Genomic DNA, 56,966 nt, shown 5'->3' on the forward strand with positions numbered 1-56,966 from the left:
CGCCCTGTTCCGGCACCGTTCCGGCACCGCCGCACAGTCCGCCCGTCCTTCGGCCCAAGACCTCGCCGAGCTGGCCGCACTGAGTGAGATGGTCCCGCGGCCGGGCACCCCCCGGCTCTCGCCCACCCGTCACGCGGAGCTCGAAGCGCATCTGATGAACGAGGCCAACGAGACGGCGGCCACGTCCGGCACCGCGAAGCCCGTCACGTCCCGCTCCGCCGCCGGCCGCCCGTCGGGCTTCGGCTGGGTGACGCCCGGCCGGTCGATGTCCCTGGGGGTGGCCGCCGCCGTCGTCGCGGCGACCGTGGCGGGGTTCGCCGTCACCGGCAGCAGCGGTCAGACGGCCGTCGCCGCGCCCGCCCCGCTCAAGGTGGAGAGCTCCCGGACCACCGTGCCGCTCGCCACCGTCGCGAAGCGGGCCGCCGCCCTCGCCGGTTCCGGTGGCGCCGCGCGCCGGGGGACCCACCGCCGGGAGTGGGCCATGGGGCTGTGGGACGACGGCAAGCACGAGCCGGAGCAGGTGCCGGTGACCGAATCCCGCGTCCGCTACAACGCCGACGGCAGCGGGGAGTCGCAGGACATCGAGGACGGCCGGGTCGTCCGCCGTACGCACCTGCCCGCAGGCTCCTGGGGGGAGTCGGCCTCCTACGTGAACACCCCACCGACCACCGTCGGCGGCCTCGCCGACTACCTGGCGAAGGAGAACCCCGACACCAGGGGCAGCGCGTACTGGACGGTGGACTCCCTGGAGGCGCTGCTGCGCGAGTGGACGCCTGGCCCCGCCCAGACGGCCGCGATCGACGGCCTGCTCGCCGAGCAGCCCGGCCTGCGTGCCATCGGCCCGGTCAGGGACCGCGCGGGGCGCCAGGGCCAGGCGTACGCGGTGGACTTCAAGGGGACGGTGCGGTGGACGGTCATCCTCGACGAGCACACCGGCCGCATCCTGGGCACGGAGCTCTCCAGCATCAGGACCGACCCGAAGATGCGGCTCGAACCCGGTGACGTCGAGCAGTACGACGCCTACCTGGACTGAGGCCGCACAGCAGGTCCGGGCCGTCCCGCCCCGGGGCGGGACGGCCCTCAGCCGCGACGGACCGCGGCCTCCACCTGGGCGAGCTGGGCGGCCAGCAGCTCCACGAACGCTTCGCGGCGGTCCACCCCGAGGGGGCGGACGTCACGGGCGAAGTGCGACAGGGCGGGGAAGCGCTCGGGGTCCGCGCCGAGCACCGCGACACGGAACAGCTCCATGCCCTGGTCGTACTCCTGGGGGGTGATCGTGCTGACCCCGGCCTCCGAGGCGACCAGCGCGGAGATGAGGACCGCGATCCGGTGATAGTGCGCCGGGACCTCCTCGTCGGGCAGGCCCGACGCCCGCAGGTCCTGCAGCACCGCTTCCATCACCAGCCGGGAACCGGCGCCGCTCGACGCGTAGCGCCCCCAGACGGAGGCGAGCTGGGGCTGCCGGCCGAAGGCCTCCCGCAGCCGCAGGCCCAGGGCGGTGATGCGCTGCTTCCAGTCGCCCTCGGGGCGGTAGCCGTCCATGGCGGCCAGCAGGATCCGGTCGGCGACCGCGCGCAGCAGCTCGGTCTTGCTGCGGAAATGCCGGTAGAGGCTGGAGGAGTCGGTCCCGAGGACCGCGGCCAGCTTGCGCACGCTGAACGACTCGGCGTCGCCCGTGCGCAGCAACTCCGCCGCCGCGTCCAGGATCTCCTCGGTCGACCAGCGCCTTCTCCCTGTCATCCCGGCCATCCCGTTCCTCTCGTGGGCTCCCAGCCTAACGTATGCACTTGGTGTTGCACGCACCGCGTGCATAATGGGGACATGGGTGGGCCGGGCAGACCGGCACCCGGGACCACGAGAGGACGCAATCGTGAGGAACGCACTGGATCCGGCCCAGCTGGACACCGCTCAGCTGGACGCCGCCATCGCACACGTCCACCGCGCCGGAATCCCGGGCCTGTTCGCCGAAGTCCGGGACGGCGACCAGATCTGGCGCGGCGCCGCCGGGGTCGCCGACACCACCACCGGACGCCCCGTCACCCCCGACATGCGCCACCGCGTCGGCAGCATCACCAAGACCTTCACCGCCGCCGCCGTCCTGCAACAGGTCGACAGCGGCCGGATCGGCCTCGACACACCGATCGCCCGGTACCTCCCCTCGCTGGTGCCCGGCGAACGCGGCGAGGCGATCACCGTCCGGATGCTGATCAACCACACCAGCGGCCTCGCCGAGTACCTCCCCTACGCCTATCCCTCCCTCAAGGGATTCCCCAACGCCGCGGACACCCGGCCGGAGAGCCTCGACGACAACCGGTTCACCCGGTTCCACGCCACCGAACTCATCGGCATGGGAGTCCGCGCACCCGCCACCGGCGCGCCGGGCAGCACACCGGGCATCTACTCCAACACCAACTACCTGCTCCTCGGCGAACTCCTGGAACACATCACCGGCACCACGGCCCGGCAGTGCATCACCCGGAACGTCATCGAACGCGCCGGACTCCGGAACACCGAACTCCCCACCGGAGCGCACATCGAAGGACCGCACTCACACCTCTACGAGGCGTGGTTCGGCATGATCGACCCGCCGCGCGACTACAGCGTCTTCGACATGTCGTGGGTGGGACCGGCGGCCGGGCTGATATCGACCGTCACGGACCTCAACCGCTTCTACGGCCTGCTGCTGGCCGGCGAGATCGTCAGTCAGGCGTCACTGACCCAGATGCGACGCACCGTCCCGGTCATCTCCCAGGAGGGGAAGACCATCGAATACGGCCTCGGCCTCTACCCGACGGAAGCGCCGGGCCAACCCACCTTCTGGGGCCACGGCGGCTCGGCCTGGGGCGCCGGGGCCCTGTCCGCGACCCGTGCCGACGGCAACCGGCAGCTGTCCGTCGCGGTGAACCTCCAGAGATGGAACACCCTCGACCCCTCAGGGAAGCCGCAGCCCCACCCCATCGACGCCGCACTCGCCGCCTTCTGCCGCCTGGCGATGTACGGCTGAACCGACCGGCGGGATCCCTCCGCCCCGCAGACCCGATCGGGCCCCGGCGAACGCCACCGGGCGCCCGATCGTCGCCGTTCCGGCGACACACGCACCCATACCACCCCAACCGCCGCCACCCCGCCCCCTCGCGCACCCATCCCCCTTTCGAGTTCAGATCACCGCGCTCACCGGCCACGCCACCCAAAAACCGGACAAGCTGGGATGTCCACCCATGCGCTCCGAAGGGCCACCACCTCCATGCCCACCCCGCCCCTCGCCGGAGGCACCACCGGCCCCGCCGCTCTGCGCCCCCTCATCGACACCGTGCTCACCGCACTCCACGACGGCGCCCGCCGACGCGACGGCCCCCTCCCCGCAGGCGGCCCCGACACCGTCACCCCCCAACTGCGCACCGCCCTGCACCCCTTGATCCCCGACCGGGGCACCGGCGCCCACCACGCGCTCGCCACCCTCATCACCGCCCTCACCGAAGGCGCGGCGGACCCCGCGGACCCCCTCTGCGCGGCACACCTCCACACTCCGCCCCTCGCCCTCGCCGCGGCAGCCGACCTCGCCGCCTCGGCCCTCAACCCCTCCATGGACTCCTGGGACCAGGCCCCCGCCGCCTCCGCCCTCGAAGCCGACCTCACCACCGCGCTCGCCGCCGAGGTCTACCCCCACCGCACCGCACCCGACGCCCTCGTCACCACCGGCGGCACCGAAGCCAACCAGCTCGCGCTGCTCCTCGCCCGCGAACGCCACGGCCCCGTCCGGACCGTCAGCGGCGCCAACGCCCACCACAGCATCGCCCGCGCCGCCTGGCTCCTCGGCCTCCCCGCCCCCCTCACCATCCCGGCCCCCACCGGCGTCATGGACCTCACCGCCCTCGACGAGACCCTCACCCGCCTCCGCGAGCGGCCCGGCGCCCCCGTCCTCGTCACCGCCACCGCGGGTACCACCGACACCGGCCAGATCGACCCCCTCGCCGAGATCGCGGCCCTCTGCACCGCCCACGGCGCCGAACTCCACATCGACGCCGCCTACGGCGGACCCCTCCTCTTCAGCCCCACCCACCGCAACAAGGTCCACGGGCTCGACCGTGCCCACAGCGTCACCCTCGACCTGCACAAACTCGGCTGGCAACCCGCCTCAGCGGGCATCCTCGCCGTCCCGGACCACCAAGACCTCGACGCCCTCCACCACCACGCCCCCTACCTCAACGCCGACGACGACACCGAAGCCGGCCTGCCCGACCTCCTGGGCCGCTCCCTGCGCACCACCCGTCGACCCGACGCACTCAAGATCGCCGTCACCCTCCGGGCCCTCGGCCGCGCCGGACTGGCCGATCTCATCGACCGCACCTGCGCCGCCGCCCACCACCTCGCCGACCTCATCACCAAGACGCCCACCCTCGACCTCTACGACCGCCCCACCATCTCCACCGTCCTCTTCCGCCCCACCGACGCCACCGACCACACCGTCGCCACCATCCGGCGCACCCTCCTCACCCGTGGCCACGCCGTACTCGGCCGCACCCACGCCCACGGCCGCCTCTGGTTCAAAGCCACCCTCCTCAACCCCCACACCACCACCCACGACCTGCGCAGACTGCTCGACCTCGTCACCCACCTCGCCACGGAGATCTCAGAGACCACTGAGATCTCAGAGACCACTGAGATCTCGGAGACCGCGGCAACCGCAGAGATCTCAGAGACCGCAGAGACCACGGAAGGCAGCACCCCCCGATGACAGCCCGGCCACCCAGGCCCGACCGGCCCGCGCCCGAGACCGACCAGCCCCACGACCTCGTCGGCATCGGCATCGGCCCCTTCAACCTCTCCCTCGCCGCCCTCGCCCACGGCGTACCCGGCGCCCCCCGCCCCCTCGCCGCCACCTTCTACGAACAGCGCCCCGCCTTCCACTGGCACCCCGGCCTCCTCATCGACGGCGCCAGCCTCCAGGTCCCCTTCCTCGCAGACCTCGTCACCCTCGCGGACCCCACCAGCCCCTGGACCTTCCTCAACTACCTACGCACCCGCGACCGGCTCTTCCCCTTCTACTTCGCCGAGCGCTTCCACATCCAACGCGCCGAGTACGACGCCTACTGCCGCTGGGTCACCGAACAGCTCCCCGGCCTCCACTTCGGCCACCAGGTCGACGCCATCCGCTGGAACACCGAACGCGCCGTCTTCGAGGTCGACTTCACCCAACTCGACGACCAAGGCGAAGCCGAAGCCCTCGGCCGCGCCCACACCCGCAACATCGCCCTCGGCGTCGGTACCGAACCCCACATCCCCGAACCCCTCAAGCCCCTCGCCGAAGCCGGATCAGTCCCCGTCATCCACTCCGCCGACTACCTGCACCACCGCGAACAACTCCTCAACGCCGAACACATCACCGTCATCGGCTCGGGCCAGTCCGGCGCCGAGATCTTCCTCGACCTCCTGCGCGCCCGCCCCGCCGGACACGAGAAACTCCACTGGCTCGCCCGTACCCCCGCCTTCGCGCCCATGGAGTACTCCAAACTCGGCCTCGAACACTTCACCCCCGACTACACCCGCTACTTCCACGCCCTCCCCGAGCCCGTACGCGACGAACTCGTCCCCGACCAATGGCAACTCCACAAGGGCATCGACCACGACACCATCACCGCCATCCACGAGGAGCTCTACCGCCGCACCCTCCACGGCGGCTGGCCCGACGCCACCCTCACCCCCGGCGTCTTCGTTCGCACCGCGGGCCGCGTCGCCACCACCCGCGTCGAACTCCACCTCGAACACACCCAGCAGGGCACCCGCTCGCGCCTCACCACCGACGCCGTCGTCCTCGCCACCGGCTACCGCGAACGCCCCCTCGACCAGATGCTCGACGGCCTCCGCACCCGTCTGCGCCGGGACAGCTCCGGCCGCCCCCGCATCGACGAGCAGTTCCGCCTCGAACTGGACCCCGCCATCACCGGCAACATCTACGTACAGAACGCCGAACGCCACACCCACGGCGTCGGCGCCCCCGACCTCGGCCTCGCCGCATGGCGCAGCGCCACCATCCTCAACGACCTCACCGGCACCACCGCCTACCACCTGCCGCAGCGCACCGCCTTCACCACCTTCGGCCTCACCCCCCACACCCCGAACGTCCCCACTCAGGCCCCCACCCTCACCCCCCTCGTCCAGAGCAACTGACACCCCCGCCCCACCCCGGCACACAGAAGAGCGGCCGCTCCCCCCACAAGGAAAGGAGACGGCCGCCCCACCGCGGAACCAGAGGAACTAGAACACCGGCGTACCGTCCCGCGTCAGCCGCCAGTCCACCGAAGCGAACTCCGAGCTGTCCACCGAACCCTTCGCCTGCACCCACGCGATGATCGTGTTGCGGATCTCCTCCGAGTTCGCCCACAGCTGCTTCGCCGCCGCGACGTGCGGGAAGTTACCCCCGCCACTCGCCCGGTAGTTGTTCACCGCCAGCACGAACTGCGCCGCCGGATCGATCGCCTTGCCCTCGAAGGAGAGACCGACGATCCGCGAACCGCTCGGCTTCGCGATGTCGATCTCGTACGTCAGACCCGACACCGCGTCATAGTTGTAGTCCGGCGTGTTGTCCGCGTTCGTCAGCTTCGCCGGATCCACCGGAGCGCCGGCCGCCGTCTGCACGTAATACCGCGCGGAGAACTCCAGGTAGTCCTTGATCTGCGCGCCCGTCATCAACCGCGCCTCAAGCGTGTTCTCGAACGTGTACAGACCTGCGGCGTCCCTGATCGTCACCTGCCCGGCCGGAATCCGCGCCGTACGCGAGAAGCACGACGCCTGCGACAGCACCGGCAGCGAGGCGTACTCGCCACCCGCCAGCGCCTCCTTCACCGTCTCCGCCTGGACCACGTTGATCAGGTCGATGATCGGCTCGTCCTTCCACGCCGCCTCAGCCGTCGTCATCGTCGCGGCCGACGTGCCGATCACCTGGTTGACGTACGCGATCACCTTCTTGTGCTCGTCCGCCAGCAGCTTCGTGATCTTCCGGTCCTCCGCCGCCGTGTTGGAGTTGAGCACCTGCGAACCGGCCTTCTCGACCACCCAGCGGCCCTTCTCCCACACCAGATCGAAGTCGAACAGCGTCAGCCGCTGACCCCACTTCAACGGCTCGGACAGCACGACCTTCTTTCCGGTCTTCTTGTTCTCCACGAAGTACTCGGGGATCTCCAGATGCGCGTGACCCACCAGAATCGCGTCGATCCCCGGCACCTGCTCCGCCACCAGACCCGCGGCGTTCTCCACGTACGGAATCTGATCCCCGTACGAAGACGTCCCACTGTTCCCCGAATGCGCCGACACGATCACCACATCCGCGCCCATGGACCGCAGCCGGGGCACGAACTTCGCCGCCTGCTCCTCCAGCCCCGGGAACACCAGCTTGCCGCCGACGTTCACCTTGTCCCAGATCGCGACCCCCGGATTCGTCAGCCCCAGGATCGCCACCTTCACATCCCGGCCGTGCGGGGTACGCAGCTTCTTGATCACATACGGTGCGAACGCCGGCTTCAGCGTCTTCGCGTCCAGCGCGTTCGCACCCAGCAGCGGGAAGTCGCACTGCTCCTCGAACTTGCGCAGCACCGGAATGCCGTAATTGAACTCGTGGTTCCCCAGCGCCGCCGCGTCATAACCGATCGCGTTCATCGCCTGCGCCATCGGATGCACCGGACCACGCTTCGCCGTGATCGGGTCGATCCTCGCGTAGTAGTACGACAACTGCGTGCCCTGGATCGTGTCGCCCGCGTCGATCATCAGGGTGTTGTGACGGCCCTTCTCCCGCCGCACCTGCTCCACCAGCGTCGAGATCTTCGCCAGCCCGACGTCGTTGTGGGCCGCGTCGTCGAACTCCTGGTCCGTGAAGTAGTCCCAGTTGAAGACGTTCCCGTGCAGATCCGTCGTGCCCATCACGGTGAACGAGTACCGCTTCTGCGGACGCCCATGACCATGTCCGTGTCCATGCCCGTGACCGTGTGCCTCGGCAGGAACAGCTCCGGCGCCCACGATCGCGGCACCGGCACCGGCCGCGGCCGATGTGCCCAGGAACGTCCTTCGGTTCAGCGGCATCTCGTCTCCCACATCTCAGTTCTGTCCGTGCCCGGCACTCTCGCCGCACAACGCGCGTAGATCCCGCACTCGCGTGCACAACGCGCGTAGATAATCACCCACGCACCACACCCGGCAACACCCCCCGCAGGTTTCGTTTCGATGACCACCGGCTGTCGTACCCGAGTGCGACAGTGGACCCATGACCGAGACTCCGTACCCCTACGGCACCCCCGACCACCCCCGCCTCGCCGTCCGGGGCGAGGCCCGGCTGGAGATCGACCCGGAGATCGCCCGCGTCGGCATCACCGTCAGTGCCCGGGGAAAAGACCGCCGTGCCGCCCTCGAAGACCTCACCCGGCGCAACACCACCGTCCTCGAACTCGCCCGCACCTACGGGGAGGCCGTCGAGAAACTCGAAACCGGCGCCTTCTCCATCACCCCTGAACTCACCCAGCGCGGCCGCGACGAGAAGATCCGCGCCTACCACGGACGCGTCCACATCACCGCCGTACTCGGCGACTTCACCGCCCTCGGTGAATTCACCACCCGCGTCGCGGACCTCGACATGACCCGTATCGACGGCCCCTGGTGGGCCCTGCGCCCCAACTCGCCCGCGCACGGTGAGGCCCGCCGCCAAGCCGTACGCGAAGCCGTCCAGCGCGCCCGCGAATACGCCGACGCCGTCGGCGCCCAGCTGGCCGCCCTCGTCGAACTCGCCGACCTCGGCGCCGAGAACGCCGCCCCCGCCCTGCCCCCGGCCCCCGGCGGCTACGGCGCCCCCCGCGGATTCGCCGGCGCACCGGCCGAAGCCGCCCCCGCACTCGACCTGGAACCGCAACGCCAGACGGTCCGCGCCCAGGTGAACGCCCGCTTCATCATGACCCCGCCGAACCTCTGAACGGAATGCTCATCCGAGCACCCCGCCGCACAATTCAACACTTGTCAAAAAGCCTTCACCCAAAGGATGTTGGGCAGTCATGCGGAGCCAATTTCCTACCCGTAGGTAAGGTTTAGGCTCAAACCATGCGCCGAGCGAAAATCGTTTGCACCCTGGGACCCGCCACCGACACATATGAGCAGATCAAGGCCCTGGTCGAGGCGGGCATGGATATCGCCCGCCTCAACCTCAGCCACGGCACCTACGCCGAACACGAAGAGCGCTACCACCGAGTACGCAAAGCATCCGACGAAGCCGGACGCAGCGTCGGAATCCTCGCAGACCTTCAAGGCCCGAAGATCCGCCTCGGACGCTTCCGCGAAGGACCCGTACTCCTTGAACGCGGCGACGACTTCACCATCACCGTCGAACCCATGGAAGGTGACCGCCACACCTGCGGCACCACCTACGAAGGCCTCAACACCGACGTCACCCCCGGCGAACGCATCCTCATCGACGACGGACGCGTCACCCTCGAAGTCACCGGAGTCGACGGACCCCGCGTCCACACCACCGTCATCGAGGGCGGCATGGTCTCCGACCACAAGGGACTCAACCTCCCCGGCGTCGCCGTCTCCGTCCCCGCCCTCTCCGAGAAGGACATCGACGACCTCCGCTGGGCCCTGCGCACCGGCGCGGACGTCATCGCCCTCTCCTTCGTACGCAGCGGACGCGACATCGAACCCGTCCACCGCGTCATGGACGAGGAGGGCCGCCGCCTCCCCGTCATCGCCAAGGTCGAGAAGCCGCAGGCCGTCGAGAACATCGACGACATCGTCGCCGCCTTCGACGGCATCATGGTCGCCCGCGGCGACCTCGGCGTCGAAATGCCCCTGGAGCAGGTGCCGATCGTCCAGAAGCGCGCCATCAAGCTCGCCAAGCGCAACGCCAAGCCGGTCATCGTCGCCACCCAGATGCTCGACTCGATGATCGACAACTCCCGCCCCACCCGCGCCGAGGCCTCCGACGTCGCCAACGCCGTCATCGACGGCACCGACGCGGTGATGCTCTCCGGCGAGACGAGCGTCGGCAAATACCCCATCGAGACGGTCCGCACGATGTCCCGCATCGTCGAAGCGGCGGAGGAGGACATCCTCGCCAAGGGCCTGCCGCCGCTCACCGACCGCAACAAGCCCCGCACCCAGGGCGGCGCGGTCGCCCGCGCGGCGGCGGAGATGGGCGACTTCCTCGGCGCGAAGTTCCTGGTGGCCTTCACCCAGAGCGGCGACACGGTCAAGCGCCTCTCCCGCTACCGCTCACCCATCCCGCTCCTGGCCTTCACCCCGGACCCGGCCACCCGCTCGCAGCTGAACCTCACCTGGGGCGTGGAGACGTTCCTGGGCCCGCACGTGGACTCGACGGACGCGATGGTCGCCCAGGTCGACGAGGAGCTGCTGAAGATCGGCCGCTGCCGGAAGGGCGACGTCGTGGTCATCACGGCCGGTTCCCCGCCCGGCGTCGCGGGTTCGACGAACCTGGTGCGGGTGCATCACATCGGTGAGGACGACAGCCCGAAGTAGGGGGGCCCAGCGCGGAGGGTCGCGCGAAAGCGATCCGGCCTTGGAAACGAAGGAAAAGTGCCCCAGGTGGGATTCGAACCCACACTTTCGGCTGTTTGAGAGCCGCCTCTCTAACCAGTTGGAGTACTGGGGCCTTAGAAAGGAAGGGCGAAGAGCGCCCTGCGTAGTGACACCATACCGTAGCTAGGTAGGCTCATGGAGAGCCATATGCCCTGACCAAGGAGCCCCGTGACCACCCCCGAGTCGCCCCAGCCCGTAGACGCGTCCGACGACGACAAGTCGCACGTCCCGCCGCTGACGACCCGCGTCGTCATCGCTGAGGACGAGGCGCTCATCCGCCTCGATCTGAAAGAGATGCTGGAGGAAGAGGGGTACTCCGTCGTCGGTGAGGCCGGGGACGGGCAGCAGGCTGTCGAGCTGGCCCGGGAGCACAAGCCGGACCTGGTCATCCTCGATGTGAAGATGCCCGTCCTCGACGGGATCTCCGCCGCCGAGAAGATCGCGGAGGAGTCCATCGCGCCGGTCCTGATGCTCACCGCGTTCTCGCAGCGCGACCTCGTGGAGCGGGCCCGGGACGCCGGGGCGATGGCGTATCTGGTGAAGCCGTTCAGCAAGAGCGACGTCGTGCCGGCCATCGAGATGGCGGTGTCGCGGTTCGCGGAGCTGAAGGCGCTGGAGGGCGAGGTCGCCGACCTGTCGCAGCGGCTGGAGACCCGGAAGCTGGTGGACCGGGCGAAGAGCATTCTGCAGACGGACTACGGGCTCTCCGAGCCCGCCGCGTTCCGCTGGATCCAGAAGACGTCGATGGACCGGCGGCTGTCGATGCAGCAGCTGGCCGAGGCGTTGATCGAGGACGCGGAGGAGAAGAAGGCCGAGGAGAAGAAGAAGGCGGCCGAGTAGCTCCGTACGGTACGGAGAAGGCCCGCGCCCCGGATGCAGTCCGGGGCGCGGGCCTTCTCCATGTGCGTACGGGCTCAGTCCTCGCCGAGGTAGGCCTTGCGGACCGACTCGTCGTGGAGCAGGTCGGAGCCGGTGCCGGAGAGGACGATCTTGCCGACCTCCATGACGTGGCCCTGGTCGGCCAGGGAGAGCGCGGCCTGGGCGTTCTGCTCGACGAGCAGGATCGTGGTGCCCTGGGACTTGAGCTCGACGATGGTCTCCATGATCTTCTGCATCATGATCGGGGAGAGGCCCATGGAGGGCTCGTCGAGCATCAGGAGCTTGGGCTGGCACATCAGGGCCCTGCCCATGGCGAGCATCTGCTGTTCGCCGCCCGAGAGGGTGCCGGCGGCCTGCTTTCTGCGTTCCCCGAGGATGGGGAAGAGGTCGTAGGCGCGCTGGATGTCCTTCTCGATGCCCGCCCTGTCGTTGCGGAGGTAGGCGCCGAGCTGGAGGTTCTCGGTGATCGTCAGCCGGGGGAAGATGTGGCGGCCCTCGGGGGAGTGGGCGAGGCCAAGGGCGACGATCTTGTGGGCGGGGATGCCGGTCAGCGGCTTGCCCTCGAACAGGACGCGGCCGTCGAGCGGCTTGAGCAGTCCGGAGAGGGTGCGCAGGGTGGTGGTCTTGCCCGCACCGTTGGTGCCGATCAGGGTGACGACCTGGCCGGCCTCGACGCTGAAGGAGATGCCCTTGACGGCTTCGATCTTGCCGTAGGCGACGCGGAGGTCCTCGACCTCTAGCAGTGCGGTCATCGGGTGTCCTCCTCCTCGGTGCTGCTGGTGGTGCTGGTGCTCTCGGTGGTGGTCACGGTCGTCTTGGCGGCCTCCGCGGCTTCGACCTCGGCGATCTCCTCGGCGCCGGGGGCGCCTTCGAAGGGGGTGCCGAGGTAGGCGGCGACGACGCGTTCGTCGCTCTGGACAACGTCCGAGGTGCCTTCGACGAGCTTCTCGCCCTGGACGAGCACGGTGACGCGGTCGCAGAGGTTGAAGATGAAGCGCATGTCGTGCTCGATGACGAGTACGGCGATGCCCTGGTCGCGGATGGCGAAGATGAGCTCTTCGGTGACCCGGGTCTCCTGCGGGTTCATGCCGGCGGTGGGCTCGTCCAGGAGGAGGAGACCGGGGTCGCTGGCCAGCGCGCGGGCGATCTCCAGCTTGCGCTGGTCTCCGTAGGGGAGGTTGCGCGCGAGGTGGTCGGCCTTGTCCTGGAGGCCGATGAACTCCAGGAGTTCCATGGCGCGTTCCCGGCTGGCGTTCTCGGCCTTGGTGAAGCCGGGGAGGCGCAGGAGGGCGGACCAGAGGCCTTCCTTGGTCCTGGTGTGGCGTCCTACGAGGACGTTCTCCAGGACGGTCATGTTGGCGAAGAGCCGGATGTTCTGGAAGGTGCGGGCGATGCCTGCCTGGGTGACGAGGTGGGGCTTGGGCGGCAGGACGGTGCCCTTGTAGCTGACCTTGCCCTCGGTGGGGACGTACAGGCCGGTGAGGCAGTTGAAGAAGGTGGTCTTTCCGGCGCCGTTGGGGCCGATGAGGCCGACGATCTCACCCGCGTTGACGGTGAGGTCGACGTTGTGGACGGCGGTGAGGCCGCCGAACCGCATGGTGACGCCGCTGGCGTCGAGCACGGGGGTGCCGGTCTTCGTGGTGGTGGTCATGGTGGTCACGCCCCCGCCTTGGCGATGCCGGCGTCGACGTCGTCGGACTTCCGCGGTTCCGGTACGTCGAGCTGGTCGGTCTCGTGGAATTCGAGCTGCTTCCTGCGGTCGGCGACCAGTCCTTCGGGGCGCAGGCGCATCAGGAGGATGAGTGCGATGCCGAAGAGGAAGAGCTGGTAGTCCTGCATGAACTGGAGCTTGGCCGGGATGAGGTAGAGCAGTGCGGCGCCGACGAGGGGTCCGCTGAGCGTTCCCATGCCGCCGAGGATGACGGCGGCGAGGAGGAACGCGGAGTTCGGGGGCACGGAGCCGGCGAACTGGTACTGCTCGGGCGTGACCGTGTAGTTGACGTGCGACTGTACGGTCCCGGCGAGTCCGGCGAGGGTGGCGCCGAGGGCGAAGGCGAGCAGCTTGAGCCGGAAGGCGTTGATGCCCATGGCGGTGGCCGCTGTCTCGTCCTCGCGGATGGCGACCCAGGCGCGGCCGATGCGGGATTCCCCGGAGCGGCGGAAGACGAGGACGACGACGGCGGTGAAGACGAGCATGAGCAGGTAGTAGTTGGCCGACCTGCCGAGGGTGAAGCCGCCGATGTCGTGCTTGAGCCCGAAGTCGATCCCGAAGAGGTTCAGGTCGGGGATGCTCGGGATGCCCTGGGAGCCGTTGGTGAGGTCGGGGCCGCTGTTGCCGTTGAGGTTGTTCACGGTGAGGCGGAAGATCTCACCGAAGCCGAGCGTGACGATGGCGAGGTAGTCGCCGCGTAGTCGCAGGGTGGGGGCGCCGATGAGGACGCCGAAGATCAGTGAGGCTCCCGCGCCGGTGAGGACGGCGGCCCAGAAGGGGAACTCGACGCCGATGGCCGACATGGTGGAGCCGGAGACCAGGGCGGCGGCGTAGGCGCCGACGCCGAGGAAGGCGACGTAGCCGAGGTCGAGGAGGCCGGCGAGGCCGACGACGACGTTCAGGCCGAGTGCCACGGTCGCGAAGATGAGGATGTTGGCGCCGATGAGCGCGTATTCCTCTTTCTGCTGGGTGAAGGGGAAGCAGACGGCTGCGACGAGGGCGGCGGTGAGGGTGATGTTGCGGTGCTTCGAGGTCAGCGCGGTGATCCGGGAGATGAGTCCGGCGCGGTTCAGCGCGGTGAAGGCGAAGGCGGCGGTGATGAGGAAGCCGATGAAGAGTTCGGTGTAGTCGGTGTCGACGCCGTAGGCGAAGACGTAGAGGCCGATACCGAAGGTGACGGCGATGATGAGGATCTCGGCCCAGGCGGGCAGGGGTGCGGCGCGGCGGGCGGACGGTGCGGCGAGGCCGTTGCGGAAGCGCTGCCAGCCGGCGTCCGGGTTTCCGGTGTCGGGGAGTGGCTGGTCGGCGGGGAGCCCGTGGGCGGCGACGACGGCGATGAGTGAGCCGATGCCGCTGACCCAGGCGCCGGGTTCGAGGTTGACGACGCCGCCGAGGTCGTAGGTGATGGCGCCGATGGTGTAGGCGGTGGTGCCGAAGGTCCCGAGTGCCAGGAGGCGTACGGGGCTGTTGGTGCCGCCCGGGGTGAGCCAGCCGAGGCCGCGGACGCCGTACCCGGAGAGGGCGAGGAGCAGGGTGAGCGCGGCGCCGATGAGGGTGAGGACCTGGAGGCCGCCGGGGTAGCCGGTGACGGTGAGGTCGCCGGGGAACTGGTCGGTCCAGGTCCAGGCGACGAAGGTGCCCACGAGGGCTACGGCCGCGCCTGCCGTGGTGGCGATGCGGGCCGCGGGGGCGGGCATCGGGATCAGGGCGGAGGCGGGGGGCGTGGTGGTGGTGTTGGTGGTCATCCGTATCACGCCCGATCCGCGACGCGTTCGCCGAGCAGGCCCTGGGGACGGAGCAGCAGGACGATGATGAGGAGGACGAAGGCCCATACGTCCTTCCAGGCGCCGCCGCCGAAGAGTTCCATGCCGGGAACGTCGCTCATGTAGCCGGTGGCGAGTGATTCGGCGATGCCGAGTACGACGCCGCCGAGCATGGCGCCGTAGATGTTGCCGATTCCGCCGAGCACGGCCGCGGTGAAGGCTTTGAGGCCCATGATGAAGCCCATTTTGAAGCCGATCTGGCCGTTCTTGAGCCCGTAGGCGACGGCGGCGACGGCGGCGAACGCGGCACCGATGGCGAAGGCCATGACGATGATGCGGTCGGTGTTGATGCCCATGAGCTTGGCGGTGTCGGGGTCCTGGCTGGTGGCCTGCATGCCGCGGCCCGCGCGGGTCTTGGAGACGAAGAGGCCGAGGGCGATCATGCAGACGGGTGCGCTGATCAGGACGAAGAGGTCGCCGCGCTGGATGTGGGCGCCGAAGATGTCGAGGGCGTCACCCTTGAACTGCGGGAAGGAACGGTCCTTCTTGGCGTCCGGGTACCACTTCCAGATGGCCTGCTGGAGGGCGAGGGAGAGCCCGATGGCCGTGATGAGCGGGGCCAGTCGTGGTGCGTTGCGCAGGGGCCGGTAGGCGAAGCGTTCGGCGGCGGCGCTGATGGCGACGGAGCAGATGACGCCGCCGATGATCATGAGGGGGATGATTGCGAGGAGGTTGGCGCCGGCCGGCATCCAGAGGTAGACGGTGAGGGCCCCGAAGCCTCCGATCATGAAGATCTCGCCGTGGGCGAAGTTGATGAGCTGGATGATTCCGTAGACCATCGTGTAACCGATCGCGATGAGACCGTACATCGCGCCGAGGATGAGTCCATTGGCCAGCTGTTGCGGCAGTTCGTGCACCGCAGGGCCTCCGTGGAGTGGTTCGGATATGGCACCGCGCGGGAGCGCTCTTGGCGCTCCCGCGCGGTCTGGTGTCAGTCAGTGGTGACCGGGGAGCTGGTTACGGCTTGTAGACCTCGCTGAGCTTGGAGACCCACTTCCCGCCGTCGACCTGGTAGGCGGTCATCATGGTGTTCGTGGTGTCGCCGAACTCGTCGAACGAGACGGGGCCGGTGACGCCGTCGAACTTGACCTTGTCCATGGCGGCGAGGACCTTCTCGCGGGCGTCGTCGGGGAGCTTGCCGTCGTTGTCGGCGACGGCGATCTTGACGGCCTCGATGATGGACCAGGTGGCGTCGTAGGTGCCGCCGCCGTAGGCCTCGTAGGCGTCCTTGTACCCGGCCGTCTTGTAGTTCGCGATGAAGTCCTTGGCGGAGTCGAGCTCCTCGACGGGCTTGCCGACGGAGGTGGCGATGTCGCCCTGGGCCTTCTTGTTGAGCTTGATGAAGTCGGCGCTGTACATGCCGTCGCCGCCCATGAGGGGGATCTTGACGCTGTCCTTGAGCTGCTGGCTCAGGGGTGCGCCGGCGGGGTACTCACCGCCGTAGTAGACCGCCTTGGCGCCGGACTTCTTGACCTTGGTGACGACGGCGTTGAAGTCGCGGTCGTCGGGGTTGACGTGGTCCGCGCCGGCGATCTTGCCGCCGAGCTTGGTGAACGTCGCCTTGAAGGAGGCCGCGAGACCGGCGCCGTAGGGCTTCTGGTCGTCGATCAGGTAGACCTGCTTGATCTTCGCGTTGTTGTACAGGTACTTCGCCGCGAAGGCGCCCTGGATCTGGTCCGTGGTGGCGGTACGGAAGAAGGTCTTGAAGGGGCGCTTCTTGTCGCCGGTCTTCCAGTTCTCGCCCTGGGTCAGTTCGGTGCCCGTGTTGGCGGGGGAGACCTGGGTGAGGCTGGCGTCGTTGAGCGGCTTCTGCATCGACTGGGAGACGCCGGAGTTCAGGGGGCCGACGACGCCGAGGACGGTGTCGTCGTCGATGAACTTCTGGGCGTTCTGCTGGCCGACGGACGGCTGGGCCTGGTCGTCGAGGGGCTTGACGACGAAGTTGATGCCGGGGACGGTCTTGGCCTTGTTCGCCGTCTTGGCGGCGAGGTCGGCGGAGTTCTTGATGCCGAGGCCGAGCGCGGAGAGGTCACCGGTGATGGGTGCGTCGACGCCGATGACGACGGTCTGGGTGCCGCCGCTGTCGCTGCTCTTCTTGTCGTCGTCGCGCGACCCGCAGGCGGTGAGTGTCAGTGCTCCTGTGGTGAGCACTGTGGTGAGGATGAGCAAAGAACGGTGTCGCACGAAAAGTCCTTTCCCTGGCGCGGCCTCCTCTGCTTGAGGTGCCGTGTCGTTCGCCGGGCCGTACTGGTTGGTACAGGGCCGTGCCGTAGTCGCGCCCGGCGGCGCGGTGACTGGCGGTGACTCTAAGGGCAGGGGCGGGGGTCGGGGATGGGTCAGCCGAATGATGTGACTGTCTTGTTATGCCTTTGAGGAAGGCTTGAGGTGGCTGTGCCGACATGTACGGCTTTTTACTGGACCGTGAAGTGACCGCATTCTGAGAACGCGCAGCTCTGCTAAGGGGCTTGAACCGATCTTGCTGCTGTCGCGTGTTGGGGGTGCGGGAGGGCGCGTCGGCGCGCGCGAAAGTGCCCGGCGCCTGCGGGGCCGGGTTCCTCGGGCTGCGTCGGGGCGGGTGAACATTGCGCGGATGTTACGCAGTGTTACGTCGGAGGGGTATGTGGTCGACGCGGGGTGGCGAGTGCGCGGGCGGGCGTGGCTGCTGAGTGGGCCACAGAACGGGGTCCGCGGTCAAGGGTGTTGACCGGTGCGGTCGGCCAATTGCGGTGCGTGGGGCGGTGGTTGTGGGGGGATATGACGCTGCCCGGCCGGTTTGCGGTCCGGCCGGGCAGTGGGGTGCGAAGGGTGTCGGGCGGTCAGGCGGCCTCACCCGTCGGCGCGCCCTGCGGTGCGTCCTTCGGTACGTCACGCAGGAGGCAGGTGAGGCGGGCGGTGCAGACACGCTTGTCGTGCTCGTCCGTGATGACGATCTCGTACGTGGCGGTGGTGCGGCCGCGGTGTACGGGGGTGGCGACACCGGTGACGAGGCCGCTGCGCGCCCCTCGGTGGTGGGTGCAGTTCAGGTCGACGCCGACGGCGAGTTTGGTGGCGCCGCCGTGCAGCATGGCGCCGACGGAGCCGAGGGTCTCGGCGAGGACGGCGGAGGCGCCGCCGTGCAGGAGCCCGTAGGGCTGGGTGTTGCCCTCGACGGGCATGGTGCCGACGACGCGGTCCGCGGCGGCCTCGACGATCCGCACGCCCATGCGTTCGCCGAGGTGTCCGGCGGAGAACAGGGCGGGGAGGTCGACGCCGAGGGCGGCGTACTCGTCGATGATCTCCTGGGGGAACTTGGGTGTGGTGTGCTCGCCCATGGGCCGGCTCCGTCTCTCTGCGGTGGTGCGCTGCTGCGTCTGGTGTCCGTTGTTCCTGTCTGTTCTTATCAGACGGCTGAGCGGGCGCTTAGTGCGCCTGTGCGGTGAGGCCCGGCCCGGGGCGTCAGCGGACGTTCTCGAAGCGGATCACGACGGATTTGCTGGCGGGGGTGTTGCTGGTGTCGGCGGTGGAGCCGAGGGGGACCAGGACGTTCGTCTCGGGGTAGTAGGCGGCGGCGCAGCCGCGGGCGGTGGGGTAGTGGACGACGCGGAAGCCGGGGGCGCGCCGTTCGGTTCCGTCCTTCCACTCGCTGACGAGGTCGGCGTACGCGCCGTCGGTGAGGCCGAGGGCGGCGGCGTCGTCGGGGTTGACGAGGACGACGCGGCGGCCGCCCTTGATGCCTCGGTAACGGTCGTCCAGGCCGTAGATGGTGGTGTTGTACTGGTCGTGGGAGCGCAGGGTCTGCAACAGCAGCCGTCCCTCGGGGAGTTCGGGGAACTCCACGGGGGCGGCGGTGAAGTTGGCCTTCCCGGTGGCGGTGGGGAAGCGGCGGGAGTCGCGGGGGCCGTGCGGGAGGGTGAATCCGCCGGGGTGGGCGACGCGTGCGTTGAAGTTCTCGAAGCCGGGGACGACGCGGGAGATGCGGTCGCGGATCGTTCCGTAGTCCTTCTCGAACTCCTCCCACGGCGTGGCGGAGGCGGGCCCGAGGACGGCGCGGGCGAGGCGGGCGACGATGGCGGGTTCGGAGAGCAGATGGGGACTGGCGGGGGTGAGGTTCCCCCGGGAGGCGTGCACCATGCTCATGGAGTCCTCGACGGTGACGAACTGCTTGCCGCCTGCCTGGACGTCCTTGTCGGTGCGGCCCAGCGTGGGCAGGATCAGGGCGCGGGCACCGGTGACGGCGTGGGAGCGGTTGACCTTGGTGGAGACGTGCACGGTGAGGCGGGCGCTGCGCATGGCGGCCTCTGTGACGTCGGTGTCGGGGGTGGCGGCGACGAAGTTGCCGCCCATGGCGAAGAAGACCTTGGCGTCGCCGTCGCGCAGGGCCTGGATGGAGCGGACCACGTCGTAGCCGTGGTGGCGCGGTGAGGTGATGCCGAATTCCTTGTCGAGGGCGTCGAGGAAGGCGGGGGCGGGCCGTTCGAAGATGCCCATGGTGCGGTCGCCCTGGACGTTGGAGTGGCCGCGCACGGGGCAGACACCGGCGCCGGTGCGGCCGATGTTGCCGCGCAGGAGAAGGAAGTTGACGACTTCGCGGATGGTCGGCACGGAGTGCTTGTGCTGGGTCAGGCCCATGGCCCAGCACACGATGGTGCGCTCGGAGGCGAGGACCATCGCGAGGGCCTCTTCGATGGCGGCGCGGTCGAGGCCGGTGGCGGTGAGCGTCTCGTCCCAGTCGGCATCCGCGGCGGCCTCCGCGAACGCCTCGTAGCCGTGGGTGTGTTCCGCGACGAAGGTCTCGTCGACCGCGCCCTCGGTCTGCAGGATCAGCTTGTTGAGCAGCCGGAAGAGGGCCTGGTCGCCGCCGATGCGGATCTGGAGGAAGAGGTCGTTGAGAGCGGCTCCCTTGACCATGCCGAGGGGGGTCTGGGGGTTCTTGAACCGTTCGAGACCGGCTTCCGGCAGCGGGTTCACCGAGATGATCTTCGCACCGGCGGATTTGGCCTTCTCCAGGGCGGAGAGCATCCGGGGGTGGTTGGTGCCGGGGTTCTGTCCGGCGACGATGATCAGGTCGGCGTGGTGCAGGTCCTCCAGGGAGACGGAGCCCTTGCCGACGCCGATGGTCTCCGTGAGCGCGGAGCCGGACGACTCGTGGCACATGTTGGAGCAGTCGGGCAGGTTGTTGGTGCCGAACTCGCGGGCGAACAGCTGGAGCAGGAACGCGGCCTCGTTGCTGGTGCGTCCGGAGGTGTAGAAGAGGGCCTCGTCGGGGGAGCCGAGGGCGTTGAGCTCTTCGGCGATGATGGCGAAGGCGCGCTCCCAGGTCACGGCCTGGTAGTGGTCGGCCCCTTCCGGCAGGTACACGGGCTGGGTGATGCGTCCCTGCTGGCCGAGCCAGTAGCCGCTGCGGGTGGCGAGGTCGGAGACGGGGTGGGCGGCGAAGAAGTCCGGGGTGACCCGGCGCAGCGTCGCCTCCTCCGCGACGGCCTTGGCGCCGTTCTCGCAGAACTCGGCGGTGTGCCGCTTGTCGCCCTCGGGCCAGGCACAGCCCGGGCAGTCGAAGCCGTCCTTCTGGTTGACCTTGAGGAGGGTCCGCGCGGTGCGGCGGACCCCCATCTGCTGCTGGGCGATGCGCAGGCTGTGGGCGACGGCGGGCAGCCCGGCGGCGGCGTGTTTGGCCGGTTCGACCTGCGGCGCGTCCTGGACCGGATCACCTGCGGGCGGCTTGGTGGCCATCGTCATTCCCCTTTGAGCCGGCTGCGGACCGGGAGGGGTCCGCTGTACGTGTTTCCTTGCGTGTTTCCTGCTCCACCGATCCTGGCACGTGGCGCGGCGGGCCGGCCCGGCGAGCGGCCCCGCGGGCGGCCCGGGGCGGTCGCCGGTCCGGATTGTCAGTGGTCCGTGGCAGGATCGGGGTGTGGCTGAGACGGCATCGAAGAAGACGGCAGACAACCGACCGCGCCTGCTCCTCATGGACGGGCACTCCCTGGCGTACCGGGCGTTCTTCGCTCTGCCCGCGGAGAATTTCACGACCGGGGCGGGGCAGCCGACGAACGCGGTGTACGGCTTCGCCTCGATGCTGGCGAACACGCTGCGTGACGAGGCGCCCACGCATTTCGCGGTGGCGTTCGACGTGTCCCGCAAGACCTGGCGTGCGCAGGAGTTCCCCGAGTACAAGGCGAACCGGTCGAAGACGCCGGACGAGTTCAAGGGGCAGGTCGAGCTGATCGGGGAGCTGCTCGACGCGATGCGCGCCGACCGTTTCGCGGTCGACGGCTTCGAGGCGGACGATGTGATCGCCACGCTGGCCACCCAGGCGGAGGCGGCGGGCTTCGAAGTGCTGATCGTCACCGGTGACCGGGACTCGTTCCAGCTGATCACGGACAACGTCACGGTGCTGTACCCGACGAAGGGCGTCTCCGAGCTGACCCGGTTCACCCCGGCGAAGGTCGAGGAGAAGTACGGGCTCACCCCCCAGCAGTACCCGGATTTCGCGGCGCTGCGCGGTGACCCGTCGGACAACCTTCCGGGTATCCCCGGGGTCGGTGAGAAGACGGCCGCGAAGTGGATCAACCAGTTCGGTTCGTTCGACGAGCTGGTGGAGCGGGCCGAGGAGGTCAAGGGCAAGGCCGGGCAGAATTTCCGCGACCACCTGGACGCGGTGCGGCTGAACCGGCGGCTGACCGAGATGGTCCGGGACGTCGCGCTGCCGAAGACCCCCGGCGATCTGGAGCGTGCCCCCTACGACCGCACCGCGGTCACCGGGGTGCTGGACGTGCTGGAGATCCGCAACCCGAGCCTGCGTGAGCGGCTGCTCGCGGTGGACCCGGGCAAGACGGAGGACGAGGCGCCGGCGCCCGCCGCGGGCGTCGAGCTGGACGGCGCGGTGCTGGGCGCGGGCGAGGTCGCCCCGTGGCTGGCCGAGCACGGCGGGCAGCCGCTCGGCGTCGCGACGGTCGACACCTGGGCGCTCGGCAGCGGCACGGTCACCGAGATCGCGCTCGCCGCGGCGGGCGGGGCCGCCGCCTGGTTCGACCCCACGCAGCTGGACGAGGCCGACGAGCAGGCGTTCGCGTCCTGGATCGCGGACCCGGCCCGCCCCAAGGTCATGCACAACGCCAAGAGCGCCATGCGGGTCTTCCCGGAGCACGGCTGGCGGATCGAGGGCGTCTCGATGGACACCGCGCTCGCCGCCTATCTGGTCAAGCCCGGCCGGCGTTCCTTCGCGCTGGACGCCCTCGCGGTGGAGTACCTGGGGCGCGAGCTCGCCCCGGCGGCCGCCTCCGACGGCCAGCTGGCCTTCGGCGCGGACGACCGGGCGGAGGCCGACGCGCTGATGGCGCAGGCCCGCGCGGTCCTGGATCTCGGGGACGCGTTCACCACCCGGCTGGGCGAGGTGGGCGCCGCCGAACTGCTCCACGACATGGAGCTGCCGACGTCCATCCTGCTGGCCCGCCTTGAGCGGCACGGCATCGCGGCCGACCGGGCCCATCTGGAGGGCATGGAGCAGCAGTTCGCGGGCGCCGTGCAGCAGGCGGTGAAGGAGGCGCACGCGGCGGTGGGCCGGGAGTTCAACCTCGGCTCGCCCAAGCAGCTCCAGGAAGTGCTGTTCGGTGAGCTGGGCCTGCCGAAGACGAAGAAGACGAAGACCGGTTTCACCACGGACGCCGACGCGCTGGCGTGGCTGGCGGCGCAGACGGAGCACGAGCTGCCCGTCATCATGCTGCGCCACCGCGAGCAGGCCAAGCTCCGGGTGACGGTCGAGGGCCTGGTCAAGACGATCGGGGCGGACGGCCGGATCCACACCACGTTCAACCAGACGGTCGCGGCGACCGGCCGGCTTTCCTCCACCGACCCGAATCTCCAGAACATCCCCGTCCGGACGGACGAGGGCCGGGCGATCCGTCGCGGCTTCGTCGTCGGCGAGGGCTTCGAGACGCTGATGACGGCGGACTACAGCCAGATCGAACTGCGGGTGATGGCCCACCTCTCCGAGGACGCGGGCCTGATCGAGGCGTTCACCTCCGGGGAGGACCTGCACACCACGGTCGCCTCGCAGGTCTTCGGCGTCGAGAAGTCGGCCGTCGACCCGGAGATGCGGCGCAAGATCAAGGCCATGAGCTACGGGCTGGCCTACGGTCTCTCCGCGTTCGGCCTCTCCCAGCAGCTGAACATCGAGGCGGGCGAGGCCCGGGGCCTGATGGACACCTACTTCGAGCGGTTCGGCGGGGTCCGCGACTACCTGCACCGGGTGGTGGAGGAGGCCCGCGCCACCGGATACACGGAGACGGTCTTCGGCCGCCGCCGCTACCTGCCGGACCTGAACAGCGACAACCGCCAGCGCCGGGAGACGGCCGAGCGGATGGCACTGAACGCACCGATCCAGGGCACGGCGGCGGACATCGTCAAGGTCGCGATGCTCAAGGTCGACAAGGCGCTCACCGAGGCGGAGCTGACCTCCCGGATGCTCCTCCAGGTACATGACGAAATCGTGCTGGAGATCGCCGCGGGCGAGCGGGAACAGGTCGAGGAGATCCTGCGCCACGAGATGTCGACCGCGGTGCGGCTGCGGGCGCCGCTCGACGTGTCGGTCGGTGTCGGCACGGACTGGGAATCCGCGGCGCACTGACGGCCGGGGGCCGCGAAGGGCCTGGGCCTCAGCCGTCGGACGGGCTCGTACCCCGGGCCCGTCCGGCGACGGGGAGCGGCGGTGCCCCGGGGCCGCCGCGCCCCGGGAGCCGCATCCACACCCCGTAGAGCACCAGCCCCAGTGCGAGTCCGGCGCCCGCGCCGAAGCACGCGGTCGGGATGATGTCGAGCGGGGTGTCGATGTGCCCGAAGTACGCGTACCAGCGCGCGCACCGGTGAACGGTGCCCAGCACCACGCACAGGCCGATGAATCCGGCCGCGCACCACCGCGCCCGTCGGCCCAGCACCGGTACGGACGCGGGCGCGGGCTGCCCGCCGGCGCGCCGCAGCGCGGTGACCGCGAACCAGGTGAGCACGGTCAGCGCCACAGCCGAAGTCCCGTACTGCACCAGCTGGAACACCGGGTATCCGCCCGCGTCCCGGCCGAGCACCGGCACCAGCCGCACCCCCCACCGGTCGTGGTGGGTGAACGCGTCCCAGACCACGTGCGTAGCGGCGCCGATGACCGCGGAGGCCACGAACCACACACCGTCCCGGACCCCCCACGGCCCCTGACCGGGCCCCCGCCGGGCTCCCCGTACCAGTGCGTACACCCGCCCCTGATGCCCCCTCGGCACCAGCGCCACCAGCGGTTCGCGCAGCAGCAGCCACAGCGCGACGGTCGCCGCGGTGATCAGGACATCGACCGTGAACACCCCCCACACCGCGTGGGTGACCTCCCCGAACTCCATGGCGCCCGGAATGGCGCTGTCCGCGTAGTACGTGATGTCGGGGGCGAACGAACCGGCGACGAGCGCGGCGGCGACGAGCGGCCCGCGCCCCGTTCCGTCGCGGCGGAGCCCCGGCAGGACGGCCGCGGCATGGCTGAGGGTGAACGGCATGGTGGAAGTATGGGTGAGCCGCCGTCACCGGAGTGCCGCCCCCTGTACACCTGGTGATCCGGAACGTGAGAAACCGGTGAGAAGCGGTAAGGCCGCTGTGTTCGGGCGGCACAACTTGCCGTAGGGTCGCCTGAGTCCAGGCGCAGGGGAGCGCGGACGCCGACGACGGGGAGGGCCCACACGTTATGGCAGTGCAATTCGGTCGCCGACTGCGCAGAGGGGCGACCACCACTGCTGTGGCCGCCGCCGCCGTCGCCGCGCTTTCCGCCTCGCAGGGCCCCGGTTCGCCCCTGGTCGCGTCCGAGGACGACCAGCCGGCCGCGGGCGCGACGCCGTCGGACGACAGCGCCGCCTCCGGCAACTCGCCCTACTTCACGGACCTGCCGCCGCTGAACACGCCGGACAAGCCCGGTACTTCCGTCGACCTGCCGGTCACGGGCAGTGCGGAATCGGGCATACCGGCGTCGATCCTGGCGGCGTACAAGAAGACCCAGCAGACCGTCGCGGCCACGGACGCCGCCTGCCGGCTGCCGTGGCAGCTCCTCGCCGCGATCGGCAAGGTCGAGTCCGGCCAGGCCCGCGGCGGCCGCGTCGACGCGCAGGGCACCACGCTCTCCCCGATCCTCGGCCCGGCCCTCAACGGCCAGGGCTTCGCCCTGATCAAGGACACCGACAACGGTGCCTACGACGGGGACTCGACGCACGACCGCGCGGTCGGCCCGATGCAGTTCATCCCGTCCACCTGGGAGACCTGGGGCCAGGACGGCAACGGCGACGGCCGCAAGGACCCCAACAACATCTACGACGCGGCCCTCGCCGCCGGACGCTACCTCTGCGCCGGCTCCCGCGACCTGTCGCTCGCGACCAACCTGGACCAGGCGGTCCTGAGTTACAACCACTCGGACGAGTACCTGCGCACCGTCCGCTCCTGGTTCGAGTACTACAAGCGCGGCACCCACGAGGTTCCGGACGGCAGCGGCGTACTGCCCTCCGGCCTCGGCAGCGGCACGGACCGGAACCCGTCCTCCGGGTACCCCGGCGCCACGACGTCGCCCACGCCGTCACCGTCGCCCTCGCCGCACGGCTCTGCGACCCCGAAGCCGCCTTCGAAGCCCAGTCCCTCCCCGTCAGACCCGGGCGGTCCGACCGGCGAGCCGTCGTCCCCGCCGCCGACGCCGGACCCCACGCCGTCCCAGACGCTCGCCGGGGTGAAGAACGCGGGCACCGGCCCGCTGACCGCCATGGCGGGCGACGCCTTCACCGAGCGGATCAAGGTGCGGGCGCTGAACGGCTCGGGCGGCCCGCTCGCCAAGGTGTCCGTGACCTTCGCCGTCACCGGTGACACGGACGCCGCGTTCACCGGCGGGAAGCGCACCGTCATCCTCACCACCGGCGCCGACGGCACGGTCACCGCACCGGTGCTGAAGGCGGGCGGGAAGACCGGCGACTTCGCCGTGCGCGCGACGGCCACCGGCACCTCGCTGCCCGCCGTGAGCTACACCGCGAAGGTCACCGCCCGGCAGGCCGACACGATCGCCAGGACCGGCACGGAGAAGCTGACCGTCGAGGCCGGCGGCACCTTCGACGACATCGCGTTCAAGGCGATGTACAAGAAGGCGGCCGCCCATGGCGTCGCCGTCACCGCCACCATGATCACCGACGACAAGAAGCCGGTCGAGAACGACAAGGGCCCGTACTTCGAGGAGAAGGACGGCAAGCAGGTCCGCACCCTGACGGACCTGACCACCGACGCCGACGGCAACCTCGTCCTCTCGAAGATCCACGCCGGTGACACCGCGGGCACGTACAAGCTGCGCCTCACCACCGAGGGCGGCGCGACCGTCGACATCGAGCTGACGGTCGAAGCGGCGACAGACGGCGGGACAGGGACCGGGGCGGAGACCGGTACGGGAACCGGTTCCGAATGCGGGACCGGGGCCGGGACCGAGACCGGGACCGGGACCGAAGCGGGCGCCTGACCCGGACGTACCAGGACCACGACAGCCCCTCCGCCGTAACCCGGCGGAGGGGCTGTCCGCTGTGGTGCCGCGACGGCGAACAGGGGCGCGGAGCACACCAGGTGTTCTCATCTCGCGCCCCGGTTGCTACGGTGCCCCAGCCCTGACGCCCCATCAGTTACCGCCCCGGGAGGCCGAGCATGCGTGCCCTAGTCGCCGCCGCCATCGGACTGGCCGCCGCCCTCGCCCTCGTGCTCACCATCAGCGCGGTGGGCGCACCACCCGGCGAGACCTCACCCAAACCCCTGCTGACCACCGTCCCGGGCCCCAAGAACTAGCCGCCCGCACCACGCAACGCACCACGGAATGCAGAGGGAGGACACCCCATGCGCCGCCGAGCCAGCCTCGTACTCCTGGCCTTCGCCGTCTTCTTCGCAGCCATGTCGCCGCTGCTGCGCTGGTACGCCTTCCCCCGGCTGGCGAAGATCCCGCCGAACCAGTACCAGGAGACGGTGCTGGAGGCGAAGCCCGCGACCCTGCTCGACTACAGCACCCTCACGGCCAAGAAGGTCGACAAGGTCACCATCGTGCAGACCCTCAAGGGCGATGTGGAGGCGTCGGAGAAGATCGAGCGCAGCGCGGGCCGCGACGTCGTCGTCTGGAACGCGCTCTCCTACATCCAGGGCCCCGACGGCAAGATGGTCTCCAAGATCCCCGAGCGCTACATCTTCGACGCGCACAGCCAGGCCCCGGTCCACGCCACCGGCGAGATGGTCGACGGCGACCCGGTCAGCCGCGAGGGCATCGAGTACAAGTGGCCCTTCCTCACCGAGAAGCGGGACTACGAGTACTTCGACGCCCAGACCCGCACCAGCTCGCCCATCCACTACAAGGGCACCCAGACCTTCCGGGGTCTGAAGGTCTACTACTTCGAGCAGACCATCCCGTGGACCAAGGTCCCCATGCCGAAGACGATGCCGATCAAGGGCATCACCCCGGCGCAGATCGCCAAGACCGGAATGACCCGCTGGTACACCACCAAGCGGATGTTCTGGGTCGATCCCGTCACCGGGGCGCCGGTCAACGGCGAGGAGATCCACAAGGAGGAGATGCGGAACGCGAAGGCGATGGGCATGCCCAAGGACACCGTCACCGTGTTCGCCGGGGACGTGAAGATGCGCGAGGACTACATCGCCTCGATCGTCGACCAGGTCAAGTCCCAGCGGGTGCTGGTCCTGCTGCTGACCTCGTACCTGCCCTGGGGCTTCCTCTTCCTCGGTGCCGCGCTCCTGGCCCTGTCGCTCTGGCTGGAGGCCCGCTCGCGGCGGCCGGGCACCCCGAGGCCGCACGCCGCGCCCGAGCCCGTCCCCGACCCGGAACCTACTCCCGCTTGAGCCGGGCCTTCGTGAACCGGGTCGCCTCCACCGTGGTCGGGTCCTCGGGCCACGGGTGCTTCGGGTAGCGGCCGCGCAGCTCCGCGCGCACCGCCCTGTAGCCCTCCCGCCAGAACGACGCCAGGTCCGCCGTCACCGCGGCGGGCCGGCCGGCCGGGGAGAGCAGGTGCACCAGCACCGGTACGCCGGCCACCCTCGGGGTCTCCTGGAGCCCGAACAGCTCCTGGAGCTTCACCGCGAGCACCGGCTGCGGTCCGCCGTACTCCACCCTGATCCGCGAACCGCTCGGCACCTCGATCCGTTCCGGGGCCAGCTCGTCCAGCCGGGCCCCCTCGCCGGTCGCCCAGGGCAGCAGCCGGCGCAGCGCCTGCCCGGCGTCGATCCCGGCCAGCGCCGAGCGGCGCCGGGCCCGCGACAGCTCGGGCTCCAGCCACTCCTCTGTACGGCTCAGCAGCGCCTCGTCCGACACGTCAGGCCACGGCTCGCCCAGCTCCCGGTGGAGGAAGGCCAGCCGCTCCCGGAGCTGTCCGGTGTCCCTGGTCCAGCGCAGCAGGCCGAGCCCCTCCCGCCGCAACCCCTCCACCAGGGCCTCGCGGACCAGGGCGGGGTCGGGCTGTTTCAGGGGGCGCGCGGAGAGTTCGACGGCGCCGAGGCGTTCCACCCGGCGGGCCACCACGTCGTGGCCGTCCCAGCGGACCTCCTCGCCCGCGAACCGCAGATGTCCGGCCGCCAGGCGTGCCGTGTCCTCGTCGATGACGGCGGCGAGCCGGACCCGGGCGGACGCGGCGTGCGCCGGACGGTCCGCGACCGCGACCGCCAGCCACCCCGCACTGCGCAGCGGTGAGCCGTCCCGCAGCTCCGCGCCCGTGCCGGACGCCATCAGGAACGTCCCCTCGCCCCGGGCCCGCGCCACCCGCTCGGGGAAGGCCAGTGCGGCCACCAGGCCGACGGCTCCGTCGTCCGGCCCGGAGCCGCCCCCCTCCCCGCCCTTCAGCGAGGACGACAGCCGCCGCACCTCCTGGCGCCAGCGGGCCGCGTAGGCGTCCTTGCCCAGGCGCGCGGTGCGCAACGCGGCCGCCAGGTCGTCCCCGTACTCCCGAGGCGGCTCCTCGCTCAGCAGCGCCACCACCTCCGCCGCCCGGCGTCCGCCGACCGAGGACGCCCCGTCCAGCAGCGCCCTGGCCAGCCGCGGGTGCAGCCCCAGCCGGGACATCCGTACGCCGCGTTCGGTCACCCGCCCGTCCGGGCCGACCGCGCCGACCGCCGTCAGCACCTCGTGGGCCGCGCCCATCGCACCGGCCGGAGGCGCGTCGAGCAGCGCGAGCCCGGTCGCTTCCGGATCGCCCCAGCAGGCGGCCTGGAGCGCGAACGCCGCGAGGTCGGCCACCTTGATCTCGGGGGAGGGGAACCGGGCGAGCCGCCCGTCCTCCGCCTGCTCCCAGCAGCGGTAGACCGCCCCGGGCGCCTCGCGGCCGGCCCGGCCCGCCCGCTGACGGCCCGCCGCCTGCGAGGCCCGTACCGTCGTCAGCGCGCTCAGGCCCCGGGCGTGATCGGTGCGCGGCTCCCTGGCCAGCCCCGAATCGACGACGGTCCGCACCCCCGGCACGGTCAGCGAGGACTCCGCCACCGAGGTCGCCAGCACCACCCGGCGCCCCCCGGACGAACCGGCCAGCACCGCGTCCTGCACCGCCGCGGGTGCCCGCCCGTGCACCTGGAGCACCTCCGCCGCGACGCCGGACAGCTGCCCGGCCACCCGGCCGATCTCGCCGACCCCGGGCAGGAAACACAGCACGTCGCCGTCCCGCTCGGCCAGCGCCCGCCGCACCACGGAGGCGACATGAGTGAGCAGCGCGGGATCGACCCGCATCCCGTGCGGCGGCCGCACCGGCCGGACCGGCGGCGCCCACACCACCTCCACCGGATGGGAGACGCCCCGCGCCTCGACCACCGGGGCGTCCCCGAGCAGCCGGGCCCAGCCCTGCGCGTCCGTCGTCGCGGACGCGGCGACCAGCCGCAGATCGGGCCGGATCGCGGCGCGTACGTCCAGGAGGAACGCGGCCACCGTGTCCGCGTCCAGATGGCGCTCGTGGCACTCGTCGATGATCACGGCGTCGACGCCGGACAGCTCCTGGTCGCGCTGGAGCCGCTGGAGCAGTACTCCGGTGGTGACCACCTCCACCACGGTGCCGGGACCCACCACCCGCTCCCCGCGCACGGTGAACCCGACCCGTTCGCCGGCCCGCTCACCGAGCAGCCAGGCCATCCGCCGGGCCGCCGCGCGGGCCGCGATCCGCCGGGGCTCCGCGACCACGACCCGGCGCGGCGGTCCGTCGCCGGTCAGCCCGGCCAGGACCAGCGGGACGAGGGTGGTCTTGCCGGTGCCGGGCGGCGCGCACAGCACGGCGACACCCCGGTCGTCGAGGGCCCGCCGCAGCGCGGGCACGGCGGTGCGGACGGGCAGCTGGTCCAGGGCGTCGGTGCGGATCACGGCCCCAGTCTCGTACGGCCCGCCGCCGTGCCCCGCACCGGTGTCCTGCCCCGCACCGGCCGGTGTCTCAGTCGCGCTCGCAGACGAAGATGGCGGTTCCGGGGATCAGGTTGCCGCGCAGCGGCGACCAGCCGCCCCACTCCTGGCTGTTCCACTCCGGCCACTCCGGTTCCACCAGGTCGACCAGGCGGAAACCGCTCGCGACCACGTCCCGCACCCGGTCACCGAGCGTGCGGTGGTGCTCCACGTACACCGCGTCGCCGTTCTCGTCCTGTTCGACGTAGGGGGTGCGGTCGAAGTACGAGGCGGCGACGGACAGCCCCTCCGGCCCCGGCTCGTCCGGGAAGGCCCAGCGGACCGGGTGCGTCACGGAGAAGACCCAGCGGCCGCCGGGGCGCAGCACCCGGCGCACCTCGCGGAACACCTGGACCGGGTCGGCGACGAACGGCACCGCGCCGTAGGCGGAGCAGGCCAGGTCGAAGCTGCCGTCGCGGAAGGGCAGCACCCCGGCGTCGGCCTGGACCAGCGGGACGCCGCCGATCCGCAGCCCGTGCTGGAGCTGGCGGTGCGAGAGGTCGAGCGCGACCGGGCGGGCGCCCTGGGCGGCCAGCCAGCGGGAGCACTGCGCCGCGCCCGCCCCGATCTCCAGGATGTCCAGGCCCGCCAGGTCGTCCAGGGGACCCAGCAGCCCGGCCTCCGTCTCGTCGAGCCCCTCCGGACCCCAGACGAACCGGTCGTCGCCGAGGAAGGTCCCGTGCTCGTTCTGGTACTCGTCGGCGTTGCGGTCCCACCAGCCCCGGCTGGCCCGGCTGCTCTCGGCCACATCCGCGCTGCGGCGTGTCACCTCGGGCTCGGAGAGTTCGGAGTTCTCCGAGGTCCGGGAACGTTCGGAGGGTTCGGCAGGGGGAATCTCTTGGCTCATCGTGCCCGTCGCTGTAGTTTGCCTTCACCCCGTCGTACGAGGTACGTACCAAGGGGGCGTCTATGGGTGGGCGACCCGTGTGTCCGGGACACCATCGGGGCCGATGTGGCCTCGGTGAACACGAGTTGTGCCGGGTATGGGGCGTTCCGCCCCTGGTGTGCGCCTTCGCGCATTGACCCTGCCCTGCTGCCCCCGTATGCTACAAGTTGCGCTGCGAGCCTGCGCGCCTCAGACCTAGCAGGCCGCGCTCGCATCTGTTGTATGTCCCCTCGGTTCACGAGGCGCCTCCCGCTCGCGGGATTCGGCGCTTCCCGGGCTGTCCGGCTTCTGCAGAGGCGATACGGGCTCACGGCGTAGCAGTAACTTCGACTCACTGTCCGTACCGGAGCCCTTTCCCACATGACGAGCAGCACCGAGACCACCGCCACCACTCCGCAGGTTGCGGTCAACGACATCGGCGACGCGGACGCGTTCCTCGCGGCCATCGACGAGACGATCAAGTACTTCAACGACGGCGACATCGTTGATGGTGTCATCGTCAAGGTTGACCGCGACGAGGTTCTCCTCGACATCGGTTACAAGACCGAAGGTGTCATCCCGAGCCGCGAGCTCTCGATCAAGCACGACGTCGACCCGAACGAGGTCGTCAAGGTCGGCGACGAGATCGAGGCCCTGGTTCTCCAGAAGGAGGACAAGGAAGGCCGCCTGATCCTCTCGAAGAAGCGCGCTCAGTACGAGCGTGCCTGGGGCACCATCGAGAAGATCAAGGAAGAAGACGGCATCGTCACCGGTACCGTCATCGAGGTCGTCAAGGGTGGTCTCATCCTCGACATCGGCCTCCGGGGCTTCCTGCCGGCGTCGCTGGTCGAGATGCGCCGCGTCCGCGACCTCCAGCCGTACGTGGGCAAGGAGCTCGAAGCCAAGATCATCGAGCTGGACAAGAACCGCAACAACGTGGTCCTGTCCCGCCGTGCCTGGCTTGAGCAGACCCAGTCCGAGGTTCGCCAGACGTTCCTCACGACCCTGCAGAAGGGTCAGGTCCGCTCCGGCGTCGTCTCCTCGATCGTCAACTTCGGTGCCTTCGTGGACCTGGGTGGCGTCGACGGTCTCGTGCACGTCTCCGAGCTGTCCTGGAAGCACATCGACCACCCCTCCGAGGTTGTCGAGGTCGGCCAGGAAGTCACCGTCGAGGTTCTCGACGTGGACATGGACCGCGAGCGTGTCTCCCTGTCGCTCAAGGCGACGCAGGAAGACCCGTGGCAGCAGTTCGCCCGGACGCACCAGATCGGGCAGGTCGTGCCCGGCAAGGTCACCAAGCTCGTTCCGTTCGGTGCGTTCGTGCGCGTCGACGAGGGCATCGAGGGCCTGGTCCACATCTCCGAGCTGGCCGAGCGCCACGTGGAGATCCCGGAGCAGGTCGTCCAGGTCAACGACGAGATCTTCGTCAAGGTCATCGACATCGACCTTGAGCGTCGTCGGATCAGCCTCTCGCTGAAGCAGGCCAACGAGTCCTTCGGTGGCGACCCGGCCTCGGTCGAGTTCGACCCGACGCTGTACGGCATGGCCGCGTCGTACGACGACCAGGGCAACTACATCTACCCCGAGGGCTTCGACCCCGAGACCAACGACTGGCTCGAAGGCTTCGAGGCTCAGCGCGAGGTCTGGGAGACCCAGTACGCCGAGGCGCAGACGCGCTTCGAGCAGCACCAGGCCCAGGTCATCAAGTCCCGCGAGGCCGACGAGGCCGCTGCTGCCGAGGGCGCTGCCGCCCCGGCCGGCGCGGCTCCGGCTGCCTCCGGCGGCAGCGGTGGCGGCGGTGGCGGTTCGTACTCCTCGGAGTCCGCGGACAACTCCGGCGCCCTGGCGTCGGACGAGGCCCTGGCTGCCCTGCGCGAGAAGCTGGCGGGCGGCCAGAGCTGACGCTCTGACCCTCCGGCCGGTCATCGGTCGCAGTAGATGACGGTGAGGCCCGTCCCCTTCGGGGGGCGGGCCTCATTCGTCGTTACGGGAGGTTCCTACGGGACTCAGCGGGTGCCTGCGGGTGCCTACGGGGTGACGGTGATGTTGGTCAGGCCGTTGCCGCCCGTCACGGTGTTGCTCGCGTAGACCTTCGTCGGGCAGCTCGCGCTGTAGTTGGTCACGTTGAACGCGATCCGCTTGTCGCCCGTCGAACCGGACAGGTCCGAGGTGTTGTTCCGGAAGACGGTCCCGCAGCCCCAGCCGCTCTGCTGGGTGTGCGTCTCGTAGCCGTTGTTGGTCGTACGGGAGCCCCGGTTGCCCTCGACCAGCACGTCGTTGCCCTTCACGTCGACCCAGGAGTCGTCGTAGTTGGCGCCGGTCAGCCCGCTTCCGTCGAAGGTGTTGCCGGTGATCCGGGTGCCCGTGGTGCCTTCCTTGATGTCGATGTTCTCGCCGCCGACGTCCGGGCCGATCGTGTTGTCCAGGATCTGGACCCGGTCGCTGTTGTCGGAGAGGTCGCCCGCCGTGCCCACGTAGACGCCCTCGCCCATGCCGCGGCCGTCGTGCCCGGTGTCGTAGATCCGTGAGTTCTTGATGACGCCGTCGCTGCTGGACTTGCGGAAGTGGACGCCCTCCATGTCGAGGTCGTGCACGGTGACCGAGTCGATCACGACCCCGTCGGCGCTGTCGGCCATGATGCCCTTCTGGCCGCCGGAGACGGTGATGCCCTTCACGGTCCAGTAGGAGGCGCCGTTGAGGTGCAGCCCGTAACCGCCGCCGGCCGTCAGGACCGCCCCGGCGGAGCCGGTCAGGGTGATCCGTGCGGCGGCGGTGCCGGGGACGGTCGCCTTGAAGTTGCCGGTGTACGTACCGTCCGCGAGCTGGATCGTGTCGCCGGGAGCGGCCGCCGTGAGAGCCGACTTGAGCTGGGCCGCCGTACTCACCTGGATGACCGTCGCGGCTCCGGAGGCGGTGGCCGAGGCGAGGACGAGGCCGCCGGCGGCCAGGGCGGTGGAGAGCAGGGCGGGGAGCAGTGTGCGGGTGCGCATGGGGGTGCCTTCCCGTCAGGGGTTCAGGGTTCTCGTACGTGAATGTGGGGCGAGTTTCTGAACGTGCTGCCCAGTGACGGTAGGGATGAGGTGACGCCGTGTCAAGGTCTGGACCAATGCTGCGGTGGCCGCGCGGGGTGTGAGCGACGTGAACGGGGTGAACAGAGAGAAACGTGCGGGATACACGAGTAACTGACGGCACGTAACACGCCCTTGCCAGGATCCCGGCAACCCCAGGATCCGGACAGGAGCCGCTCCATGACCCAGACGTCTCGCCAATCCTCCGTCACGCCCGGCGACAGCCGCCGCGCCTTTCTGCGCAACGTCGGCATCACCGGCGGCGCGGGTGCCATGTTCGCCACCATGGGAGCGCTCGGCCTCGCCCCCACCGCCCAGGCGGCAAGCCGCGAACCGGCCTACCGCGCGCCCAGCGCCGGCGACTTCCACCTGAAGGGGAAGGCCGCGGCCAAGGTGGTCGTCGTGGGTGGCGGTATCGCCGGTCTCGCCACCGCCTACGAGCTGGGCAAGGCGGGCTACGACGTGACGGTCCTGGAGGCACGCGACCGCACGGGTGGCCGGAACTTCACCGTGCGCGGCGGGGACTCCACCACCGATATCCACGGTGTCCGGCAGACGGCCCGGTTCAGCGACGGCCAGTACATGAACTGTGGGCCCGGCCGGATCCCGCAGTGGATGGTCACCCTCGACTACTGTCGCGAACTCGGCGTACCCATCGAGATGTTCACCAACGTGAACGCCAATGCCTATATCTACAACGAGAAGGCGGGCATGAAGGCCCCGGTGCGCTACCGCACCGCCAAGGCCGACGTGTACGGCTACGTCGCCGAACTCCTCTCCAAGGCCACCGACAAGGGAGCGCTCGACCGGCAGATCACCGCCGACGACCAGGAACGGCTCATGGAGTTCCTGAAGGACTTCGGCGACATCGGAGACACGCTCGACTACACCGGAAGCCCCCGGCGCGGCTACCGCGTCGACCCCGCCGCCGCCGGGACCCCGGGCGAGGAGCTGGGCTCCGTACCCTCCGCGTCCGAGGTCTTCGCCAGCGGCGTCGGGCGTTACTTCGCCTTCGAGTTCGAGTACGACCAGGCGATGCTGATGTTCCAGCCGGTCGGCGGCATGGACCGGATACCCGCCGCGCTCACCCGGGCGATAGGGGAGCGCCGGATCCGTACCGGCGCGGCCGTCACGAAGATCACCGACACCTCGCACGGCGTCACCGTCACCTACGCCCGGGCGGGGCGCACCCGCAGCATCGAGGCGGACTACTGCGTCGCCGCGCTGCCGCCCAACATCCTCGCCAAGACCGCACACAACCTGGGCCCGGACGTCCAGAGCGCGCTGGAGGCCTGCAAGCCGTCCTCGGCCGGGAAGATCGGTCTGGAGTACCGCAGCCGCTGGTGGGAGAGCGACCACCGGATCTACGGCGGCATCACCGAGACGGACATGGACCTCGCCCACATCTGGTACCCGTCCTACGGCCACCAGGGCAGGCGGGGCACCATCATCGGCTACTACAACACCGGCGCCGACGCCGACGCGTACGCCGCCCTCACCCCGGCGCGGCGGGAGGCGCGGGCCGTGGCCCAGGGCGTGAAGATCCACGGCGACAAGTACCGCACCGAACTCGCCACGTCGTTCTCCCACCACTGGCGGCAGACCCCGTACCTGGAGGCGTCCTGGCACTCACTGGCGGGCGGCCCCGACGCCCCGGCCTTCGCACCGCTCAACCGGGCGGCCGGGCGGGTCTACTTCGCCGGTGACTACCTGAGCTACGCGGACGCCTGGCAGCACGGGGCGTTCACCTCCGCACGGAAGGCGGTCACCGCACTGCACGCGCGGGTACTTGGGTAAACACCATGTGAAGGGGCACGGGAGGGAATGCCCGTGCCCCTCGGGGCGTTCTTCTTCAGGAACACAAGGAGGAGCGGTAACCGTGGCTGATCCGCAGAGTTTGTACGAATGGGACCCGAAGGGCCTGGCCGTCGTCGACATGGCGCTGGCCCAGGAGTCGGCCGGCCTGGTCATGCTCTACCACTTCGAGGGGTACATCGACGCGGGTGAGACCGGTGAGCAGATCGTCGACGGTCTGCTCGAATCGCTGCCGCACCAGGTGGTGGCCCGCTTCGACCACGACCGCCTGGTCGACTACCGCGCCCGGCGTCCCCTGCTGACCTTCCGGCGCGACCGCTGGACGTCGTACGAGACCCCGACGCTGGACGTGCGGGTGGTCCAGGACGCCACCGGGGCGCCGTTCCTGCTGCTGTCCGGGCCGGAGCCCGACGTGGAGTGGGAGAGGTTCGCCGCCGCCGTCGAGCAGATCGTCGAACGGCTCGGTGTCCGCCTCGCGGTCAACTTCCACGGCATCCCGATGGGCGTCCCGCACACCCGCCCCGTCGGCATCACCCCGCACGGCAACCGCACCGACCTCATGCCCGGCCACCGCAGCCCGTTCGACGAGGCGCAGGTGCCCGGTTCCGCGGAGGCCCTGGTCGAGTACCGGCTGATGGAGGCCGGACACGACGTGCTGGGTGTCGCCACCCACGTGCCGCACTACGTCGCCCGCTCCGCCTACCCCGACGCCGCGCTCACCGCGCTGGAGTCGATCACGGCGGCGACCGGGCTGGTCCTGCCGGCCGTCGCCCACGCACTGCGCACAGAGGCGCACCGCACCCAGACGGAGATCGACCGCCAGATCGGGCAGGGCGACGAGGAGCTCGTCTCGCTGGTCGAGGGCCTTGAGCACCAGTACGACGCGGTGGCGGGCGCCGAGACCCGGGGCAATCTGGTCGCGGAGCCGGTGGACCTGCCGTCCGCCGACGAGATCGGCCTAGAATTCGAACGCTTCCTGGCCGAGCGGGAGGGCGACAGCTGACCGCCGGTCCCTTCCGGGGAGCTGGGCGCTAGGCTGCCGCCATGCTGAAAGTGGGCCTGACCGGTGGAATCGGCGCCGGCAAGAGCGCGGTGTCCGCGCTGCTCGTCGGCCACGGAGCCGTCCTCGTCGACGCCGACCGGATCGCCCGCGAGGTCGTCGAACCCGGCACCCCCGGGCTCGCCGCTCTCGTAGCGGAGTTCGGCACCGGGGTCCTCGCCCCGGACGGCACCCTGGACCGGCCGAAGCTCGGCTCGATCGTCTTCTCCGACGCCGGACGGCTGGCCGCCCTCAACGCGATCGTCCACCCGCTGGTCGGCGCCCGCTCCGCCGAGCTGGAGCGGGCCGCGGGCACCGGCTCCGTGGTCGTCCACGACGTGCCCCTCCTCACGGAGAACGGCCTCGCCCCCCTGTACGACCTGGTCGTCGTCGTCGATGCCGCCCCCGAGACCCAGCTCGACCGGCTCGTGCGACTGCGCGGGATGACGGAGGCCGACGCGCGGGCCCGGATGGCCGCGCAGGCCACCCGCGAGGAGCGGCTCGCCGTCGCGGACCTGGTCATCGACAACGACGGACCTGTCGAGGCCCTCGCCCCGCAGGTCCGCGAGGTCTGGTCGGAGCTGGTGCGGCGGGCGGCGGCGGGCTGACCCGGACCGGAATACCGGCCCACGCAGCGACGTTCACACCGAGGTGGCCGAGGGAAGGATGCGACTGTGCCCGAGAGGAACCCGGAAACCGACGTCATAGACTTCCGCGCGGCCGAACAGCTGCTCGCGGCGCGCGATCCCCGGGGTGCCGTGAAGCTGCTCGACTCGGTGATCGCCTCGCACCCGGAGAACACCGCGGCCCGGCTGCTGCGCGCCCGCGCCTTCTTCGCTGCCGCCCAACTCCGCCCCGCAGAGCTGGAGTTCGAGCTCGTCCTGGAACGCGAACCGGACAACGCATTCGCGCACTTCGCGCTGGCCCGCACCTTCGAGCGGGCCGGCCATCCGGAGCGGGCCACCCGCCACTTCAGGCTCGCGGCGGCTCTCGACCCCAACCCGGAGTACCTGAGGGCCGCCCGCTTCGACGGCTGACGCGCGAATCCCGCCGGGCCGAAGAGGGCCCGGTCCGGTCCCCATAGACTCAGCCCGAGAGAGTGGGGGTGCCGGCGATGAGCGCTGCGGCATGGGGGAACGGTTCCGTCCGAAGGTCCCGCGTCCGGGGATGTCTGCTGGGCGGGGCGATAGGGGACGCGCTGGGCAACCCGGTGGAGTTCCTGTCGCTCGCGGGTATCCGGCGGGCTCACGGAGAACAGGGCGTACGCGGCCTGACCGCCGACGGGGACGGCGTCACCGGGCGCGTCACGGACGACACGCAGATGACGCTGTTCACCGCGGAAGGCCTGATCAGGGCCCACTCCAGGGCCATGGCCAAGGGCATCGGCGGCGCCGAGACCGCCGTCATCAGGCACGCCTACCTGCGCTGGCTCGACACCCAGAACCACCCCGCGCCGCCCGCCCGCGGCGGCGACGACCTGGTCCGCACCGGCTGGCTCAGGGAGCAGCCCTGGCTGTACGCGCGGCGGGCCCCCGGCAACGCCTGCCTGACCGGGCTCGCGGCCGGCCACACCCCGGACCCGAGGGCCCCGCTCGGCAGCGCCGGCCCGGTCAACACCGCCTCCAAGGGCTGCGGCACGGTGATGCGCTCCGCCCCCTTCGGGCTGACCGGCGGCCCCGTGGACGAGAGCTTCGGGCTGGCCGCCCGCTGTGCGCGGATCACCCATGGCCACGTCACCGGCGCCTACGCGGCCGGTGCGCTCGCGGCGGTCGTCGCCCACCTCATGGAGGGCGACTCGCTGCCCGGCGCCGTGCTGCGGGCCATCGAGCTGCTGGCCCGCCACCCCGGCCACCAGGAGACGTCCGCCGCGCTCCGGGCGGCCTTCGAGCTGGCCGGCCGGGGCGAGCCGAGCGCGGAGAAGGTGGAGTCGCTCGGCGCGGGCTGGGTGGCGGAGGAGGCGCTCGCGATCGCCCTGTACTGCGCGCTGGTCCTGCCGCGCCCGGACCAGGTGGGCGAGGCCCTGCTGCTCTCGGTCAACCATTCGGGCGACAGCGACTCCACCGGCGCCGTCTGCGGCAACCTGCTCGGCGCCCACCACGGCGACGTACACCTTCCGCCGTCCTGGCTGGTGCGCACCGAGGGGCGGGCGGTGATCACCGAGGTGGCCGACGATCTTTCCCTGGAGTTCGAGCACCCGGTGGACTGGCCGGACGACCGCTATCCGGGGTGCTGATCAGGGCCGCGCGTCAGTCGGTCAGGAGCTTGGCGCGCAGGGCCGCCACGGTCGCCGCGTCGAGCTTCAGCCCCTCGCGTACGTAGGTGTCGAAGTCGCCGTACAGGTGGTCCGCCTCGGCGAACGCGGCGCGCAGCCAGCTCAGTTCGACGGCTTCCGGGTTGCCGGTGTACTGGTTGCTGGCGAGGAAGTCCGCCTCGACCGTGGCACGCGGGACGCCGAGCAGGGTGAGCAGGACGGCGGTGCCCCAGCCGGTCCGGTCCTTTCCGGCGCTGCAGTGGAACACCGTGGCACCCGAATCGTTCGTGGCGACGGCGGTGACCAGGTCGTGGAACGCGTAGTCCCCGCCGACGAAGTTGACCATGAACGGGTAGCCGATGGACTGGCCCAGGTCGGACGAACCGGAGAAGAGCCCGGCGGCGACGGCCTGGGCCAGGGTCATCAGGGCCGAGTCGTGGAAGCGGACACCGTGGCTGAGCGAGACGACGTCCGCGACCTGGTAGGCGACTCCGGCCGGCAGCCGGTCCGGGTCGTCGTGGCGCTCCATGGCGTTGCGCAGGTCCACATCGAGCGTGAGGTGCTGGGAGACCAGCCGCTGCTGCTCGGCGTCGGTGAGGCTGTTCAGCTTGCCGGAGCGGTAGACCAGGCCGGAGCGGACCCAGCGCCCGTCGGTGGTGCGGTAGCCGCCGATGTCACGGAAGTTGCGGGCGGACTCCAGGCCGAGGGAGCGGTCCGCGACGACCAGTGGGCTCCCACTGTCCGGGACCAGCCGGAAGTACCAGCGCCCGGACTCCGGGAGCGTTCCGGCGGGCACGGTCAGCGAGCCGGTGCCGGGGGCCGTCCCGACGGGGACGCCGGTGGTGGCGTCGGGGGAGGTGACGGCGGTGACGGTGACCGACGTGGCGGGGGAGGCCCAGGAGAGGGTGTGGCCGCCGTCGGCCGTGCGTGCGGCGGTGGCGGAGGTGAACGGTACGGCGGACTGCGCCGTAGCCGTGGCCGTCGCCGTCGCGGCGGGTGGGGCCGCGAGGGCGGACGGGGTCAGTGCCGTACCGGCGAGGAGGACGGCCGCGACGGCGGTTCCGGCTATGCGGTGCGTGCGCATGGGTGCTCCTTGTCTGTGCCCGGCGGACGTCCTGGCCCGCCGGGGCAGCGGAGGTTTCAGGAGGTGGGGGTGGCGGTGCACGGGTCGGTGCCACAGACATTGATGACACGGCCGGTGGTCAGGAAGGTGGCCTTCTGCTGACGTGCGGCGGGCGAGTTGCGGGGATCCTCGTGCGGGTCGTGGCCGTACTCGGGCCCAACGGGCGGGGTGTTGGTGAGCGGCGGCGTCGGTGTGCCGCTGTCCCACACGGTCATCGCCGAGCCCCGGTAGGGCAGTTGACGCGCACCGATGCGGCGGATGCCCCAGTACGGGACGGTGTCCGGGCTCCGTCCCGCGGCGAGTGTCGGTGACAGGACGCGGGCGCCGATGGTGCGGGCCTCCACCTCGGCCGCCGCGTTCGCGACCTGGTGGTCGCCGTAGGCGATGTGCAGCAGTACCTGGTGGTGGTCGGTGAGGTGGTTCGCGTACGCGTTCGTCTCGCCCCGGTCCCACACCATCTGGAATAGCTGGAGGACGAGCTGCTGGCGCAGCTTGTCCGGGTAGGACCCGTCCAGTACCTGCTGGAACGGTGCGAAGTCGGCGCTCCGGTTGAGGAGCAGCCCGTAGTTCATGGCGGTGACGCCCAGCACCCCGCGCCGGATGTCGGGCGAGGCCGCGACGAGTGCGCCGCCGAGGATGCCGCCCTGGCTGTTCCCGTCGTACGCCAGGCCGTGCCGGGTGTCGAGCAGCGGGCGGCCGCCGGCGGTGCGGAAGGCCGGGTCGGTGCCCAGCCCCTTGCCGTGGATCAGGGCGCGGCCGAGGAACAGGGCGTTCAGCATGCCCTGTTCGCTGCGTTCGGGGACGGCTGGGAAGAGGCTCGGGTCGGCGAGTCCGCCGAGCACGGCGGGGATGTCCTCCTGCGCCATCCCGATCCAGTCCGTCGCGCAGAACGTGAAGTCGTGCTCGGCCGCCATGTCCTTGACGTTGCCCGCGCCCACTTCCGAGCGGCTGCCCAGCAGCCCGTGCCCGTAGAGGGACGGGCGGGAGGGGGTACGGAAGGCCGCGCGCGGGATCTCGCACCGGAACTCCGCGGTCTGCGTGTTGCCGGGGAGGGCGCGCGGGGTGCCGTCCCGGCCCCGGTTCAGCACGGAAGCGGGCGGGCCGCCCGGCAGGTTCAGATAGCTGGGTACGGTGATCCGCCCGGTGACCTCGCGGGCGATCCGGGCGTCCTGGGCGGGGGTGAGGTCGGTGACCCCGGTGACGGTGAAGCCGGGCGAGCGGTCGCCGAGCCGGCGGAACGCGTCGTCGCGGATGGTGAAGAGATCGCCGCTGAGGCTCCGGGTTGACGCGACGGTGAAGTCCCAGGCCAGGTTGAGCCCTTCGGCCGCGACCCCGGCCCGGCGCAGGGCCGTGAGTGAGGGGCGGAGCCGGTCCTGGCGGGCGCGCAGCGGATCGTGGACGGGAAGCCGTCCACCGGCGACGGCGGCGAACGGGGCGGCCGCCGGGATCGTACGGCCCGTGGCGTCCTTTAGGCGGCGCAGGGCCACGGCGTAGTGGTGGCCGTCGTGGAAGTTGCGGGCGGGGTGGATCAGCAGCGCCTGCCGGGCGGGGTCCGTGGCGTTGGCGTCGAGTTCGGCCCAGTACGGCCACCGCTCACCGGTCGTGGTGTCCAGGAGGACCACGGGGGCGTCCTGGTCGAGGGAGCGGCCGATGTCGGTGAGCGGGGCCGCGCCGGTCGCGGCGAGGTCGAGCCCCGGCACCTGGGCGATCAGGGCGGAGCCGGGGGAGAAGCCGTCGGACCGGTTCCAGGCGGCCGGGTCGACCGGGAGGCCCGTCGCGGGGCGGGGGAGCACCGCGGTGTCGAAGGCCACCCGGCGGCCCGTGTCGGTGCCCGGGTCCGGCCGGGTGTACCAGTCGTTGGGGAACGGCAGCAGGCACTCGGCGGGTGCCAGCGGGTCGCAGCCTTCCCCCGGGGCGGGGCCCGCCGGAGCCGCGTGGGCGGGCGGGGCGAGCAGGGCGGCGGCGCCGAGCGCCGCCGCGAGCAGGCCGTTGAGCAGCCGCTGCCGCACGCGTCAGCTCCCCTGGAGGTGGGCGCCGATGATGCGGGCGTAGTTCGACTCGCCCTGCCGGTTCGGGTGCAGGGGTGCGGCGGCGGCCGTCGGCACGTACCCCTCGACCCACTTCTCCGAGGGGGCCTGGCAGGAGTCGTGGCCCTTGCTGGGCGTGGCGAGGTCGATGTACTCGGCGCCGTGCGCGGCGCTCTGCTGCGCGATCACCGTGTTCATCCGGTCGACGCTGCCCTGGAGGAAGTCGGCGTCCACCGGCAGCACCGGCTGGAGGGGCCAGCAGCCGCCGGGCTTGATGTACAGCCCGTACCCCGTGACGATCACCCTGGCCTGCGGCGAGCGCTGGTGGATCCCGTCCAGTACGGCGGCCATCCGGGGGACGAACTCCGCGATCCGCTGCCCCACCTGGTCCACCCCGCCCTCGTTGTACTTGTCCTTGCAGGGGGTGGCGGACGGGTCGAGGTTGGTGCAGTCCTGCGCGATGCCGACCAGGCCGGTGTCGTTGCCGCCGATGGTCAGGGTCACCAGATCGGTGTCCGCGCGCAGCGCGTCGAACTGGGGCGGCGCCGAGCCCATGGGGACGTCGAGCAGGGAGAGCGACTGCTTCTCCGTCATGTGCTTGGACGCCGCGCCGCTACAGGTGACGTCGGTCAGCGTGGCGCCCAGGCTCGCCGCCAGCTCGTGCGGGTAGTTGTGCGTGGAGCGTCCGCAGGCCAGGGGGCCGGTGATGCCCGGGATGAGCGGCCCGGAGGCCATCGAGTCCCCGAGTGCGACGTACGAGGTGGTGTCGTCGGCGGCCGCCCAGGCACCGGACGCGCCGGTGCCGACGGCCAGTCCGGTCAGCGCGAGTACACCGAGTGCTGTTCTGACGGTCCGGCAGAATGCCTTGTTCCGGGACGAGTTCACGGCTACCTCCGGTGGTGGGGGCGAGGCGGGGGCATGGCGGGTGTCGCCGGTCATCATGCAGACTCGGACGCCGTCGTTTAACTGGTGGGTAACGCAGACTTCCGCGGGGGCTTTTGTGACGCGTGACAAAGAGCGGTCCGTCGTGAGGGGCGCGGGCGCGGGACCGCAGGACTGTGGGCCGCCGCCGCTGTGTATCGCCGGGCGGCCGGTCGCCGCCCAGCTGCGCGCCCGCGCACCGGCCCTGACCAGCCGCGTCGTCGACCGGCTGCTCAGCGATCTGCCGGTCTACGCGGAGCTGCCCCACGAGGAGATCGCGGGCGATATCGCGGACATCGTCCAGCACAACCTGCGGCTCTTCGCCGACGTCGTCGAGCACCGCCGCCCCGCCACCGACGCCGAACTCGCCCAGCAGCGCGACTCGGCGGCCCAGCGCGCGGAGGAGGGCGTACCGCTCGACGCCATCCTCACCGCGTACCAGGTCGGCATCGCGATGTGCTGGCAGGAGACCGCCCAGGACGCGGGCCCCGCCGACCTGCCGGCCGTACTGGAGATCATGGACCGCATCATGGTCCTCCAGCAGCAGCTGACCTCGGCGGTGAGCGGCGCCTATCTGGAGGCCCGGCAGATCCTGGACAGCCAGGAACACGGCGGCCGGCACGCCCTGATGGCCGCCCTGCTGACCGGTGAGTCCCTGGAACTCCTCACCCAGCGCACCGGGCTGCGTCCGGCGGCCGGCTATCTGACGATGACCCTCGCGCTCGCCCCGCACCCCGACGAGACGGGCCAGGCGCCCGGACCCGGCACCGGGGTGGCCGCCCGCCGCAAGATCCGCCGTATCCGCACGGCCCTGGACCGGTTCGCCGGTACGCCCGCGCTGACCGCGCTCGACGCCTCCGGTGGCACCGTCCTGCTGCCCGTCGCGCAGCCGCCGCCGTGGGACGGGCCCGGCGGGCTGCGTGAGCTGATCGCGGAGGCCACCACGGCGGCCGGGGTGCCCGTCACCGCGGCCGCCGAGACCGCGGAACCGGCGGCGGTCCCGGCCGCCGTGGCCCGTAACGCGGAGATCGTCGACCTGGTCGCCCGCACCGGCCGGCCCGCCGGGCTGTACCGGCTGGCCGACGTGCTGCTGGAGTACCAGCTGAGCAGGCCCAGCGAGGCGCTGCACGGACTCGCCCGGCTGCTGCACCCGCTGGAGGCCAAACCGGAGCTGCTGCGCACGCTGGAGACCTATCTCGGGCACGGCCTGGACCGCCGGGCCGCCGCGGCGGCGCTGCACGTCCACCCCAACACCGTCGACTACCGCATCCGCCGCATCGACCGGCTGACCGGCCTCTCCCCGGCCCGCCCCGCCGACCTCCAGTACCTCAGCGCCGCGCTGGTCGCGCGCCGCTCCGTGTGAGGGGAACCGCGGATGCGGACGGTTCGTTCGGGGAAATATGAGCGGACGACTGGTACGTGAGGGCTATTCAGGGACGGGACCCGGCGCTATCACCCCGGACGGTTGTGCGGTCGAGGTGTACACCCGGCTGCCGGTCGGTGACGAACCCGACGTGATCGCCGGGGCGGTCCCCGCCGGATCGAGCATTCTGGAACTGGGCTGCGGGGCGGGCCGGGTGACGCACCCCCTGCTCCGGCGTGGCTTCGCGGTCACCGCGGTGGACGAGTCGGCGCAGATGCTGGAGCAGGTGCGGGGCGCGCGTACGGTGCGGAGCCCCATCGAGTCCCTGGACCTGGGTGACGAGACGTTCGACGTGGTGATGCTGGCGTCGTTCCTGGTGCACTCGGGTGACCACGAGGTGCGGGACGGGCTGCTGCGGACCTGCCGGAGATATGTGCGCGACGGCGGGGTGGTGCTCATTCAGCGCGAGGGGAAGGGCCGCCACGCCGACCTGCCTCGCGAGCGGGTCGACCCGGCCGGGTACACGGTCCGCATCGTCTCCTCTGAGCCGGTCGGCGACGGGGTGCATTCGGTGCACGCCGAGTACGAATTCGACGATGCGCGCTGGACGCAGACGTTCCTGTCGCGGCCGATGTCGAAGGAGCAGTTCGAGGGATATCTGGCCGCGGCCGGCCTGCGCGTGGACCGCTATCTCGCCGACGACGGGGTGTGGGTGCGGGCCGTGCCCGAGTAGCCGGGGCGGCCGGGCAGCCGGGAAGGCGGGCCCCGCACCGGAGGCGGGGCCCGGTGCGGGAGCCGGGGTCAGTGCACCGTGCTGAAGCTGCGCCAGGGCAGCGAGTCGGGCGCCTTCTGGTCGGTGAACCTGGTGGCCAGATAGGTCGTGCCGGGCCCGGTGCAGTCGCGGGTGCGGTACAGGATGATGTCGATCAGGGTGCCGTTCTCCACTTCCTTGGCGCCCGCGGGGGCCAGCGGGTGGCAGCCTCGTACCGAGGGGCTGTTCACCTGGATCACGGCCTCCCGCTCGGTCGTGTAGGTGACCGGACCGACCGCGGTCCGGCCCAGGCTCGAACAGCCCGCGACGGTGAGGGTCAGGAGGACGGTCCCGGCTGCGGTGCCGAGGCGGCGTCGTCGGTTGTCGATCACGGGCATGGCAGGTCCTCGTCTGTCTCGTCCGGCTCATCCGTACGCGCTCCGTCACGCGGCCCCGTACGCCACGGGGGTACGTGCTGACGCTGGTCACCTTGCCCGCTCGCCGTCCGCCCGGCATCCGGGAGACCGCCGGGCGGGCTACCGGCGCGCGGAATGCCCCGCAGCGGAACGGCGGGGCGGAGGTTCGCCTGCTGTCGAATCAGGGCATACCGTGGTATTAGCGTCTTATCCGGCGCGGAGTGAGTGTTCGGTGTTTCCGGCTGGCAGGGGGCCGTCATGGTCCAGGTGCTCTTGACCGCTTTGGTTGTGGTGGTCCTGGCGGGTGTCGCCTACATGGCGGCCGCCGCCCGGGTCGTCAAGCAGTACGAGCGGGGTGTGGTCCTCAGATTCGGCCGGCTCCGCAACGATGTACGAGGTCCCGGGTTCACCATGGTGCTCCCTGGTGTGGACCGGCTGCGCAAGGTCAACATGCAGATCGTGACGATGCCGGTGCCTGCCCAGGACGGGATCACCCGGGACAACGTCACCGTGCGGGTGGACGCGGTCATCTACTTCAAGGTCGTCGACGCGTCGAGCGCGGTCGTCGAGGTGGAGGACTATCGGTTCGCCGTCTCGCAGATGGCGCAGACGTCCCTGCGTTCGATCATCGGCAAGAGCGATCTGGACGATCTGCTGTCCAACCGGGAGAAGCTGAACCAGGGCCTGGAGCTGATGATCGACAGCCCCGCGGTCGGCTGGGGCGTGCAGATCGACCGGGTGGAGATCAAGGACGTCTCGCTGCCGGAGACGATGAAACGCTCCATGGCGCGTCAGGCGGAGGCGGACCGGGAGAGGCGCGCCCGGGTCATCAACGCCGACGCGGAGCTCCAGGCGTCGAAGAAGCTGTCCCAGGCGGCAGCCGAGATGTCCTCCCAGCCCGCGGCGCTGCAGCTGAGGCTGCTCCAGACCGTGGTGGCGGTGGCCGCCGAGAAGAACTCCACCCTGGTGCTGCCGTTCCCGGTGGAGCTGCTCCGCTTCCTGGAACGGGCCCAGCAGCCGACCACGCCGGATGCCGTGGAGTCCCCGCCGCAGGTGCCGAAGGCGCCGGCCGGCGCGGCGCCGCCGGTGGAGCCGGCGGCGGCCGCGGGGCCTGTGGCGTCGGCGGAGTCGGAAGATTCGGAAGAGCCGGCGGAGTCGGCCGAGACCGTGTCTTCGTCCAAGCCCACGTCTCCCGCGCCCGGCCCGGCGCGGACGGCCCCCGCGCCGAAGCAGGCCCCGGCCGCCGCGAGTCCCCGGCCCCGGCCCCAGCCCCGTCCCGCGCCCAACGGCTCGAAGCCGTTCGCCAGGCACTGACGACACCGCCCACGGGCCCGCCGCCGTACCCCGCCCGGACAGCGGGGGCGGCGGCGGGCCCGTGGGCCGCTGTCAGACCCCCCGCCTAGACTCGCGAGTCAGAGGAACCCGGTGCCGGAAGGGCGCCGGGGACCGGGACCCGAGCCCTTGACCAGGGCCTTGGACGGGAAGGGAGGGGCCGGTGGCCACCGCATCACCGCCGCAGGACGCGGCTGCCGGCCGTCTGCTGCGCTGCGCGGCCGTCTTCCTTCCCGCACCGCTGCCGAGGGAGGGACGCGTCGCGTTCTGGGACCCCGAGGGGGCCCCGCTCACCCCGCTCCCCGCCCCCGGCGCGGACGGCCAGGTCTCCGAGATCACCGTCGTCCGACGGGACGGCGATCAGGGCGACGTCCGCCGGCACACCGTGCCGGCCCTCGTGCTGCCCCTGGCCGACGCCGTACCCCTGCTGGCCCGTGCCCGCCACCAGCGCTCCGCCCACCCCGCCACCCGGTGCTGGGGCGCCGCCGCGCTGCACGCGCTCCATCTGGTGGCCGGCGGCCGGATGCTCCCCGGGCTGACGCCCGAGGACCACGACGCCTGGCGGGCCGGGCCCCGCGCCGCGGAGGACGTCGCGCATCTGCGCGCGGTCGCCGCGGCCATGCCGCCCGAGGGGTACGCGGTGCCGTTCCCCGACCGCACGCCCCTCCAGGTCCCCGAGCCCGAGCCGCTCATCGCCTCCTTCCTCGACGCGGTGGCCGACACCCTGCCCCGTACACCCGCGGCGGCGTTCGCCATGGGGGCGCCCTTCGCCGCCACGGAGGCCCAGCACCTGCCCGGCGCCCGGGAGTGGGCGGTGGCGGTCGCCGCCGGGCTCGACGCGGGCGTACGGGTGTCGCTGCGCCTGGACCTCTCCGCGTACGAGCTCTTCGACACGACGGACACGGCCGGTCCCGGCAGCCCGGACGCCGCAGCACGGCATGCCGCCGCGGCCGTCACCCAGGTGCACAGCCTCGCGGACCCGACCTATGTCGTCGACGCCACCGCCCTGTGGAACGGCGGGGCGGGCGAGCCCTTCGGCCCGCGCGCCCGGGTCGACGCCGTCCTCGCGCTGCGCCGCGCCGCCCGCGTCTGGGCCCCGCTGGAACGGCTGCTCGACCAGCCCGTCCCCGATGTACTGGCCCTCACAGAGGACGAGTTGTACGAGCTGCTGAGCGACGCCGGGGCCCGGCTCTCGGCCGCCGGGGTGAGCGTGCACTGGCCCCGGGAGCTGGCCCGCTCGCTCACCGCGGCCGCTGTGGTGCGGCCCGCGCCGGGCACCGCCACCGACGGCACCGCGTTCTTCGACGCCGAACAGCTCTTCGCCTTCAACTGGCAGCTCTCGCTGGGCGACCAGCCGCTCACAGAGGCCGAGATGGACGTGCTGGCCGAGGCCCACCGGCCCGTCGTGCGGCTGCGCGACCAGTGGGTCGTCGTCGACCCCGCGCTCGTGCGCAAGGCGCGCAAGCGGGAGCTCGGCCTGCTCGATCCGGTGGACGCCCTCGCCGTCGCCCTGACCGGCAGCGCCGAGGTGGACGGCGAGCAGGTCGACGCCGTGCCGGTCGGCGCGCTCGCCGCCCTCCGCAGGCGCATCGTCGACGACGACACCACGATCGCACCGCCGCCCGGCCTCGACGCGACGCTCCGCGACTACCAGCTGCGCGGTCTCGCCTGGCTGGACCGGATGACCGCGCTCGGCCTCGGCGGCTGCCTGGCCGACGACATGGGCCTCGGCAAGACGATCACCCTCATCGCCCTCCACCTGCACCGCGCCCACCCCGCGCCCACCCTGGTGATCTGCCCCGCATCCCTGCTGGGCAACTGGCACCGGGAGATCAACCGCTTCGCGCCCGGCGTGCCCGTGCGCCGGTTCCACGGCACGGACCGCAGCCTCGCCGAGCCCGACGGCGGCTTCGTCCTCACCACGTACGGCACCATGCGCTCCAGCGCCGCCGAACTGGCCGCGCACAGCTGGGGACTGGTCGTCGCCGACGAGGCGCAGCACGTGAAGAATCCGCACTCCTCGACGGCGAAGGCGCTGCGCACCATCCCGTCCCCGGCCCGGGTCGCCCTGACCGGCACCCCCGTGGAGAACAACCTCTCCGAGCTGTGGGCGCTGCTCGACTGGACGACGCCCGGACTGCTGGGCCCCCTCAAGGCGTTCCGGGCCCGGCACGCCCGGATCGTGGAGAACACCGGCACGGCCGCCGGGATCGGCAACGACGAGGCGGTCGAGCGGCTCTCCCGGCTGGTCCGCCCGTTCCTGCTGCGCCGCAAGAAGTCGGACCCGGGCATCGCGCCCGAGCTGCCACCCAAGACGGAGACCGACCACCCCGTCTTCCTCACCCGCGAACAGGCCACGCTCTACGAGGCCACGGTGCGCGAGACCATGGCGTACATCGAGGCGTCGGAGGGCATCGCCCGGCGCGGCCTCATCATGAAGCTGCTGGCCTCGCTCAAGCAGATCTGCAACCACCCCGCGCAGTATCTGAAGGAGGAGCCGACCCGGCTCACCGGCCGCTCAGGAAAGCTCGCCCTGCTCGACGAGCTCCTCGACACGATCCTCGCGGAGGACGGCTCCGTCCTCGTCTTCACCCAGTACGTGACGATGGCCCGGCTGCTCTCCGCGCACCTCACCGCACGGGCGATCCCCTCCCAACTCCTGCACGGCGGCACACCGGTGGCAGAGCGGGAACGGATGGTCGACCGCTTCCAGTCCGGCGAGGTGCCGGTGTTCCTGCTCTCGCTGAAGGCGGCCGGCACCGGGCTGAACCTCACCAGGGCCGCCCATGTCATCCACTACGACCGCTGGTGGAACCCGGCCGTCGAGGAACAGGCCACCGACCGCGCCTACCGCATCGGGCAGACCCAGCCGGTCCAGGTGCACCGGCTGATCGCGGAGGGCACGGTCGAGGACCGGATCGGTGAGATGCTGCTGGCCAAGCGCGCCCTGGCCGACGCCGTGCTCGGCACCGGGGAGACGGCGCTGACCGAGCTCAGCGACCGCGATCTGGCCGACCTCGTCTCCCTCCGGAGGCCGTCATGAGCCCCCGCCCCGACCCCCGGCCGCCCGCCAGCGCGGCGAGGCCCGTCACCCGGTCCCGGCCGGGCCCCGACGACCTGCGGCGGACCTTCGAGGCGGTCCCGGCGCGGACGTCCGGCGACGACGAGCCGTTCGCCGACAGCTGGTGGGGCCGGGCCTGGGTGGCGGCGCTCGAAGCCCTCTCGATGGACGCGGCGAGACTCGCCAGGGGCCGCGCGTACGCGGACGGCGGGCACGTCGCCGCGGTCACCGTCACCCCAGGCCGCGTCGTCGCCTACGTGCACGGCAGCCGGCCCCGGCCCTACCGTGCCGAACTGCGGCTGCGCACCCTCACCGACGCCGACTGGGACACTTTCCTCGACGCGGTCGCGGTCCGCCCGGACCACCTGGCCGCGCTGCTCACCAAGGAGATGCCGCACTCCCTGGTGGACACGGCGGCCGCCTCCGGCGTCACGCTGCTCCCCGCGGCGAACGACCTGGACCCCAGCTGCTCCTGCCCCGACCACGGCTGGCCCTGCAAACACGTCTCCGCGCTCTGCTACCAGATGGCCCGGCTCCTGGACGCCGACCCGTTCGTCCTCCTGCTGCTGCGCGGCCGGGGCGAGCGCGAACTCCTGGAGGACCTCGGCCACCGCAACGCCGCGCACTCCGTACGGGAGCGGCCCGAGGCCCCCGCCACCCCCTCCGTACCGGCGCGGGACGCGCTGGCGGACCGCTTCCTGCCACCGCTGCCCGCCCCGTTCCCGGTGGCGCCGCACCCCGGGCAGCCGCCCTCGTACCCGAGCCTGCCCGGCAGCCGCGACCCGCTCGCCCTCGACCAGCTCGCCACGGACGCGGCCGCCCGTGCCCACGCCCTGCTCACCACCGGCCGCGACCCGCTCGCCGGGCTCACCCCCTGGCAGGACGCCGTCCGGCTGGCCGCGGCCCGCCCCACCGCCGGGCTCACCGCCACCACCCGTGCCCTCTACCGCGAGCTGGCCTCCGCGACCGGCCGCAACATCACCGACCTGGCCCGCGCCGTGGCCGCCTGGCGCCAGGGCGGGGCCGAGGGGCTGGACGTCCTGGAATCGCAGTGGGACCCTCCGGCGGGCCCGTTCGACCGGGCCCGCCCGGCTCTCGCCGCCGCCGGATTCCCCCGCTTCCAGCCCTGGCGCAACCACCTCACCCACCCCGGCGGCACGCTCCAGCTCCGCTTCGGCCACGACGGCCGCTGGTACGGCTACGAGTCGGACCCCGGCCAGGACGAGTGGTGGCCGCGCGCCGCACCGGACACCGACCCGGTGGGCGCGCTCCTGGAGCTCAGCGGCGGCTGACCGCTCGCCCCTCGGGACGGACATCGGATCCGGGTCCGGCCAAAAAGCGCTGGTGCGGCGGGTGTTGATGTTGCTAGCTTCCGGGTGTGGCGAAACTCAATCAGATCATCGCAGTGGAGAAGGGCGTCAAGTCCAAGGCTCACCAGGACCTGACGGCGGCGCATCACGGCCTCCAGAAGGCCGGTCTGCTGGCCGGGATCTCCCGGACGTACCAGCCGAAGGACGAGGAGGGTGAGCAGCTGCCGCCCGAGTCGACACCGGTGCAGATCAAGGCCGAGGACGTGCTGAGCCAGACGGCGACGACCCTCACCCGGCTGTTCGACGTGACCGCCACCAAGGACTGGGCGAACTGTGACGCCCGCGCCGACATCTCGGTCGACGGCCGGGTGCTGGTGCCCGGCGTGCCGGTGTCGTATCTGCTCTTCCTGGAGAAGCAGCTCACCGACATCACCACCTTCATCCGCAAGCTGCCGGTGCTCGAAGCCTCGGAGGCCTGGGCCCAGGACCCGTCCACCGACTCGTGGAAGACCGAGCCGGTGCGGACCCTGCGGACCAAGAAGGTGCCCCGCAACCACGTGAAGGCGGAGGCCACCGAGAAGCACCCGGCGCAGGTCGAGGTGTACTACGAGGACGTCCCGGTCGGCTACTGGACGACCGTGAAGTTCTCCGGGGCGCTGCCCGCGCGGCGGATCAACGAGCTGACCGACCGGGTCGAGAAGCTCCAGCAGGCCGTCAAGTTCGCCCGCGAGGAGGCCAACGGCGTGGACGTCACGGACCAGCGGGTGGGTGATGCGGTATTCGGTTACCTCTTCGGGTGACCGACCAAGGAATCCCCGGCGGCGGTCGAAGCCGTCGGGGTGCGCGAGGAGCGCAAAGCTGAAACTGAAGTTTGTCGTGACGACGCGGTTACGGTGGAGGTTCGAGTCCTCCCCCCGGCACTTCCGCAGCTCCCGCGGACGCGGGCCGGGGTGGCCCAACTGGCAGAGGCAGACCGCGATCAATCTCAGACTCTTGCTCCAGACTCAGCATGCGCCGCCTATCGCCGAATCGACCGGGCCCGTGCCCGTGTGCGTCGAGATGCCGGTTCGACTCCGGCCCGCGGAGCTTCGGTCCGCGGTCGTCTAAAGGCAGGATGCGACGACATAAAACTGATACGGGACCTTAAACGTGTCGGCGTGCAGTACAGGCGGCATCACAGGGCTCGGGGGTCGGCTACACCCCCGGGCCCGCTCCTGTTCCGGGACCGGCGCGTCACGCCCGCGCGGACAGCGACACCCCGCGCCCGGCGAAGAACCGCGCGAACTCGGTCAGCGGAAGCTCCGCCGCCCGGGTCTTCTCGCTCGTGCCCGAGGGATTGTGGAAGTGCACGCCCGCGCCGTCGGCCGTACGCGAGGTCAGGAGCACCAGGTGCCCGCCCTGTCCAGGCGCCGGCCGGTCCGGATGACGGATCGCGTAGTGCACCGACGCCATGACGGACCGGCCCGCGTCCAGCAGGTCCGGGATCTCCTCCGGCGAGAGGTGGCGGTGGACGGTGGCATCGAGGCCGTGGCTCTCGCGCACGTAGTCGGCGAAGGGGGCGTAGACCAGGCCGCGGATCGCGCCGTCCGGGTCCTCGGTGTACGCGCCGTACCCGAGCGCTCCGTCGCGCAGCGCGAAGAGGGCCGGGGCGTCGGCGCCGAGCGCCATGCGCAGACAGGTCATACCGCACAGGTGCCCCGCCCAGCGCGCGTACTCCTGCGGCGACTTCGCGCCCGACTCCGCCCACGCGGGGTCGGAGGCCGGGTCCAGTCCGCCCTCGACGATCGGCCCGACCAGCTCGAACGAGGCGAACTGGGTGTGCACGGGGACCCGGCAGGCGGTGCAGGAGGAGGGGCTCACCATCGGTATCCGTTCATCCGCCGCGTCCGGTCACTGCCGGTATCCGGTCAGGAAGCGGCCGATCCGGCTGATGGCCGCGTCAAGATCGTCAGCGTACGGGAGGGTCAGGATCCGGAAGTGGTCGGGCCGGGGCCAGTTGAAGCCGGTGCCCTGCACGACCTGGATCTTCTCGCGCAGCAACAGGTCCAGGACGAACTTCTCGTCGTCCACGAGGGGGTGCACCTTCGGGTCGATGCGAGGGAAGGCGTACAGCGCCCCCTTCGGCTTCACGCAGGACACCCCGGGGATCTCGTTCAGCTTCTCCCAGGCGCGGTTGCGCTGCTCGTACAGCCTGCCGCCCGGCACCACCAGCTCCCGGATCGACTGCCGGCCGCCGAGCGCGGCCTGGATGGCGTACTGCGCCGGGGCGTTGGGGCACAGCCGCATGGAGGCGAGCATGGTCAGCCCCTCCAGATAGCTGCGCGCGTGCTGCTTCGGACCGGACACCACCATCCAGCCCGAGCGGAACCCGGCCACCCGGTACGTCTTGGACAGGCCGCTGAAGGTGAGGCAGACCAGGTCGGGGGCGAGGACCGCCACGCTGTGGTGCTCGGCGTCGTCGTACAGGATCTGGTCGTAGATCTCGTCGGCGAACACCATCAGGCCGTGCCTGCGGGCCAGATCGAGGATGCCTTCGAGGACCTCGCGCGGATACACGGCGCCGGTCGGATTGTTCGGGTTGATGATCACGACGGCCCTGGTCCGGTCGGTGATCTTCGACGCCATGTCGGCCAGGTCGGGGTTCCAGTCCGAGGCTTCGTCACACATGTAGTGCACGGCCTTGCCGCCGGCCAGCGTCGTCACCGCGGTCCACAGCGGGTAGTCCGGGGACGGGATCAGCACCTCGTCACCGTCCTCCAGCAGACCCTGCACGGCCATCGAGATCAGCTCGGAGACCCCGTTGCCGAGGAAGATGTCGTCCACGCCGACCTCGGTCAGCCCCATCGCCTGGTAGCGCTGCGCCACGGCCCGGCGGGCGGAGAGGACGCCGCGCGAATCGGTGTAGCCGTGGGCCTGCGGAAGCATCCGGATCATGTCCTGGACGATCTCCTCGGGCGCCTCGAAACCGAACTGCGCCGGGTTGCCCGTGTTGAGCCGCAGCACGCTGTGGCCCGCCTCCTCCAGGGCGTTGGCGTGTTCGATGACCGGGCCCCGGATCTCGTAGCAGACCTCGTTGAGCTTGCTGGACTGGCGGAATTCCATGCGGTGCCTCCCCGACCCGACTGTGATACTTGGTTTTACCAAGCTTGAGCTTGGAAAGTCCAACAACATGTCTAGACTGCGTCGCATGCCACGTGAGCAACAGCCCGCAACCCGCCCGGCCCGGCGCCGGAGTTACGACCAGTTCTGCGCCGGCGCCCGCGCCCTGGACGCCGTCGGTGACCGGTGGACCCTGCTGATCGTCCGTGAACTGCTGGCCGGTCCGCGCCGGTACACCGATCTGCACGCGGATCTGCCCGGCGTCAGCACGGACGTCCTGGCCTCCCGGCTCAAGGACATGGAGCAGGGCGGACTGGCCACCCGCCGCCGGCTGCCGCCGCCCGCCGCCGCGGTGTACGAACTCACCGAACGCGGCCACGGACTGCTGCCCGTCCTCGCCGCGCTGGCCGAATGGGGGGCGCCCGCCCTCGCGGAGCGCCGGCCCACGGACGCGGTCCGGGCGCACTGGTTCGCGCTGCCCCTGCTGCGCGCGCTGGACGGGCCCGGCGGGCCGGCCGGTGACGGAGTGCTCGACGTACAGCTGGAGGAGGGCGAGTTCCACGTCCGTACGGGGGTGCGGGAGCCCGGCAGCGCGGTCTACGGGGACGGCCCCGCGGACCGCGCCGACGCGCGCATCGTGCTCGACGCCGAGCTCTGCCTCGCCCTCGGGCGCGGTGAGGCGACCCTCACGGAGGCGGTCAGGGACGGACGCGTCGAGGTGTCCGGCGAAGGGCCGCTCGCCGCCGGGCTGCGGGGCGAATGACGACGCCGGGACGGTTCGCCCGGCCGACTCCTGGGTAGCGTCGGGGCGTTTGGGATGCCAGGGGCATCGGATGATGCCCGGGGCACTGATGCGAAGGAGTTGTCCATGAGACGTGGCGGACAGCAGGGTCGGACGGTCAAGGCGCTGGTCATCGGGGGCTGTGCGGCAGCGCTCTGCTTCTTGCCGTCGGCGGCCGTCGCCACGCCCGGCAGCGGTGTGAGCGGCACCGTCGTCGCGGAGGGCACCTCGCCGGGCAAGCTGAAGGTGAGGACGCCGAAGGGCCGTACCGACGTCACCTTCCGGAAGATCACCGTCGAGCCCGGCGGTTCCACCGGCTGGCACACCCACCGGGGCCAGCTGATCGCGGTGGTCAAGAAGGGGACGCTGACCCGCACCCTGGACGACTGCTCGGTCGAGGTGACGCCCGCCGGAACGTCCTTCATCGAGCCGTCCGGCGCCAAGCACCGCCACATCGGGCGCAACCTGGGGACCGAGCCGGTCGTCCTCTGGGTGACCTATCTGCTGCCCGAGGGCAGCGAACTCTCCGACGACGCCGACGCCGTGGACTGCGGCGCGACGAAGTGAGCCGGGGCGGAGGCTCGCCCCTGCCGTCAGCGGGCGAGCGTCTCCCCGTACGCGCCGAGGCCGGCGATCACCAGCCCGTCCCGGAACGTCAGCACCTCGTACACCCGGCCGCCGATCTGGTTGCGGTAGTCGATCACCAGGGTGTCCACGCCCGCCCGGACGTCCATCACCTCGAACTCCAGGTCCGGGATGAGCTCAAGACCGCGCGCCCAGTACGCACGCAGCTGGTCCTTGCCGCGCACGGTGCCTGAGGGGTCGCCGGTGAAGCGGGCGATCATGGGCGAGCTGAACGTCACGTCCTCGTGATAGTGCGTCAGGATGCGTTCCAGATCATGGGAGTTCCAGTCGTCCTGCCACTGCGAGGCGAACGTGCGGGCGAATTCGAGGTCCATGGGGAAGATCGTACGAGGCGGCGCCGGGAAGGTGGCAGGCAGTGAGTGGAGCGGGCCCCGGGGACCTCGATCCGGCGCGCCGGGCCGCGCTGGCGCGGCAGCTCCTGGGCGCGCTCCGCTCCCACTGCGCCGGATCGCGGGCGGAACCGAGGGGGTCGCTCGCGCGGGGGACCGCCGACGCGTACAGCGATATCGACCTCCGCTGGATCGTGCCCGACGGCCGGTTCGCGGACCGCGTCGCCGCCGTTCCGGAACTGCTCGGTACGGTCCGGCACGTCGCCTCGCTGCGGGTCGACCCCGAGCTGGGCAACTCCCGGGGCAGGCGGCTGCTCTTCGTCGACTTCGACGGGCTGCCCCTCTTCTGGCGGCTGGATCTGGAGAT

At 71.1% G+C, this 56,966-nt stretch carries 46 protein-coding genes and 2 tRNA genes (2 of these 48 cut by a window edge); 27 read left to right on the forward strand and 21 right to left on the reverse strand.

Going from position 1 to position 56,966, the window contains the following annotated elements; genetic code table 11:
• A protein-coding gene (locus ACFVQ0_RS22300; RefSeq protein WP_390090529.1) for a CU044_5270 family protein crosses the window boundary here: on the forward strand, positions 1 to 1,033 show its 3' portion. The gene continues 5 nt to the left of window position 1, outside the view; 1,033 of the gene's 1,038 nt are visible here — the last part of the coding sequence; the start codon falls outside the window, past its left edge; the stop codon is at positions 1,031 to 1,033.
• Positions 1,034 to 1,080: 47 nt separating this feature from the next.
• On the opposite strand, the gene ACFVQ0_RS22305 is transcribed toward ACFVQ0_RS22300, so the two are convergent.
• Positions 1,081 to 1,740: a TetR/AcrR family transcriptional regulator gene (locus ACFVQ0_RS22305; protein WP_390090531.1), complete on the reverse strand. Its 660-nt coding sequence runs from the start codon at positions 1,738 to 1,740 to the stop codon at positions 1,081 to 1,083.
• Positions 1,741 to 1,870: 130 nt separating this feature from the next.
• Between ACFVQ0_RS22305 and ACFVQ0_RS22310 the strand changes: the two genes are divergently transcribed.
• From ACFVQ0_RS22310 to ACFVQ0_RS22320, 3 genes are all read left to right on the forward strand, one after another.
• On the forward strand, positions 1,871 to 3,004 hold the full coding sequence (locus tag ACFVQ0_RS22310; RefSeq protein WP_390090533.1) for a serine hydrolase domain-containing protein: 1,134 nt from the start codon (positions 1,871 to 1,873) through the stop codon (positions 3,002 to 3,004).
• A gap of 240 nt (positions 3,005 to 3,244) precedes the next feature.
• Positions 3,245 to 4,735: a pyridoxal phosphate-dependent decarboxylase family protein gene (locus ACFVQ0_RS22315; RefSeq protein ID WP_390090535.1), complete on the forward strand. Its 1,491-nt coding sequence runs from the start codon at positions 3,245 to 3,247 to the stop codon at positions 4,733 to 4,735.
• Positions 4,732 to 6,168: a lysine N(6)-hydroxylase/L-ornithine N(5)-oxygenase family protein gene (locus ACFVQ0_RS22320; protein WP_390090537.1), complete on the forward strand. Its 1,437-nt coding sequence runs from the start codon at positions 4,732 to 4,734 to the stop codon at positions 6,166 to 6,168. The genes ACFVQ0_RS22315 and ACFVQ0_RS22320 overlap by 4 nt, the downstream gene beginning before the upstream one ends.
• 87 nt (positions 6,169 to 6,255) lie before the next feature.
• Here ACFVQ0_RS22320 and ACFVQ0_RS22325 read toward each other — a convergent pair whose 3' ends face one another.
• Positions 6,256 to 8,073 carry a bifunctional metallophosphatase/5'-nucleotidase gene (locus ACFVQ0_RS22325; protein ID WP_390090539.1) on the reverse strand — a complete coding sequence of 606 codons (1,818 nt, stop codon included), beginning with the start codon at positions 8,071 to 8,073 and terminating at the stop codon, positions 6,256 to 6,258.
• A gap of 181 nt (positions 8,074 to 8,254) precedes the next feature.
• Here ACFVQ0_RS22325 and ACFVQ0_RS22330 point away from each other — a divergent pair, with 181 nt between their 5' ends.
• Both ACFVQ0_RS22330 and pyk read left to right on the forward strand, forming a co-directional pair.
• Positions 8,255 to 8,953 carry an SIMPL domain-containing protein gene (locus ACFVQ0_RS22330; RefSeq protein WP_390090541.1) on the forward strand — a complete coding sequence of 233 codons (699 nt, stop codon included), beginning with the start codon at positions 8,255 to 8,257 and terminating at the stop codon, positions 8,951 to 8,953.
• A 125-nt stretch (positions 8,954 to 9,078) separates the two neighbouring features.
• Entirely contained in the window at positions 9,079 to 10,512 is a 1,434-nt protein-coding gene (pyk, locus tag ACFVQ0_RS22335) for a pyruvate kinase (RefSeq protein ID WP_390090543.1), read from the forward strand.
• A gap of 58 nt (positions 10,513 to 10,570) precedes the next feature.
• Here pyk and ACFVQ0_RS22340 read toward each other — a convergent pair.
• Positions 10,571 to 10,645: transfer RNA gene (locus ACFVQ0_RS22340), tRNA-Leu, on the reverse strand.
• 95 nt (positions 10,646 to 10,740) lie between these two features.
• On the opposite strand from ACFVQ0_RS22340, the gene ACFVQ0_RS22345 reads away from it, so the two are divergent.
• Positions 10,741 to 11,412: an ANTAR domain-containing response regulator gene (locus tag ACFVQ0_RS22345; RefSeq protein WP_390090545.1), complete on the forward strand. Its 672-nt coding sequence runs from the start codon at positions 10,741 to 10,743 to the stop codon at positions 11,410 to 11,412.
• A gap of 74 nt (positions 11,413 to 11,486) precedes the next feature.
• Here the strand turns inward: ACFVQ0_RS22345 and ACFVQ0_RS22350 are convergent, their stop codons facing one another.
• The 7 genes from ACFVQ0_RS22350 to ACFVQ0_RS22380 form a co-directional block, all read right to left on the reverse strand.
• Positions 11,487 to 12,203, reverse strand: coding sequence for an ABC transporter ATP-binding protein (locus ACFVQ0_RS22350; RefSeq protein ID WP_311306274.1), 717 nt, complete (start codon positions 12,201 to 12,203; stop codon positions 11,487 to 11,489).
• A complete protein-coding gene (locus ACFVQ0_RS22355; protein ID WP_390090769.1) occupies positions 12,200 to 13,102 on the reverse strand; it encodes an ABC transporter ATP-binding protein in 903 nt (300 codons plus the stop codon). The genes ACFVQ0_RS22350 and ACFVQ0_RS22355 overlap by 4 nt, the downstream gene beginning before the upstream one ends.
• A 5-nt stretch (positions 13,103 to 13,107) precedes the next feature.
• On the reverse strand, positions 13,108 to 14,907 hold the full coding sequence (locus ACFVQ0_RS22360) for a branched-chain amino acid ABC transporter permease (RefSeq protein WP_390090548.1): 1,800 nt from the start codon (positions 14,905 to 14,907) through the stop codon (positions 13,108 to 13,110).
• A gap of 5 nt (positions 14,908 to 14,912) precedes the next feature.
• On the reverse strand, positions 14,913 to 15,842 hold the full coding sequence (locus ACFVQ0_RS22365) for a branched-chain amino acid ABC transporter permease (protein ID WP_024492782.1): 930 nt from the start codon (positions 15,840 to 15,842) through the stop codon (positions 14,913 to 14,915).
• Positions 15,843 to 15,942: 100 nt separating this feature from the next.
• Positions 15,943 to 17,154, reverse strand: a complete 1,212-nt coding sequence (locus ACFVQ0_RS22370; protein WP_390090771.1) for a branched-chain amino acid ABC transporter substrate-binding protein — start codon at positions 17,152 to 17,154, stop codon at positions 15,943 to 15,945.
• 647 nt (positions 17,155 to 17,801) lie between these two features.
• Complete coding sequence (locus ACFVQ0_RS22375; protein WP_390090550.1) at positions 17,802 to 18,296, reverse strand: PaaI family thioesterase; 495 nt, start codon at positions 18,294 to 18,296, stop codon at positions 17,802 to 17,804.
• 124 nt (positions 18,297 to 18,420) lie between these two features.
• Complete coding sequence (locus ACFVQ0_RS22380) at positions 18,421 to 20,694, reverse strand: FdhF/YdeP family oxidoreductase (protein ID WP_390090552.1); 2,274 nt, start codon at positions 20,692 to 20,694, stop codon at positions 18,421 to 18,423.
• Positions 20,695 to 20,875: 181 nt separating this feature from the next.
• Here ACFVQ0_RS22380 and polA point away from each other — a divergent pair, with 181 nt between their 5' ends.
• The gene (polA, locus tag ACFVQ0_RS22385; RefSeq protein ID WP_390090555.1) at positions 20,876 to 23,587 is read left to right on the forward strand and encodes a DNA polymerase I; all 2,712 of its coding nucleotides are present in this window, start codon (positions 20,876 to 20,878) and stop codon (positions 23,585 to 23,587) included.
• 28 nt (positions 23,588 to 23,615) lie between these two features.
• Here the strand turns inward: polA and ACFVQ0_RS22390 are convergent, their stop codons facing one another.
• Positions 23,616 to 24,488 carry a DUF4184 family protein gene (locus tag ACFVQ0_RS22390; RefSeq protein ID WP_390090557.1) on the reverse strand — a complete coding sequence of 291 codons (873 nt, stop codon included), beginning with the start codon at positions 24,486 to 24,488 and terminating at the stop codon, positions 23,616 to 23,618.
• A gap of 185 nt (positions 24,489 to 24,673) precedes the next feature.
• Here ACFVQ0_RS22390 and ACFVQ0_RS22395 point away from each other — a divergent pair, with 185 nt between their 5' ends.
• The 3 genes from ACFVQ0_RS22395 (at position 24,674) to ACFVQ0_RS22405 (ending at position 27,840) form a co-directional block, all read left to right on the forward strand.
• A complete protein-coding gene (locus ACFVQ0_RS22395) occupies positions 24,674 to 26,467 on the forward strand; it encodes a lytic murein transglycosylase (protein WP_390090559.1) in 1,794 nt (597 codons plus the stop codon).
• Positions 26,468 to 26,646: 179 nt separating this feature from the next.
• The gene (locus tag ACFVQ0_RS22400) at positions 26,647 to 26,784 is read left to right on the forward strand and encodes an SPW_0924 family protein (RefSeq protein ID WP_123469382.1); all 138 of its coding nucleotides are present in this window, start codon (positions 26,647 to 26,649) and stop codon (positions 26,782 to 26,784) included.
• A 48-nt stretch (positions 26,785 to 26,832) separates the two neighbouring features.
• The gene (locus tag ACFVQ0_RS22405; RefSeq protein WP_390090561.1) at positions 26,833 to 27,840 is read left to right on the forward strand and encodes a DUF3068 domain-containing protein; all 1,008 of its coding nucleotides are present in this window, start codon (positions 26,833 to 26,835) and stop codon (positions 27,838 to 27,840) included.
• Here the strand turns inward: ACFVQ0_RS22405 and hrpB are convergent.
• Both hrpB and ACFVQ0_RS22415 read right to left on the reverse strand, forming a co-directional pair.
• Positions 27,827 to 30,328, reverse strand: coding sequence for an ATP-dependent helicase HrpB (hrpB, locus tag ACFVQ0_RS22410; RefSeq protein WP_390090563.1), 2,502 nt, complete (start codon positions 30,326 to 30,328; stop codon positions 27,827 to 27,829). The two genes, ACFVQ0_RS22405 and hrpB, sit on opposite strands and share 14 nt — an antisense overlap.
• 67 nt (positions 30,329 to 30,395) lie before the next feature.
• Positions 30,396 to 31,250 carry a class I SAM-dependent methyltransferase gene (locus tag ACFVQ0_RS22415; protein ID WP_390090565.1) on the reverse strand — a complete coding sequence of 285 codons (855 nt, stop codon included), beginning with the start codon at positions 31,248 to 31,250 and terminating at the stop codon, positions 30,396 to 30,398.
• Positions 31,251 to 31,649: 399 nt separating this feature from the next.
• Between ACFVQ0_RS22415 and rpsA the strand changes: the two genes are divergently transcribed.
• Positions 31,650 to 33,170, forward strand: a complete 1,521-nt coding sequence (gene rpsA, locus ACFVQ0_RS22420; RefSeq protein WP_024493912.1) for a 30S ribosomal protein S1 — start codon at positions 31,650 to 31,652, stop codon at positions 33,168 to 33,170.
• A 125-nt stretch (positions 33,171 to 33,295) separates the two neighbouring features.
• Here the strand turns inward: rpsA and ACFVQ0_RS22425 are convergent, their stop codons facing one another.
• Positions 33,296 to 34,258, reverse strand: a complete 963-nt coding sequence (locus tag ACFVQ0_RS22425) for a right-handed parallel beta-helix repeat-containing protein (RefSeq protein ID WP_390090567.1) — start codon at positions 34,256 to 34,258, stop codon at positions 33,296 to 33,298.
• Between the two features lie 351 nt (positions 34,259 to 34,609).
• Between ACFVQ0_RS22425 and ACFVQ0_RS22430 the strand changes: the two genes are divergently transcribed.
• The 5 genes from ACFVQ0_RS22430 to ACFVQ0_RS22450 all read left to right on the forward strand — a co-directional run bounded on the left by ACFVQ0_RS22430 (position 34,610) and on the right by ACFVQ0_RS22450 (position 39,423).
• Positions 34,610 to 36,133: a flavin monoamine oxidase family protein gene (locus ACFVQ0_RS22430; RefSeq protein ID WP_390090773.1), complete on the forward strand. Its 1,524-nt coding sequence runs from the start codon at positions 34,610 to 34,612 to the stop codon at positions 36,131 to 36,133.
• A gap of 82 nt (positions 36,134 to 36,215) precedes the next feature.
• Positions 36,216 to 37,154 (forward strand): PAC2 family protein, encoded by a 939-nt coding sequence (locus ACFVQ0_RS22435; protein WP_390090569.1) that lies wholly within the window; start codon positions 36,216 to 36,218, stop codon positions 37,152 to 37,154.
• Between the two features lie 41 nt (positions 37,155 to 37,195).
• Positions 37,196 to 37,798: a dephospho-CoA kinase gene (gene coaE, locus ACFVQ0_RS22440; RefSeq protein ID WP_390090571.1), complete on the forward strand. Its 603-nt coding sequence runs from the start codon at positions 37,196 to 37,198 to the stop codon at positions 37,796 to 37,798.
• A gap of 66 nt (positions 37,799 to 37,864) precedes the next feature.
• Positions 37,865 to 38,227 carry a tetratricopeptide repeat protein gene (locus ACFVQ0_RS22445; protein WP_311306287.1) on the forward strand — a complete coding sequence of 121 codons (363 nt, stop codon included), beginning with the start codon at positions 37,865 to 37,867 and terminating at the stop codon, positions 38,225 to 38,227.
• 77 nt (positions 38,228 to 38,304) lie between these two features.
• Positions 38,305 to 39,423, forward strand: coding sequence for an ADP-ribosylglycohydrolase family protein (locus ACFVQ0_RS22450; RefSeq protein ID WP_390090573.1), 1,119 nt, complete (start codon positions 38,305 to 38,307; stop codon positions 39,421 to 39,423).
• Between the two features lie 13 nt (positions 39,424 to 39,436).
• On the opposite strand, the gene ACFVQ0_RS22455 is transcribed toward ACFVQ0_RS22450, so the two are convergent.
• Genes ACFVQ0_RS22455 through ACFVQ0_RS22465 form a run of 3 tightly spaced genes read right to left on the reverse strand, consistent with a single transcriptional unit; the run spans position 39,437 to position 43,476 of the window.
• The gene (locus ACFVQ0_RS22455; RefSeq protein WP_390090575.1) at positions 39,437 to 40,525 is read right to left on the reverse strand and encodes a tyrosine-protein phosphatase; all 1,089 of its coding nucleotides are present in this window, start codon (positions 40,523 to 40,525) and stop codon (positions 39,437 to 39,439) included.
• Positions 40,526 to 40,581: 56 nt separating this feature from the next.
• Complete coding sequence (locus ACFVQ0_RS22460) at positions 40,582 to 42,573, reverse strand: hypothetical protein (protein ID WP_390090577.1); 1,992 nt, start codon at positions 42,571 to 42,573, stop codon at positions 40,582 to 40,584.
• Between the two features lie 3 nt (positions 42,574 to 42,576).
• Positions 42,577 to 43,476, reverse strand: coding sequence for an SGNH/GDSL hydrolase family protein (locus ACFVQ0_RS22465; protein ID WP_390090579.1), 900 nt, complete (start codon positions 43,474 to 43,476; stop codon positions 42,577 to 42,579).
• Positions 43,477 to 43,663: 187 nt separating this feature from the next.
• Here ACFVQ0_RS22465 and ACFVQ0_RS22470 point away from each other — a divergent pair, with 187 nt between their 5' ends.
• Entirely contained in the window at positions 43,664 to 44,875 is a 1,212-nt protein-coding gene (locus ACFVQ0_RS22470; protein WP_390090774.1) for a PucR family transcriptional regulator, read from the forward strand.
• A 37-nt stretch (positions 44,876 to 44,912) separates the two neighbouring features.
• Positions 44,913 to 45,608 carry a class I SAM-dependent methyltransferase gene (locus ACFVQ0_RS22475; protein ID WP_390090580.1) on the forward strand — a complete coding sequence of 232 codons (696 nt, stop codon included), beginning with the start codon at positions 44,913 to 44,915 and terminating at the stop codon, positions 45,606 to 45,608.
• Between the two features lie 68 nt (positions 45,609 to 45,676).
• On the opposite strand, the gene ACFVQ0_RS22480 is transcribed toward ACFVQ0_RS22475, so the two are convergent.
• A complete protein-coding gene (locus tag ACFVQ0_RS22480) occupies positions 45,677 to 46,024 on the reverse strand; it encodes a hypothetical protein (protein ID WP_390090582.1) in 348 nt (115 codons plus the stop codon).
• Between the two features lie 276 nt (positions 46,025 to 46,300).
• Here ACFVQ0_RS22480 and ACFVQ0_RS22485 point away from each other — a divergent pair, with 276 nt between their 5' ends.
• From ACFVQ0_RS22485 to ACFVQ0_RS22505, 5 genes are all read left to right on the forward strand, one after another.
• Positions 46,301 to 47,356: a slipin family protein gene (locus ACFVQ0_RS22485; protein WP_390090584.1), complete on the forward strand. Its 1,056-nt coding sequence runs from the start codon at positions 46,301 to 46,303 to the stop codon at positions 47,354 to 47,356.
• Positions 47,357 to 47,537: 181 nt separating this feature from the next.
• Positions 47,538 to 50,417, forward strand: a complete 2,880-nt coding sequence (locus tag ACFVQ0_RS22490; protein ID WP_390090586.1) for a DEAD/DEAH box helicase — start codon at positions 47,538 to 47,540, stop codon at positions 50,415 to 50,417.
• Positions 50,414 to 51,727 carry an SWIM zinc finger family protein gene (locus ACFVQ0_RS22495; protein WP_390090588.1) on the forward strand — a complete coding sequence of 438 codons (1,314 nt, stop codon included), beginning with the start codon at positions 50,414 to 50,416 and terminating at the stop codon, positions 51,725 to 51,727. The genes ACFVQ0_RS22490 and ACFVQ0_RS22495 overlap by 4 nt, the downstream gene beginning before the upstream one ends.
• A gap of 86 nt (positions 51,728 to 51,813) precedes the next feature.
• On the forward strand, positions 51,814 to 52,545 hold the full coding sequence (locus ACFVQ0_RS22500) for a hypothetical protein (protein ID WP_390090590.1): 732 nt from the start codon (positions 51,814 to 51,816) through the stop codon (positions 52,543 to 52,545).
• A gap of 33 nt (positions 52,546 to 52,578) precedes the next feature.
• Positions 52,579 to 52,665: transfer RNA gene (locus ACFVQ0_RS22505), tRNA-OTHER, on the forward strand.
• Positions 52,666 to 52,978: 313 nt separating this feature from the next.
• Here the strand turns inward: ACFVQ0_RS22505 and ACFVQ0_RS22510 are convergent.
• Both ACFVQ0_RS22510 and ACFVQ0_RS22515 read right to left on the reverse strand, forming a co-directional pair.
• The gene (locus ACFVQ0_RS22510) at positions 52,979 to 53,608 is read right to left on the reverse strand and encodes a peptidase (RefSeq protein ID WP_390090592.1); all 630 of its coding nucleotides are present in this window, start codon (positions 53,606 to 53,608) and stop codon (positions 52,979 to 52,981) included.
• A 27-nt stretch (positions 53,609 to 53,635) separates the two neighbouring features.
• On the reverse strand, positions 53,636 to 54,847 hold the full coding sequence (locus tag ACFVQ0_RS22515) for a pyridoxal phosphate-dependent aminotransferase (protein WP_390090594.1): 1,212 nt from the start codon (positions 54,845 to 54,847) through the stop codon (positions 53,636 to 53,638).
• Between the two features lie 85 nt (positions 54,848 to 54,932).
• On the opposite strand from ACFVQ0_RS22515, the gene ACFVQ0_RS22520 reads away from it, so the two are divergent.
• Both ACFVQ0_RS22520 and ACFVQ0_RS22525 read left to right on the forward strand, forming a co-directional pair.
• The gene (locus ACFVQ0_RS22520; protein WP_390090596.1) at positions 54,933 to 55,607 is read left to right on the forward strand and encodes a winged helix-turn-helix transcriptional regulator; all 675 of its coding nucleotides are present in this window, start codon (positions 54,933 to 54,935) and stop codon (positions 55,605 to 55,607) included.
• A 105-nt stretch (positions 55,608 to 55,712) separates the two neighbouring features.
• Positions 55,713 to 56,192, forward strand: a complete 480-nt coding sequence (locus ACFVQ0_RS22525; RefSeq protein WP_390090598.1) for a cupin domain-containing protein — start codon at positions 55,713 to 55,715, stop codon at positions 56,190 to 56,192.
• Positions 56,193 to 56,218: 26 nt separating this feature from the next.
• Here the strand turns inward: ACFVQ0_RS22525 and ACFVQ0_RS22530 are convergent, their stop codons facing one another.
• A complete protein-coding gene (locus ACFVQ0_RS22530) occupies positions 56,219 to 56,584 on the reverse strand; it encodes a nuclear transport factor 2 family protein (protein ID WP_390090600.1) in 366 nt (121 codons plus the stop codon).
• Positions 56,585 to 56,625: 41 nt separating this feature from the next.
• Here ACFVQ0_RS22530 and ACFVQ0_RS22535 point away from each other — a divergent pair, with 41 nt between their 5' ends.
• Positions 56,626 to 56,966, forward strand: the 5' portion of a protein-coding gene (locus tag ACFVQ0_RS22535) for a hypothetical protein (protein ID WP_390090602.1). The gene runs 334 nt beyond the window's last position; 341 of the gene's 675 nt are visible here — the first part of the coding sequence; its start codon is at positions 56,626 to 56,628; its stop codon lies beyond the right edge, outside the window.

It is taken from the genome of Streptomyces sp. NPDC057900 (genome assembly GCF_042887885.1).
Classification (GTDB): Bacteria; Actinomycetota; Actinomycetes; order Streptomycetales; family Streptomycetaceae; genus Streptomyces.

Bases quoted from the DNA above. Each gene is read 5' to 3' on its own strand.
- ACFVQ0_RS22305 (WP_390090531.1), bottom strand. From the start codon at position 1,740: ATGACAGGGAGAAGGCGCTGGTCGACCGAGGAGATCCTGGACGCGGCG.
- ACFVQ0_RS22315 (WP_390090535.1), top strand. From the start codon at position 3,245: ATGCCCACCCCGCCCCTCGCCGGAGGCACCACCGGCCCCGCCGCTCTG.
- ACFVQ0_RS22320 (WP_390090537.1), top strand. From the start codon at position 4,732: ATGACAGCCCGGCCACCCAGGCCCGACCGGCCCGCGCCCGAGACCGAC.
- ACFVQ0_RS22325 (WP_390090539.1), bottom strand. From the start codon at position 8,073: ATGCCGCTGAACCGAAGGACGTTCCTGGGCACATCGGCCGCGGCCGGT.
- ACFVQ0_RS22330 (WP_390090541.1), top strand. From the start codon at position 8,255: ATGACCGAGACTCCGTACCCCTACGGCACCCCCGACCACCCCCGCCTC.
- pyk (WP_390090543.1), top strand. From the start codon at position 9,079: ATGCGCCGAGCGAAAATCGTTTGCACCCTGGGACCCGCCACCGACACA.
- ACFVQ0_RS22350 (WP_311306274.1), bottom strand. From the start codon at position 12,203: ATGACCGCACTGCTAGAGGTCGAGGACCTCCGCGTCGCCTACGGCAAG.
- ACFVQ0_RS22355 (WP_390090769.1), bottom strand. From the start codon at position 13,102: ATGACCACCACCACGAAGACCGGCACCCCCGTGCTCGACGCCAGCGGC.
- ACFVQ0_RS22360 (WP_390090548.1), bottom strand. From the start codon at position 14,907: ATGACCACCAACACCACCACCACGCCCCCCGCCTCCGCCCTGATCCCG.
- ACFVQ0_RS22375 (WP_390090550.1), bottom strand. From the start codon at position 18,296: ATGGGCGAGCACACCACACCCAAGTTCCCCCAGGAGATCATCGACGAG.
- ACFVQ0_RS22380 (WP_390090552.1), bottom strand. From the start codon at position 20,694: ATGGCCACCAAGCCGCCCGCAGGTGATCCGGTCCAGGACGCGCCGCAG.
- ACFVQ0_RS22390 (WP_390090557.1), bottom strand. From the start codon at position 24,488: ATGCCGTTCACCCTCAGCCATGCCGCGGCCGTCCTGCCGGGGCTCCGC.
- ACFVQ0_RS22395 (WP_390090559.1), top strand. From the start codon at position 24,674: ATGGCAGTGCAATTCGGTCGCCGACTGCGCAGAGGGGCGACCACCACT.
- ACFVQ0_RS22400 (WP_123469382.1), top strand. From the start codon at position 26,647: ATGCGTGCCCTAGTCGCCGCCGCCATCGGACTGGCCGCCGCCCTCGCC.
- ACFVQ0_RS22405 (WP_390090561.1), top strand. From the start codon at position 26,833: ATGCGCCGCCGAGCCAGCCTCGTACTCCTGGCCTTCGCCGTCTTCTTC.
- ACFVQ0_RS22415 (WP_390090565.1), bottom strand. From the start codon at position 31,250: ATGAGCCAAGAGATTCCCCCTGCCGAACCCTCCGAACGTTCCCGGACC.
- rpsA (WP_024493912.1), top strand. From the start codon at position 31,650: ATGACGAGCAGCACCGAGACCACCGCCACCACTCCGCAGGTTGCGGTC.
- ACFVQ0_RS22425 (WP_390090567.1), bottom strand. From the start codon at position 34,258: ATGCGCACCCGCACACTGCTCCCCGCCCTGCTCTCCACCGCCCTGGCC.
- ACFVQ0_RS22430 (WP_390090773.1), top strand. From the start codon at position 34,610: ATGTTCGCCACCATGGGAGCGCTCGGCCTCGCCCCCACCGCCCAGGCG.
- coaE (WP_390090571.1), top strand. From the start codon at position 37,196: ATGCTGAAAGTGGGCCTGACCGGTGGAATCGGCGCCGGCAAGAGCGCG.
- ACFVQ0_RS22450 (WP_390090573.1), top strand. From the start codon at position 38,305: ATGAGCGCTGCGGCATGGGGGAACGGTTCCGTCCGAAGGTCCCGCGTC.
- ACFVQ0_RS22455 (WP_390090575.1), bottom strand. From the start codon at position 40,525: ATGCGCACGCACCGCATAGCCGGAACCGCCGTCGCGGCCGTCCTCCTC.
- ACFVQ0_RS22475 (WP_390090580.1), top strand. From the start codon at position 44,913: ATGAGCGGACGACTGGTACGTGAGGGCTATTCAGGGACGGGACCCGGC.
- ACFVQ0_RS22480 (WP_390090582.1), bottom strand. From the start codon at position 46,024: ATGCCCGTGATCGACAACCGACGACGCCGCCTCGGCACCGCAGCCGGG.
- ACFVQ0_RS22485 (WP_390090584.1), top strand. From the start codon at position 46,301: ATGGTCCAGGTGCTCTTGACCGCTTTGGTTGTGGTGGTCCTGGCGGGT.
- ACFVQ0_RS22495 (WP_390090588.1), top strand. From the start codon at position 50,414: ATGAGCCCCCGCCCCGACCCCCGGCCGCCCGCCAGCGCGGCGAGGCCC.
- ACFVQ0_RS22510 (WP_390090592.1), bottom strand. From the start codon at position 53,608: ATGGTGAGCCCCTCCTCCTGCACCGCCTGCCGGGTCCCCGTGCACACC.
- ACFVQ0_RS22515 (WP_390090594.1), bottom strand. From the start codon at position 54,847: ATGGAATTCCGCCAGTCCAGCAAGCTCAACGAGGTCTGCTACGAGATC.
- ACFVQ0_RS22520 (WP_390090596.1), top strand. From the start codon at position 54,933: ATGCCACGTGAGCAACAGCCCGCAACCCGCCCGGCCCGGCGCCGGAGT.
- ACFVQ0_RS22525 (WP_390090598.1), top strand. From the start codon at position 55,713: ATGAGACGTGGCGGACAGCAGGGTCGGACGGTCAAGGCGCTGGTCATC.
- ACFVQ0_RS22530 (WP_390090600.1), bottom strand. From the start codon at position 56,584: ATGGACCTCGAATTCGCCCGCACGTTCGCCTCGCAGTGGCAGGACGAC.